56 protein-coding genes, 2 tRNA genes and 1 pseudogene (2 of these 59 running past the window's edge) are annotated in these 54,330 nt (G+C 69.7%); 14 read left to right on the top strand and 45 right to left on the bottom strand.

The features are described from left to right. The 3 genes from AN478_RS05235 to lexA all read right to left on the bottom strand — a co-directional run. A protein-coding gene (locus tag AN478_RS05235) for a DNA polymerase III subunit alpha (RefSeq protein ID WP_054965571.1) crosses the window boundary here: on the bottom strand, positions 1-2,723 show its 5' portion. The gene continues 355 nt to the left of window position 1, outside the view; only the first 2,723 of its 3,078 coding nucleotides appear in the window; the start codon lies at positions 2,721-2,723; its stop codon lies beyond the left edge, outside the window. Between the two features lie 236 nt (positions 2,724-2,959). Beyond that, entirely contained in the window at positions 2,960-4,108 is a 1,149-nt protein-coding gene (locus AN478_RS05240) for a DNA polymerase Y family protein (protein WP_054965572.1), read from the bottom strand. A gap of 10 nt (positions 4,109-4,118) precedes the next feature. Continuing rightward, positions 4,119-4,721: a transcriptional repressor LexA gene (gene lexA, locus AN478_RS05245; RefSeq protein ID WP_054965573.1), complete on the bottom strand. Its 603-nt coding sequence runs from the start codon at positions 4,719-4,721 to the stop codon at positions 4,119-4,121. A gap of 185 nt (positions 4,722-4,906) precedes the next feature. Here lexA and metK point away from each other — a divergent pair, with 185 nt between their 5' ends. The 3 genes from metK to AN478_RS05260 all read left to right on the top strand — a co-directional run bounded on the left by metK (position 4,907) and on the right by AN478_RS05260 (position 8,771). After that, positions 4,907-6,055 (top strand): methionine adenosyltransferase, encoded by a 1,149-nt coding sequence (gene metK, locus AN478_RS05250; RefSeq protein ID WP_054965574.1) that lies wholly within the window; start codon positions 4,907-4,909, stop codon positions 6,053-6,055. 90 nt (positions 6,056-6,145) lie between these two features. Continuing rightward, entirely contained in the window at positions 6,146-7,168 is a 1,023-nt protein-coding gene (locus AN478_RS05255) for a hydroxyacid dehydrogenase (RefSeq protein WP_054965575.1), read from the top strand. A 91-nt stretch (positions 7,169-7,259) separates the two neighbouring features. After that, positions 7,260-8,771 (top strand): glycosyltransferase family 39 protein, encoded by a 1,512-nt coding sequence (locus AN478_RS05260; protein ID WP_054965576.1) that lies wholly within the window; start codon positions 7,260-7,262, stop codon positions 8,769-8,771. A gap of 28 nt (positions 8,772-8,799) precedes the next feature. On the opposite strand, the gene AN478_RS05265 is transcribed toward AN478_RS05260, so the two are convergent. The 3 genes from AN478_RS05265 to AN478_RS05275 all read right to left on the bottom strand — a co-directional run bounded on the left by AN478_RS05265 (position 8,800) and on the right by AN478_RS05275 (position 11,068). Beyond that, positions 8,800-9,009, bottom strand: a complete 210-nt coding sequence (locus AN478_RS05265; RefSeq protein ID WP_054965577.1) for a DUF2970 domain-containing protein — start codon at positions 9,007-9,009, stop codon at positions 8,800-8,802. A gap of 81 nt (positions 9,010-9,090) precedes the next feature. Further along, positions 9,091-9,846: a sulfate transporter CysZ gene (gene cysZ, locus AN478_RS05270; RefSeq protein ID WP_054965578.1), complete on the bottom strand. Its 756-nt coding sequence runs from the start codon at positions 9,844-9,846 to the stop codon at positions 9,091-9,093. A gap of 28 nt (positions 9,847-9,874) precedes the next feature. Further along, the gene (locus AN478_RS05275) at positions 9,875-11,068 is read right to left on the bottom strand and encodes a cation:proton antiporter (RefSeq protein ID WP_054965730.1); all 1,194 of its coding nucleotides are present in this window, start codon (positions 11,066-11,068) and stop codon (positions 9,875-9,877) included. A gap of 332 nt (positions 11,069-11,400) precedes the next feature. On the opposite strand from AN478_RS05275, the gene AN478_RS05280 reads away from it, so the two are divergent. After that, entirely contained in the window at positions 11,401-13,230 is a 1,830-nt protein-coding gene (locus AN478_RS05280; protein WP_054965579.1) for a cation:proton antiporter, read from the top strand. 51 nt (positions 13,231-13,281) lie between these two features. On the opposite strand, the gene AN478_RS05285 is transcribed toward AN478_RS05280, so the two are convergent. The 12 genes from AN478_RS05285 to AN478_RS05340 form a co-directional block, all read right to left on the bottom strand. Continuing rightward, positions 13,282-13,605 (bottom strand): Na+/H+ antiporter subunit G, encoded by a 324-nt coding sequence (locus tag AN478_RS05285; protein ID WP_054965580.1) that lies wholly within the window; start codon positions 13,603-13,605, stop codon positions 13,282-13,284. A gap of 9 nt (positions 13,606-13,614) precedes the next feature. After that, positions 13,615-13,887: a K+/H+ antiporter subunit F gene (locus AN478_RS05290; protein WP_054965581.1), complete on the bottom strand. Its 273-nt coding sequence runs from the start codon at positions 13,885-13,887 to the stop codon at positions 13,615-13,617. Continuing rightward, on the bottom strand, positions 13,884-14,381 hold the full coding sequence (locus AN478_RS05295) for a Na+/H+ antiporter subunit E (RefSeq protein WP_176758771.1): 498 nt from the start codon (positions 14,379-14,381) through the stop codon (positions 13,884-13,886). Before AN478_RS05295 ends, AN478_RS05290 begins: the two co-directional genes overlap by 4 nt. After that, positions 14,378-15,889, bottom strand: a complete 1,512-nt coding sequence (locus tag AN478_RS05300) for a monovalent cation/H+ antiporter subunit D (protein WP_054965582.1) — start codon at positions 15,887-15,889, stop codon at positions 14,378-14,380. The genes AN478_RS05295 and AN478_RS05300 overlap by 4 nt, the downstream gene beginning before the upstream one ends. Next, entirely contained in the window at positions 15,886-16,221 is a 336-nt protein-coding gene (locus AN478_RS05305; RefSeq protein ID WP_054965583.1) for a Na+/H+ antiporter subunit C, read from the bottom strand. Before AN478_RS05305 ends, AN478_RS05300 begins: the two co-directional genes overlap by 4 nt. Further along, positions 16,209-19,043, bottom strand: a complete 2,835-nt coding sequence (locus AN478_RS05310; protein WP_054965584.1) for a monovalent cation/H+ antiporter subunit A — start codon at positions 19,041-19,043, stop codon at positions 16,209-16,211. The genes AN478_RS05305 and AN478_RS05310 overlap by 13 nt, the downstream gene beginning before the upstream one ends. 223 nt (positions 19,044-19,266) lie before the next feature. Next, entirely contained in the window at positions 19,267-19,767 is a 501-nt protein-coding gene (locus AN478_RS05315) for a hypothetical protein (RefSeq protein WP_054965585.1), read from the bottom strand. A 48-nt stretch (positions 19,768-19,815) separates the two neighbouring features. Continuing rightward, the gene (locus AN478_RS05320; protein WP_054965586.1) at positions 19,816-20,061 is read right to left on the bottom strand and encodes an FmdB family zinc ribbon protein; all 246 of its coding nucleotides are present in this window, start codon (positions 20,059-20,061) and stop codon (positions 19,816-19,818) included. Between the two features lie 102 nt (positions 20,062-20,163). Continuing rightward, positions 20,164-22,680, bottom strand: a complete 2,517-nt coding sequence (locus tag AN478_RS05325; RefSeq protein WP_054965587.1) for a nitric oxide reductase activation protein NorD — start codon at positions 22,678-22,680, stop codon at positions 20,164-20,166. A gap of 192 nt (positions 22,681-22,872) precedes the next feature. Beyond that, entirely contained in the window at positions 22,873-23,733 is an 861-nt protein-coding gene (locus tag AN478_RS05330) for a CbbQ/NirQ/NorQ/GpvN family protein (protein ID WP_054965588.1), read from the bottom strand. 118 nt (positions 23,734-23,851) lie between these two features. Further along, complete coding sequence (locus tag AN478_RS05335) at positions 23,852-25,213, bottom strand: YhjD/YihY/BrkB family envelope integrity protein (protein ID WP_054965589.1); 1,362 nt, start codon at positions 25,211-25,213, stop codon at positions 23,852-23,854. 37 nt (positions 25,214-25,250) lie between these two features. Further along, the gene (locus AN478_RS05340; RefSeq protein ID WP_054965590.1) at positions 25,251-26,579 is read right to left on the bottom strand and encodes a YihY/virulence factor BrkB family protein; all 1,329 of its coding nucleotides are present in this window, start codon (positions 26,577-26,579) and stop codon (positions 25,251-25,253) included. Positions 26,580-26,691: 112 nt separating this feature from the next. Here AN478_RS05340 and AN478_RS05345 point away from each other — a divergent pair. Beyond that, a pseudogene (locus AN478_RS05345) lies at positions 26,692-28,046 on the top strand (TrpB-like pyridoxal phosphate-dependent enzyme). A gap of 84 nt (positions 28,047-28,130) precedes the next feature. On the opposite strand, the gene AN478_RS05350 reads toward AN478_RS05345, so the two are convergent. From AN478_RS05350 to AN478_RS05430, 17 genes are all read right to left on the bottom strand, one after another. Then, entirely contained in the window at positions 28,131-28,856 is a 726-nt protein-coding gene (locus tag AN478_RS05350; protein WP_054965591.1) for a cytochrome c1, read from the bottom strand. Further along, positions 28,856-30,064 (bottom strand): cytochrome b, encoded by a 1,209-nt coding sequence (locus AN478_RS05355; RefSeq protein WP_054965592.1) that lies wholly within the window; start codon positions 30,062-30,064, stop codon positions 28,856-28,858. Before AN478_RS05355 ends, AN478_RS05350 begins: the two co-directional genes overlap by 1 nt. Positions 30,065-30,076: 12 nt before the next feature. Further along, the gene (gene petA / locus AN478_RS05360) at positions 30,077-30,667 is read right to left on the bottom strand and encodes a ubiquinol-cytochrome c reductase iron-sulfur subunit (RefSeq protein ID WP_054965593.1); all 591 of its coding nucleotides are present in this window, start codon (positions 30,665-30,667) and stop codon (positions 30,077-30,079) included. Positions 30,668-30,916: 249 nt separating this feature from the next. Further along, positions 30,917-31,678, bottom strand: a complete 762-nt coding sequence (locus AN478_RS05365; RefSeq protein ID WP_054965594.1) for a Nif3-like dinuclear metal center hexameric protein — start codon at positions 31,676-31,678, stop codon at positions 30,917-30,919. Positions 31,679-31,959: 281 nt separating this feature from the next. Further along, positions 31,960-32,721: a twin-arginine translocase subunit TatC gene (gene tatC, locus AN478_RS05370; protein ID WP_231627337.1), complete on the bottom strand. Its 762-nt coding sequence runs from the start codon at positions 32,719-32,721 to the stop codon at positions 31,960-31,962. Further along, the gene (gene tatB, locus AN478_RS14330; RefSeq protein WP_054965595.1) at positions 32,714-33,199 is read right to left on the bottom strand and encodes a Sec-independent protein translocase protein TatB; all 486 of its coding nucleotides are present in this window, start codon (positions 33,197-33,199) and stop codon (positions 32,714-32,716) included. The genes tatC and tatB overlap by 8 nt, the downstream gene beginning before the upstream one ends. Before the next feature lie 72 nt (positions 33,200-33,271). Beyond that, entirely contained in the window at positions 33,272-33,514 is a 243-nt protein-coding gene (gene tatA / locus AN478_RS05380) for a twin-arginine translocase TatA/TatE family subunit (RefSeq protein WP_054965596.1), read from the bottom strand. A gap of 43 nt (positions 33,515-33,557) precedes the next feature. Beyond that, positions 33,558-34,277, bottom strand: a complete 720-nt coding sequence (hisIE, locus tag AN478_RS05385) for a bifunctional phosphoribosyl-AMP cyclohydrolase/phosphoribosyl-ATP diphosphatase HisIE (protein WP_054965597.1) — start codon at positions 34,275-34,277, stop codon at positions 33,558-33,560. Then, entirely contained in the window at positions 34,274-35,032 is a 759-nt protein-coding gene (gene hisF / locus AN478_RS05390) for an imidazole glycerol phosphate synthase subunit HisF (RefSeq protein ID WP_054965598.1), read from the bottom strand. The genes hisIE and hisF overlap by 4 nt, the downstream gene beginning before the upstream one ends. After that, the gene (hisA, locus tag AN478_RS05395; RefSeq protein ID WP_054965599.1) at positions 35,022-35,759 is read right to left on the bottom strand and encodes a 1-(5-phosphoribosyl)-5-[(5-phosphoribosylamino)methylideneamino]imidazole-4-carboxamide isomerase; all 738 of its coding nucleotides are present in this window, start codon (positions 35,757-35,759) and stop codon (positions 35,022-35,024) included. Before hisA ends, hisF begins: the two co-directional genes overlap by 11 nt. Beyond that, entirely contained in the window at positions 35,750-36,421 is a 672-nt protein-coding gene (gene hisH, locus AN478_RS05400; protein WP_054965600.1) for an imidazole glycerol phosphate synthase subunit HisH, read from the bottom strand. The genes hisA and hisH overlap by 10 nt, the downstream gene beginning before the upstream one ends. Next, entirely contained in the window at positions 36,421-37,014 is a 594-nt protein-coding gene (gene hisB / locus AN478_RS05405; RefSeq protein ID WP_054965601.1) for an imidazoleglycerol-phosphate dehydratase HisB, read from the bottom strand. The genes hisH and hisB overlap by 1 nt, the downstream gene beginning before the upstream one ends. Beyond that, positions 37,011-38,345 (bottom strand): histidinol dehydrogenase, encoded by a 1,335-nt coding sequence (gene hisD, locus AN478_RS05410; protein WP_054965602.1) that lies wholly within the window; start codon positions 38,343-38,345, stop codon positions 37,011-37,013. The genes hisB and hisD overlap by 4 nt, the downstream gene beginning before the upstream one ends. A 135-nt stretch (positions 38,346-38,480) precedes the next feature. Next, a complete protein-coding gene (gene hisG / locus AN478_RS05415) occupies positions 38,481-39,137 on the bottom strand; it encodes an ATP phosphoribosyltransferase (RefSeq protein WP_054965603.1) in 657 nt (218 codons plus the stop codon). Between the two features lie 215 nt (positions 39,138-39,352). Continuing rightward, complete coding sequence (gene murA, locus AN478_RS05420; protein ID WP_054965604.1) at positions 39,353-40,609, bottom strand: UDP-N-acetylglucosamine 1-carboxyvinyltransferase; 1,257 nt, start codon at positions 40,607-40,609, stop codon at positions 39,353-39,355. A 191-nt stretch (positions 40,610-40,800) separates the two neighbouring features. After that, positions 40,801-41,109, bottom strand: coding sequence for a Grx4 family monothiol glutaredoxin (gene grxD, locus AN478_RS05425; protein WP_054965605.1), 309 nt, complete (start codon positions 41,107-41,109; stop codon positions 40,801-40,803). A 29-nt stretch (positions 41,110-41,138) separates the two neighbouring features. After that, the gene (locus AN478_RS05430) at positions 41,139-41,393 is read right to left on the bottom strand and encodes a BolA family protein (protein ID WP_054965606.1); all 255 of its coding nucleotides are present in this window, start codon (positions 41,391-41,393) and stop codon (positions 41,139-41,141) included. Positions 41,394-41,691: 298 nt separating this feature from the next. Here AN478_RS05430 and AN478_RS05435 point away from each other — a divergent pair, with 298 nt between their 5' ends. From AN478_RS05435 to AN478_RS05445, 3 genes are all read left to right on the top strand, one after another. Next, positions 41,692-43,005, top strand: a complete 1,314-nt coding sequence (locus AN478_RS05435) for a hypothetical protein (protein ID WP_054965607.1) — start codon at positions 41,692-41,694, stop codon at positions 43,003-43,005. 73 nt (positions 43,006-43,078) lie between these two features. Continuing rightward, a complete protein-coding gene (locus tag AN478_RS05440) occupies positions 43,079-43,645 on the top strand; it encodes an FMN-binding protein (RefSeq protein WP_054965608.1) in 567 nt (188 codons plus the stop codon). Further along, positions 43,646-44,155, top strand: a complete 510-nt coding sequence (locus AN478_RS05445; protein ID WP_054965609.1) for a hypothetical protein — start codon at positions 43,646-43,648, stop codon at positions 44,153-44,155. 336 nt (positions 44,156-44,491) lie between these two features. Here the strand turns inward: AN478_RS05445 and AN478_RS05450 are convergent, their stop codons facing one another. Both AN478_RS05450 and AN478_RS05455 read right to left on the bottom strand, forming a co-directional pair. Continuing rightward, entirely contained in the window at positions 44,492-45,262 is a 771-nt protein-coding gene (locus tag AN478_RS05450; protein ID WP_054965610.1) for an ABC transporter permease, read from the bottom strand. Next, entirely contained in the window at positions 45,259-46,191 is a 933-nt protein-coding gene (locus AN478_RS05455) for an ABC transporter ATP-binding protein (RefSeq protein WP_054965611.1), read from the bottom strand. Before AN478_RS05455 ends, AN478_RS05450 begins: the two co-directional genes overlap by 4 nt. Before the next feature lie 201 nt (positions 46,192-46,392). Between AN478_RS05455 and AN478_RS05460 the strand changes: the two genes are divergently transcribed. Further along, on the top strand, positions 46,393-46,671 hold the full coding sequence (locus AN478_RS05460) for an oxidative damage protection protein (protein WP_054965612.1): 279 nt from the start codon (positions 46,393-46,395) through the stop codon (positions 46,669-46,671). A 170-nt stretch (positions 46,672-46,841) separates the two neighbouring features. On the opposite strand, the gene hemF is transcribed toward AN478_RS05460, so the two are convergent. Then, on the bottom strand, positions 46,842-47,723 hold the full coding sequence (gene hemF, locus AN478_RS05465) for an oxygen-dependent coproporphyrinogen oxidase (protein ID WP_054965733.1): 882 nt from the start codon (positions 47,721-47,723) through the stop codon (positions 46,842-46,844). 173 nt (positions 47,724-47,896) lie between these two features. Between hemF and AN478_RS05470 the strand changes: the two genes are divergently transcribed. Continuing rightward, entirely contained in the window at positions 47,897-48,211 is a 315-nt protein-coding gene (locus tag AN478_RS05470) for a hypothetical protein (RefSeq protein WP_054965613.1), read from the top strand. Between the two features lie 136 nt (positions 48,212-48,347). On the opposite strand, the gene AN478_RS05475 is transcribed toward AN478_RS05470, so the two are convergent. Both AN478_RS05475 and thiS read right to left on the bottom strand, forming a co-directional pair. Next, the gene (locus AN478_RS05475; protein ID WP_054965614.1) at positions 48,348-49,133 is read right to left on the bottom strand and encodes a thiazole synthase; all 786 of its coding nucleotides are present in this window, start codon (positions 49,131-49,133) and stop codon (positions 48,348-48,350) included. A gap of 52 nt (positions 49,134-49,185) precedes the next feature. After that, positions 49,186-49,392, bottom strand: a complete 207-nt coding sequence (thiS, locus tag AN478_RS05480; protein ID WP_054965615.1) for a sulfur carrier protein ThiS — start codon at positions 49,390-49,392, stop codon at positions 49,186-49,188. A 218-nt stretch (positions 49,393-49,610) separates the two neighbouring features. Here thiS and AN478_RS05485 point away from each other — a divergent pair. The 4 genes from AN478_RS05485 to AN478_RS05500 all read left to right on the top strand — a co-directional run bounded on the left by AN478_RS05485 (position 49,611) and on the right by AN478_RS05500 (position 51,708). Continuing rightward, positions 49,611-49,684, top strand: a tRNA-Gly gene (locus tag AN478_RS05485). A 55-nt stretch (positions 49,685-49,739) separates the two neighbouring features. Next, positions 49,740-50,780, top strand: coding sequence for an A/G-specific adenine glycosylase (gene mutY / locus AN478_RS05490; protein ID WP_054965616.1), 1,041 nt, complete (start codon positions 49,740-49,742; stop codon positions 50,778-50,780). A gap of 36 nt (positions 50,781-50,816) precedes the next feature. Beyond that, positions 50,817-50,892: transfer RNA gene (locus tag AN478_RS05495), tRNA-Phe, on the top strand. 156 nt (positions 50,893-51,048) lie between these two features. After that, the gene (locus tag AN478_RS05500; RefSeq protein WP_054965617.1) at positions 51,049-51,708 is read left to right on the top strand and encodes a protein-L-isoaspartate O-methyltransferase family protein; all 660 of its coding nucleotides are present in this window, start codon (positions 51,049-51,051) and stop codon (positions 51,706-51,708) included. Here AN478_RS05500 and AN478_RS05505 read toward each other — a convergent pair. The 5 genes in view from AN478_RS05505 to AN478_RS05525 are tightly spaced (each overlapping or abutting the next) and all read right to left on the bottom strand, a layout consistent with a single transcriptional unit that may run on beyond the window. Continuing rightward, positions 51,705-52,262: a hypothetical protein gene (locus AN478_RS05505; RefSeq protein WP_054965618.1), complete on the bottom strand. Its 558-nt coding sequence runs from the start codon at positions 52,260-52,262 to the stop codon at positions 51,705-51,707. The genes AN478_RS05500 and AN478_RS05505 overlap by 4 nt on opposite strands. Continuing rightward, positions 52,259-53,215 (bottom strand): prepilin-type N-terminal cleavage/methylation domain-containing protein, encoded by a 957-nt coding sequence (locus AN478_RS05510; RefSeq protein WP_054965619.1) that lies wholly within the window; start codon positions 53,213-53,215, stop codon positions 52,259-52,261. Before AN478_RS05510 ends, AN478_RS05505 begins: the two co-directional genes overlap by 4 nt. Beyond that, positions 53,212-53,676: a type II secretion system protein gene (locus AN478_RS05515; protein ID WP_054965620.1), complete on the bottom strand. Its 465-nt coding sequence runs from the start codon at positions 53,674-53,676 to the stop codon at positions 53,212-53,214. Before AN478_RS05515 ends, AN478_RS05510 begins: the two co-directional genes overlap by 4 nt. Beyond that, positions 53,654-54,256 (bottom strand): prepilin-type N-terminal cleavage/methylation domain-containing protein, encoded by a 603-nt coding sequence (locus AN478_RS14685; RefSeq protein ID WP_054965621.1) that lies wholly within the window; start codon positions 54,254-54,256, stop codon positions 53,654-53,656. Before AN478_RS14685 ends, AN478_RS05515 begins: the two co-directional genes overlap by 23 nt. Then, positions 54,257-54,330: the 3' end of a pilus assembly protein gene (locus AN478_RS05525; protein ID WP_054965622.1), read on the bottom strand. 3,979 nt of this gene lie beyond the right edge of the window; the window shows 74 of its 4,053 coding nt (coding positions 3,980-4,053); its start codon lies beyond the right edge, outside the window; it ends in the stop codon at positions 54,257-54,259.

Consider the following 54,330-nt stretch of genomic DNA (forward strand, 5'->3'; position numbering starts at 1 on the left):
TCCAGCTCCCAGCGCAGTCGCTCCTGCGCGTCCTCGGCGGGCACCGGCGCTGGCTGCGGGGCCTCCGCCATGGCGGGAAACAGGTCGCCCGTGCCGGTGGCCCGCCCGCGGTCCCGGCCCCGCCCCTCCAGGGCCCAGAACAGGGCCCGGCGGCTCGCCCCCAGGCCGTCCAGCGCCCCGCAGCCCGCCAGGGCCTCCAGCCCGGCGCGGGCCAGCTCCGGCACGCGCCGCCGCAGGTCCTCGAAACCGGCGAAGGCGCCGCCCCGCGCCCGCTCCGCCACCATGGCCTCCGCCGCCTCGGCGGTGAGGCCGCGCACCCGGTCCAGGCCCAGGCGCACGGCCCACCCGCCGCGGCTGGCGGCGTCCGGCTCGACGCCCGGCGCCACGGCGCTGGCGTTCACGTGGGGCGGGCGCACCGCCACGCCCAGGCGCTTGGTCTCGTCCACATAGGCCTGGGGCCCGTAGTAGCCGCCGCCGTTGGCCAGCACCGCCGCCATGAACTCGGCGGGATAATGGGCCTTGAGGTAGGCCACCTGGAAGGACAGCAGGGCGAAGCTGGCGGAGTGGGCCTTGCAGAAGGCGTAGCCGGCGAAGCTCTCGATCTCCGTCCACAGGGCCTCGATCGCCTCGTCCGCCACGCCCCGCTCCTGGGCGCCCTGCGCAAAGCGCTCCCGGTAGGTCTCCATGGCGTGCCAGTCGCGCTTCTTGGACATGCAGCGGCGCAGGTCGTCGGCCTCGCCCAGGGACATGCCGGCGATCACGCCCACGGTCTTGATGACGTCCTCCTGGTAGACCATCACCCCGCAGGTGGTGTCCAGCACCGCTTCCAGGGCGGGATGGGCGTAGGCCACCGGCTCCTCGCCGCGGTGGCGGCGGATGAAGCGCTCCATGACCCCGGACTGGGAGACCCCGGGACGGATGATGGAGGAGGCCGCCACCAGGGTCTCGAAATCGCGGCAGTCGAGGCGCGCCTGCACCTGGCGCATGGAGGGGGACTCGATGTAGAAGCAGCCCATGGTGGCCCCGCGCGCCACCAGCTCGCGGGTGGCGGGATCGGCCGCGGGGTCGAGGGTCTCGAAGTCCACCGTCTCGCCCCGGTTGGCGCGCACCGCGTCCACGGTGTCCAGCAGCGCGGTGAGGGAGCGGTTGCCCAGCAGATCGATCTTGATCAGGCCCATGGCCTCGGCGGGGTACATGGCGTACTGGGTGGTAACCAGCCCCTTGGGGCTGCGCTCCACCGGCACCCAGGCGTCCACCCGGTCCGGGGCCACCACCAGGCCGCAGGGATGGGTGCCCAGGCCCTTGGGGTTGCCGTCCAGGTACGCCCCCACCCGCAGCACCGTGGCCAGAGGCTCGCGCTCGGGGTGCAGGGCGACCCCGGCGGGGTGCTCGGCCAGGGCCCGCGGCAGGTGGCGCAGCGGCACCCGCGGCAGGCGCTTGGACACCGCCGCCAGTTCCTCGCGGGCGAAGCCCAACGCCGCACCGATCTCCTGGAACAGGCCGCGCGCCTCGTAGGTGGTGAAGGCGCCCACCATGGCCACCCGCTCGGCGCCGTAGCGGGCGTAGACGTAGTCCACCATCTCGTCGCGGCGGTCCCAGGGGAAATCCAGGTCGATGTCGGGAGGGTCGCGGCGCTCGGGGTTCAGGAAGCGCTCGAAGAACAGGCCGTGCCGAACCGGCTCCACGTGGGTGATGCGCAGCACGTAGGCGACGATGGAGTTGGCCACCGAGCCCCGCCCCAGGGTGGGGATGCCGCGCGCCTCGGCGGCCTCCACGAGGTCGTGGACCACCAGGAAGTAGGTGGCGTAGCCCATGTCGGTGATTACCGCCAGCTCGCGCTCCAGGCGCCGCTGGGCCTCCAGGGGCACCACCGCGCCGTAGCGCCGCCGCAGGCCGCTGCGGCACAGGCGGCGCAGGCGGCCGGCGGCGTCCTCCCCCGGCGGCAGCGGGAAGGGCGGAAAGCGCAGCTCGTCCAGCACGGGGTCGAGCACCCGCTCGGCGCAGGCGTCGGCGATGCGCAGGGCGTTATTCAGCGCCTCGCGGTCGTTCACGTAGGCGGTGCGCAGGCGCTCGGCGTCGCGCAGCCACGCCCCCTCCGGGGCGTGCCGCTCCGGGTCCAGACGGGCCAGCGTGGTGCCGGCGCCCATGGCCGCCGCCACCCGGTGGGCCTCATGGGCCTCGGGGTCGACGAATGCGGCATCCAGGGCCGCCGCCTGGGGCAGGCGGCGGTGGCGGGCGTGGCGGACCAGGCGCTCGCGGGCCGCGCGCTCGGCCCGACTGCGGCACAGGTCCGCCGGCACCCGGCGCACGAACAGGGCGCGGGCGGCGCGCAGGGCGGCGCAGTCCAGACGGTCCACCCACGCCCGCGTCCCGGCGAGGAAGAACAGGCGCCCCGCCGCCTCGCGGGCGACGGCCAGCCAGTCCCCACCCAGCCGGCGGGCGCTCACCAGCCGGCACAGGGCCCGGTAACCGTCCAGGTCCCGCGCCAGCACCACGCAGCCGGGGTCGGCCGCGCCGTCCACCAGCCGCGCGCCGAGGATGGGCTTGACCCCCGCCGCCAGCGCCGCGCGGTAGAAGTCCACCGCGCCGTACAGGCCCTCCACGTCGGTGAGGGCGACGGCGTCGATGCCGCGCGCGGCGGCCGCCTCCGCCAGGGCCTCGGGGCTGTCGATGCCGTAGTGGAAGGAGTAGTGGGAATGGACGCAGAGGTGGGTAGCGCGCATTTCGTGGCTCCGGCTTCAGGAGGAGAAGAGGCTTTGAACCGCCAAGGACGCCAAGCGCGCCAAGAAAAACGAAAAGAAGCCCCTGAATAACGGCCAGGCGCGTCGCCTGTATCTGAATCCCTCGGGCGCCCTCCTGAATTCCGCCCGGGGAGATCCTGTCGTTGGTGTTTCCCTTTCTTCCTTGGCGTGCTTGGCGCCCGTGGCGGTTCACCGGAGTTTTCTCGTCGTTCCCCGGATCAGGCACCGCCGTCCAGCCGCCGGCCCCACTGCACGGCGTACGCGCCGAAGCGGTCGCGCACGGCGTCAATGCCGCGCAGCAGGCGATCCATGCGGTCGTCGGCGGGGAACAGCTCGCCCTGGCCGCCGCCGGTGCGCTCCACCACCGCCACCGTCACCCGCCGCGCCGCCACGCGCCGCTCCCAGGCGGCCTGCAGCAGGGCGCTCGCGGCCTCGAACAGCTCGAAGTCGCGGTCGGTGGGCTCCAGCCGGGCGCTGCGGGCGCGCTCCACGCCGTCGCGGTGCACCAGGCCCACCTGCACCTGCGCGGCCCGCTCGGCGCGATCGCGCAGGCGGCGCCCCAGGCGCTCGCTCGCGCCCAGCAGCGCCGGTCCCGCGGCGGCCACCGACTGCTCCTGCGGCGACAGCGGCAGGCTCAGCCGCCATTCCTCCGCGTCGCCCCCCGCCCCCGGCTCCGCCACCGGCCGGGGGTCCAGCCCCCGGCTCCACTGGCCCCACAGGCGGCCACCGGGGCCGAAGGCCGCCTCCAGGCGCGGCAAGGGCACCGCCGCCACGTCGCCGAGCCGGCGCAGCCCCAGCCGCTCCAGCCGCTCCCGCTGAACCGGGCCCAGGCCGGGCAGCACGGACACCGGGAAGCCGCTGACGAAGCGGGGCTCGCCGCCGGGCAGGATGCGCGTCACCCGCTCGGTGCCCAGGGCCGCGGCCATGCGCGCCACCGCCTTGCCCGAGGACAGGGCGGCCTGCACGGGCAGCCGCAGGTCCTCGGCCACCGCGCCGGCCGCGTCGCTGAGCAGGTCCACGGGCGGCCTGCGGAAGTAGCGGCGGGTGCCGGAGAGGTCCAGGTACCAGGCGCCGCCCCCTGCGTTCTCCACCTGGGGGGTGTAGCGGTAGAGCGCGCTGCCCACCTCGCGGCGGGCGCGCGCCACGGCCTCGGGGTCCAGCGGGGTCACCGCGGCATGGCGCCGCGCCCGCCCCGCGGGGGTGCCGGGGCCCACCCCCGCCTCCCGGGCCTCCGCCGAGGCCGCCACCACCGTGGCGCCGCGCGCCACGGCCACCGGCCGGCCGCGCAGGGCGGGGTCGGCGCGGCGCGCCAGGGCCACGGGCAGGTCGGGAAGCACCAGGGAGGCGATGTCGCGGGCGGCGCTCACGGCTTCCTCCTCAACGCTTGCGGTAGGAGCGCATCTGGCCGATGACCACGCCCCGCACGCGCACCCGCTCGGCGGCGTACTCCAGGGGCGCGTAGGCGGCGTTGGCGGGCTCCAGCACCACGGTGGCGCCGCGGTGGTGGATGCGCTTGAGGGTGGCCTCCTCGCCGTCCACCAGGGCCACCACCACCTCGCCGTCCTCGGCGGTGTCGCGGCGCTCCACGATCACCCAGTCGCCGTCGAGGATGCCGTCCTCGGCCATGGAGTCGCCCCGCACTTCGAGGGCGTAGGTCTCGCCGCTGCCGAGGAAGGCCTCCGGGATCTGGATGGCCTCCGGATCCTCCACGGCGTCGATGGGCCGCCCCGCGGCCACCCGTCCCAGCAGCGGCACGGTGGCCAGCCCGGGGCCCGCCTCGTCCACCAGCTCCAGGCCGCGCGCCCGGCCGGGCCGGGTGCGGATCGCCCCCGCCGCCTCCAGGGCGGCGAGGTGCTTGTGCACCGTGGCCTTGGAGGCCAATCCCGCGTCCCGGGCCAGCTCCTCCAGGGTGGGCGCCACCCCGTCGCGGGCGACGGCGGCGCGGATCAGCTCGAGGATCTCCCGCTGGCGTGGCGTCATGGCCGGCGCTCCCGTTCCGTTCGTTCTCTATATGTTCTCAATATAGGCAAACAGGAGGCGAACGGCAAGGGCGCGGCACGCCCCGGCCCGTACGTCCCCGCGGGCCGGGGAGAATCGCGCGGGCCGCCGATGGACACGCCCCCCGGCCGGTCCTACCCTGAAGGGCTCTACCCCCGGAGGGCGCCATGGAGACCATCCACACCGCCGAGTCGGTGGCCAGGGGCCACCCCGACAAGGTCTGCGACCAAATCTCCGACCGGATCCTCGACCGCCTGCTGGAGCAGGATCCCGGGGCCCGGGTGGCGGTGGAGGCGGCGGTAAAAACCGGGCTGGTGGTGCTGCTCGGGGAGGTGACCGCCGACGCCCGGATCGACCTCTCCGCGTGGGCGCGGGAGATCATCGACGAGATCGGCTACCACCGCGAGGGCCTGGGGTTCAGCGCCGAGGCCGCGGGGGTGGTGGACGCCATCGAGGCCCAGAGCCCGGACATCGCCCGCGGGGTGGACCGGGAGGGCGGCGCGCTCGGCGCCGGGGACCAGGGGATCATGGTGGGCTACGCCTGCGACGACACCGCGGCCCTGATGCCCGCCCCCCAGCATTACGCCCACCGCATCATGGCCCGCCAGGCGGAGGCGCTCCGGGAGAACCGCCTGGCCTGGCTGCGCCCCGACGGCAAGTGCCAGCTCTCGGTGCGCTACCGCGACGGCCGGCCCGTGGGCCTGGACAAGCTCGTGATTTCCTTGCAGCACGCACCGGACGCCGACCCCGCAGCGGAGCGGGAGGCAGTGGTGGAGGAGCTGCTACGCCCCACCCTGCCGGAGGGCTGGCTGCCGCCCGCCGGGGACCTCCTCATCAACCCCACGGGCCGCTTTGTGGTGGGCGGACCCAAGGGGGACGCCGGGGTCACCGGCCGCAAGATCGTCCAGGACACCTACGGGCCGCAGCGCCCCCACGGCGGCGGCGGCTTCTCCGGCAAGGACCCCACCAAGGTGGACCGGGCCGCCGCCTACATGGCCCGTTACACCGCCAAGAACCTGGTGGCCGCCGGGCTGGCGCGCTGCGCCGAGGTACGCCTGGCCTACGCCATCGGCGTGGCCGAGCCCGTCATGGTGGCGGTGGACACTCTCGGCACGGGGGCTGCGGACGACCGGCGTTTGGCGGCGGCCTTACGCGCGGTCTTCGACTTCACCCCGCGCGGCTGCATCGACGCCCTGGACCTGCGCCGACCCATCTACACGGACACCGCGCGCTTCGGGCACTTCGGGCGCGACGAGCCCGCCTTCACCTGGGAGCGCACCGACCGGACGGAGGAGCTGCGGTCGGCCCTGGGATGAGGCCCGGACGGGCCCGCCGTATCCCCAATTTGCCGCGGGATCCCGGCGCGCTACGGTCTACCGGTGACCATCCGGCACGGGAGAGGAGCCATGCGTATCGCGGTGTTCGAGGTGGAATCCTGGGAGATGGCGGCCTTCGCCGACCTGGAAGCCGAGGGCCACCGGCTCAGCTACCACCCGGAGCCCCTGGAGGCGGCCAACGCCGCCGACTTCGCCGACGCCGAGGCCGTCTGCACCTTTATATACTCGGCGGTGGACGCGTGCGTCCTCGATGCCCTGCCCCACCTGTGCCTGGTGGCCACCCGGTCCACCGGCTACGACCACATCGACCTGGAGACATGCCGGGAACGGGGTGTCACGGTCTGCAACGTGCCCAGCTACGGCGAGAACACCGTCGCCGAGCACGTCTTCGGCCTGCTGCTGACCATCAGCCACAACCTCACCGAGGCCGTCGACCGCACCCGCCGCGGCGACTTCTCGCCCCAGGGCCTGCAGGGGTTCGATCTGCGGGGTCGCACCCTGGGTGTCATCGGCACCGGCGCCATCGGCCGGCACGTCCTGGAGATCGCCCGCGGCTTCGGCATGGAGCGCGTAGCCTACGACAAGTATCCCGATCCGGCGGCCGCCGAGCGGCTGGGCTTCCGTTACCGCGACTTCGACAGCCTCCTGGGGCAGGCGGACGTGATCAGCCTGCACGTCCCGGAGACCCCGGAGACCCGCGGCATGATCGGCGAGGCGGCCTTCGCCCGCATGAGGGAGGGGGTGGTGCTCATCAACACGGCCCGGGGCGGGTTGGTGGACGTCCACGCCCTGCTGCGCGCTCTGGCGGAGGGCAAGGTGCGGGCGGCCGGGTTGGATGTCCTGCCCGAGGAGCCGGTGATCCGGGAGGAGTCGGAGGTGCTCCGCTCCCTATTCCAACAGGAGTACGACTACCGCACCCTGCTGGCCGACCACGTCCTGCTGCGGATGCGCAACGTCTTCATCACCCCGCACTCCGCCTTCAATACCCGCGAGGCCCTGCAGCGCATCCTCGACGTGAGTGCGGCCAACCTGCGCGGCTTCGCCCGGGGCCAGCCGCGGAACGTGGTGGCCGGCCCCTCCGCGGGGGGTTGAGCAGCCCGCCCCGGGACAGTGCGGACACCCCCGGACAGTCCCGGGGATCCCCCAATTGGCCGGGGGGCGCGGGGCGTGCTAAGCGGTTGGAATGGAAGCTACTACCGCGTCTCGCTCCGCCGCGCCGGCACTCAGCGCACCCGCCGCGCTGGGCCTGCTCGTCCTCATCCTCGCCGGCCTCACTGCCTACCGCCTCCTGGTCCTGCTCGGCCTGGACCTGGGCCTGTACGGCGATGAGGCCTACTACTACACCTGGTCCTGGGAGCCAGACTGGGGCTACTACTCCAAGCCGCCCATGGTGGCCTGGCTCATCAAGGCCACCACGGCGGTGGTGGGGGACACCGCCCTGGGCGTGAAGGCGGGCTCGCTGCTGCTCTACCCCGCCACGTCCCTGGTGCTGTTCGCCCTCGCCAACCGGCTCTACGGGCCCACGGCGGGCCTGGCCGCCGGGGTGGCCTTCGCCACCCTGCCGGGGGTCTCCTTCGGCTCCATGGTCATCAACACCGACGTCCCCCTGCTGTTCTTCTGGGCCCTGGGCCTGTGGTTCTTCCTGCGCGCCCTGGAGACCGACACCCACCGGTACTGGCTGGGAGCGGGCGCGGCGCTGGGGCTGGGGCTGCTCAGCAAGTACACCATGGCCGCCTTCGCCGGCAGCGCCTTCCTGTACCTGCTGGCCGTGCCCGCCCTGCGCGGCCACCTGGCCCGGCCCGGCCCCTATCTGGCCCTGGGCGCGGGCCTGTTGCTGTTCCTGCCCAACCTGATCTGGAACGCCCGCCACGGCTTCGTCTCCTTCGTCCACACCGGCGAGATCTCCCGGCTGGACGAACCCCTGTTCCACCCCGAGGAGCTGGCCGCCTTCGTCGGCGCCCAGTTCGGGGTCTTCGGGCCCGTGCTCATGGGGGTGCTGGTGGCGCTCATCGCCGGCAAGGGCGGGGGATACCGGCACGAGCCGGACCGCATGCTGCTGGCCTTCGCCGTGCCGCTTCTGGCGGTGACCGCCCTGCAGGCCTTCCTCGCCAAGGCCAACGCCAACTGGGCGGCCCCGGCCTACCTGTCGGCCACCGTCCTGGTAGTGGGCTGGCTGCTCCGGGGCCACCATCGGCGCCTGCTGGCGGCAGGGCTGGCGGTGAACCTCGTCCTGGGCGGGGCCCTGTACCACTACCAGGACGCGGCCCGGGCCTTGGGGGTGGAGGAGGTCCCCGAGGTCCTCGACCCGCGGGCCCGCATCCGCGGCTGGGACCAGCTGGCGGCGGCGGTGGAAGGCGCCCGCCAGCGCCATCCCGAGGCCCGGCTGCTGGCCGACAACCGCTTCGTTCTGGCCGAGCTGCTGTTCCACCTGCGGCCCCACCCGGAGGGCTACGGCTACTGGAACCCCCGAGGCCGGATCAAGGACCACTACGCCCTCACCGCCGACATCCGCGGACGCCGGGGCGAGGACTTCCTGCTGGTGACGGAGGACGAACGGGCGGGGGAACGGCTGGAGCCCTATTTCGAGGAGACCGGGCCCGCGGGCCTGGCCTACGTGCGGCGCAGCGCCGAGGAGCGGGAGGGCTACTACTTCTGGATCCTGCGGGGGTTCCGCGGCTACGAGGCCGGCTCCTAGTGGCCGGCCCCGGGGCCTGCCGCCGCCGTCAGGCAGCCAGCCCCAGCACCAGCTGCACCACGGACCAGATCGCCAGCACGAAGAGCAGGGTCATCACCAGCCCCGCCACGATGTAGGGCGCGGCCCGGCCGCTGCCGAAATCGCGTTCCTGATTGCGCCGGCTCTGGACGCCGAACATGGCGGCCAGGACGCTGCCGATCACCTGGGGGAGGCTGGGTCGCTTCCGGCTTTCCTCCATGGGAATTCCCCTTCGCTGGGCTCGAACGGTGGTATGCCTCTTCCGTTTCTACCCCCCTGCCCCCGGACAGGGCAAGGCCATTCAGCCCGCCCCCTGAGGCGCCTCGGCCCGCGGGGCGATGGACCCGCCGCGCTCGGCGAACAGCCGGGTGGCCCCGGCCACCGCCGCCGGCATGGCCACCAGATTGACCACGGGGATGCTGGTGACCAGGAGGGCCGCCAGCCCGAAGCCGAGGGCGGCGGGGCGCTCCCCCGCCACCACCGCCCGCTGCTCGCGGAAGGCCAGCCCGCGCGCCGCCAGGGGGTAGTCGGCATACTCCAGGGCCAGGAGCCAGGCGTTGAAGACGAGCCAGAGCACGGGCGCAACCACGTTCAGGCCCGGGATGAGGGTAAGCAACAGGAGGGGCACCGCCCAGCGCAGGGAGTAGACCAGCACGGCCACGGTGTTGCCTACGGCCCGCGCCCCCTCGCGCAGGATCTGGGCCCAGCCCCCCTCCGCCGGAGGTGCGCCTCCCGACTCCGCCAGCACCCGCTCGGCGAGCAGGTCGTTGAAGGGAGCGCCGATGAGGTTGGTGAGATGGACGTAGGTGAACACCCACACCAACAGGATCCCGAGGGCGAACAGCGGCCACAGCAGCCACTCCAGCCAGTCCCAGCCGCCCGGCAGGAGGGCCGCCATCCAGGTATCGAAGCCCCACCCGAGCAGCGCGGCCAGGGCGACGAAGACCACCAGGCTGACCAGGACCGGGGCCGCCGCGTAGCGGCGCATGCCGGGGCGCGCGATGGTGCGGAAGCCGCCCCACAGGTAGCCCATTCCCGCGAAGAAATCGCGAATCATGCTGCCTCCCGTTGCTGTACCCAAACCCTTACCCGTTGCCCTCCCCGGCCCCCGCCTCCCCGGCGCGGAGCAGGGCCAGGCGCGTCATTACCGGCCCGGCCAGCTCGAAAACCACCGTGGAGCCGATCACCAGGGGCAGGATGGCGTCCCCCAGCTGGGGGAAGGCGTTGCTAGCCACCAGGGCCATGCCCAGGGCCACCCCGGCCTGCGGCATGATGGCCGGGCCCATCCAGCGCCGGATGCGGGGAGGAGCCCCGGCCAGGCTTCCCCCCAGATAGGCGCCCCCGAGCAGCCCCAGGACCCGCCCGCCGATGTAGGCCAGGCCCGCCAGGCCGATGTGGGCCAGCTCGCCCAGCTCCAGGGAGGCCCCCGCCAGCAGGAAGAACAGGATCATGAAGGGCCATTCGATGTGCTCGATCTCGGCGAACGGCCGGTCGTGGTGGGAGGCCAAGTTGACGATGGTGGCCCCTACCACCAGGGCCGTGAGCAGGAAGGAGACCTCCAGCCACCGGGCCAGCCCGCCGGCCAGCAGCACCACACCAAGCGCCTCCGCCTGGGTGGGGCGCCCGGGACTCAGCCGCCCCGTGAGGTAGGCGGCGGGGATGCCCACCAGCAGGCCCAGCAGCAGGGCGCCCCCCACCTCCCGGAGCCCGCGCCAGGCCACCTCCGCCGCCAGCACCTCGCTTCCCGCCGCGAAGGACTGGGCCACGGCCAGCAGCAGGGAGAAGAGGATCAGTCCCCAGGCGTCGTCGATGGCCACGATCCCCAGCAGGGTGTCGGAGAACCGGCCCCGGGCTTCCAGCTCTTCCACCACGTTACTCACCGCCGCCGGCGCCGAGGCCGGGGCGACCCCCGCCAGCACCAGGGCCAGGGGCAAGGGGGCGCCCACCAGGAGCAGGGCGAACAGGACCAGGAGCGAGGCGCCGAGGACCTCGAACACAGAGATCACCAGTACCGGCCGACCCACCTCCCGCAGGTTGGCCAGGGACAGCTTGCCGCCCAGGAGGAAGCCCACCATGAGCAGGGCCAGGTCGCTGATGAAGGGATACCACGTCTCGGCGGCCTCCGGCAGCAGCGCCAACCCGGCCGGACCGATGGCGACCCCGAAGACCACCAGGAGGGTCACCCGCGGCAGGGGCAGCCACCGCGCGAGGAGATCCCCGCACAGGCCCAGCAGCAGGAGGGCGCCGAGGGTGGTGATTACCAGACCGGGGCTTTCCATGCCGTGCATCCGGACCTCTGCTTCCAAGTGGTTAGCCGTTGCTCTCGCCGCCCCCATCCGGGATCGGGTCAAGGCGAATAGGGCCGCACCCCCGGGTCCGGGTCTGCTGCCTCCCGATCCCCCGGGCGATGGTACACCCGAAACTAGGGGATTACCCGGTGCCGTAAGGACTTCGGGATTGTTATAGTCCCCCGTTCTTTTTCGACGCCCCTCCGCGGGGCCATCCGCGCCACGGCTGACGACCCCCGAGAGCCCCCCGGCCCCGTACCGGAAGGCCCTCGGGACACCGCCAAATGCCCACGTTTCGCGCCTCATCCAAGGAAGCGGGTCCCATGGTCCAAACCCTAGAAGTCGGCATTACCCTGGCCGTGGTCCTCGGCATCTTCGCCCAATGGATCGCCTGGCGCTTCGGCTTTCCGGCCATCGTCCTGCTGGCGGGCTGCGGGCTTCTGCTCGGCCCCGGGCTGGGGGTCCTGAACCCCACCACCGATTTCGGGCCCCTCTACCACACGCTGGTGGGCCTCGCGGTGGCCATCATCCTCTTCGAAGGGGGATTCAGCCTCAAGCGCAAGGAGATCGAGGGCGTCACCCGGGGGGTGATCCGCCTCATCTCCGTGGGGGTGGTGCTCGCCTGGATCCTCGGCTCCCTCGCCGCCCACTACATCGCCGGGCTGGCGTGGCCCCTGGCCATCACCATCGGGGCCATCCTGGTGGTCACCGGCCCCACGGTGGTCGGGCCGCTGCTGCGCCACGCCAAGCTGCAGCCCCGACCCGCCTCCCTGGTGAAATGGGAAGGCATCATCAACGACCCCCTGGGCGCCCTGCTGGCCATTCTCAGCTTCGAGTACGCCCTGGGCCTGGGCAGTGGCAGCGGGGAGGGTACCGTCTGGGAGCTTTCCATCCAGCTCCTGGGGGCGCTGATCTTCGCCTCCGTGCTGGGAGGCGGAGCGGGCCTGGCGCTGGGTCGGCTGTTCCGCACCGGCCTGGTGCCCGAGTTTCTCAAGGCCCCGGGCCTGCTGGCCTTCGTCATGCTGGTCTACGTGCTGGCCAATACCCTGCTGCACGAGGCTGGCCTGCTGGCCGCCACCGCCATGGGGCTGGTCATGGGCAACATGGAGCTGGCCGACGCCCTCGACCTGCGGCGCTTCAAGGAAAACATCGTTGTCTTCCTGGTCACGCTGCTGTTCGTGCTCCTTACCGCCGACATCGACCCCGACACCCTGGCCCGCCTGGATTGGCGCGCCGCGGCCTTCGTCGCCGCCATGCTGTTCGTGGTGCGCCCCCTGGCCGTGCTGCTGTCCACCGTGGGCTCGAGCATCCGCGGCCAGGAGCGCGTGCTCCTGGCCTGGGTGGCGCCGCGCGGCGTGGTGGCGGCGGCCATGGCTGGGATCCTGGGCGAGAGCCTCTCCCAGGCGGGCTACCAGCACGCGGACCTGATCTTTCCCCTGGTGTTCGCCATCATCCTCACCACGGTGCTCCTCCACGGGCTCACCATCCGGCCCCTCGCCAACCGCCTGGGCCTGACCGCGGGCAGTCCCAACGGCCTGCTCCTGGTGGGGGCCAGCCCCTGGTCCATCCAGCTGGCCCAGCGCCTGCACGAGGAGGGGGTACGGGTGATCCTGGCGGACCCCTCCTCCCACCGGCTGAGCGCCGCGGACGCGGTGGGCGTCCCCACCCACGTGGGCGAGGTCCTGTCCGACCTCGGCCGGCAGCAGCTGGACCTAGCGGGGATCGGCAACCTACTGGCGGCCACCGACAATTCCGCCTACAACGCCCTGGTCTGTACCCGCTTCGCCCACGAGCTGGGCCGCAACCACGTCTTCCAGCTGCCCGCGGGCAAGGGCACCGAGGAGGAGACGCCGGAGTTCAGCCACGAGGTGCGCGGCCGGACCGCCTTTAGCGACGACGCCACCTACGACGAGATGACGCGGCGCTACTACCTGGGCTGGCACTTCGACGAGCTCCACGTCACGGGCACCCGCTCCGGCCAGCAGTGCCCGGAGGGAAGCGAAACGCTCCTCATCCTGCGCCGCAACGGCGACCTGACCCTGCACTCGCCCGGCTGGACCGGCGAGCCCCGGCTGGGCGACCGGGTGTTCTGCTACATCCCGGCCCCCGAGGAGGAGGACACCCTGGAGCAGGCCGCGCTGGGCGCCCAGTAGGACAGCGGGCACCCGCGGCCCGGCAACGCCCCCCGCACCGCGGGGGGCGTTCTACCGTTCGGGCTCCTCCCCTTGTTTGGACCCCTGGCTCCGACCCTCCAGGTGGAGGGCCGCCTTGGCCATCAGGTGGGCGCTCACCGGCGCGGTCAGGAACAGGAACAGAATCACCAGCAGCTCGTGGAGGCTCCACCCGGAGGCGGTGCTGAAGTGGACCATGGAGGCGATGAGCATGCCGCCCACCCCGAGGGTGGTGGCCTTGGTGGGGCCGTGGAGACGGGCGTAGAAGTCGGGGAACCGGGCCAGGCCGAGGGAGCCGATGAAGGCGAAGCCCGCCCCGATCAGCAAAAAGGCCGCCACGATGAGCTCGATAACCATTACCCCCTCCTATTCGATGATGTCGCCGCGCAGCAGATACTTGCTGAAGGAGATGGTGGTCACGAAGCCCAGCAGGGCGATCAGCAGGGAGGCCTCGAAGAAGGCCGTCCCGCCGCGCAGGACGCCCAGCAGGATGAGCAGGGAGATGGTGTTGATGAACATGGTGTCCAGCCCCAGGATGCGGTCCGGCAGGGTGGGCCCCCGCAGGATCCGCCACAGGCTCAGGACCATGGCCACCACCATGAGGGCCGCCGCCGTCCAGCCGGCATACACCAGGATCATGGGAAGATCTCCTCGATCAGCGTCTCGTACCGTTGCCGGATGCGTTCGATGAGGGCCGCCTCGTCCTCCAGGTCCAGGCAGTGGATCCACAAGCGGCCCCCAGCGCGGTCCACGTCCACGGTCACGGTACCGGGGGTCAGGGACAGGAGACTGGAGAGGACCGTAACCGGCACCTCCCCGCGCACTCGCAGGGGATAGGCGACGAAGGCGGAGCGCGGCCGCCGGCCGAAGCGCAGGATCAGCGCCGCCACCGACAGGTTGGCCACCACGATGTCCGTCAACAGCCGCCCCAGAAGCCGCGCCACCAGCAGGGGGCGGCGGGGGTAGGCCGTGGGCCGGGACCAGAAGCGGTCCGTGAACAGGGCCACCAGCCAGCCCACCACCAGCCCCGCCGCCACCACCCCGAGGCTCAGGTGGTTGTTCAGCAGGACCCAGAACCCGGCCAGCACCAGCACCAGCCAGGGCCGGGGCAGCAGACGTTCCACCACGCTCACGGCCGGCTCCCCTCCCCAGTAGCGGCCCCCTGCCCCAGCACCGCCCCCACGTAGGCGGCGGGCTGGCGGAGATCCGCCGCCGCCCGCTCCGCCCATTGGGCCGTGGGGCCGGCCGCCAGGGCCAGGATCAGGGTAGTGAAGACCAGGGCCACGGTGGGCCCCAGGGTGCGCGGGCCCGCCGCCCGCACCGGGCCGGGATCCAGCCCCTGCTTCCAGAACAGCGTGGAGCCGGCTCGCGCCAGGGCCACGATCACCAGCAGGCCGCCCACCAGCACTCCGACGAAGACCGCGACCATGTGCGGCTGCTCGACGAAGGCTCGCAGGATCAGCAGCTTGCCGAGGAATCCGCTGAAGGGCGGCAACCCGGCCACGCCGATGGCCCCCACGAAGAACAGCAGGCCCAGGGCGGTGGGCTGGGCCAGCGCCGCCCCGGCCTGCAGGCGGTCCCCCAGGGGCGCGCGCTGCCGAGCGATCACCCCCACCAGCAGAAACAGGCCCGCGCTGAGCAGGGTGGTGTGGAACAGGTAGTACAGGGCGGGCCCCGTGCCCTGCCCCTCCCGTCCGCCGAACCCCAGCAGCAGGGTGCCGATGGAAACCAGCATCAGGTAGCCCGCCATCGTATTGAGGCGGGCGGCGCCCAGGGTCCCGAGGGCCCCCACCAGCAGGGTAGCCAGGCCGGCGTAGAGCAGCAGGGGCTCCAGGCCGGGACCCTCCAGCATTCCGAACAAGAGGCTGTCCAGGCGGAGGATGGCGTAGATGCCCACCTTGGTCATCACCGCGAACAGGGCGGCCACCGGCGCCATGGCCGCCCCGTAGGCGGCGGGCAGCCACATGTACAGGGGGAAGACGGCCGCCTTCAGGGCGAACACGGCGAGCAGCACCATGCCGCCCGCCCGCGCCAGGTCGGCGCTCTCCGGCCCCAGCAGGGGCACGCGACGGGCCACGTCCGCCATGTTCAGGGTGCCCGTGGCGCCGTAGAGCACCGCCAGGCCCACCAGGAACACCAGGGAGGCGGCCAGATTCAGGGTGACGTAGTGGAAGGCCGCCTTGCTCCGCCGGCCCCCGCCGCCGTGGAGCAACAGCCCGTAGGAGGCGATCAGCAGGATCTCGAAGAAGACGAACAGGTTGAAGAAATCGCCGCTGAGGAAGGCTCCGTTGAGCCCCATCAGCTGGAACTGGAACAGGGGGTGGAAGGCCCGGCTGTGGGTGTCCGTCCCCGCCGTGGCGTAGATCAGGCTGCCCAGGCCAATTACCGCGGTCATCCCCAGCAACGAGGCACTCAGCCGGTCGAGGACCAGAACGATGCCCAGCGGCGGGCTCCAGCCCCCCACCTGGTACACCTGGGGCCCCTGGGCGGCGGCCTGCAGCAGCCAGACGCAGATCCCCGTCAGCAGGAGCGTGGCGGCGATGCCGAGGGCACGCTGCCCCCGCATGCCGCGCAGCCCCAGCTGCAGGGCGGCCACCGCCAGGGGAAGGACCACCGGGGCGATGATCAGGTGCTCGCTCATGCGCGCTCCCGCCGACCATCCACGTGGTCGCTCTTCAGGGCGCGCCGGTTGCGCAGGGCCAGGATCAGGACGAAGGCGGTCATGGCGAAACTGATCACGATGGCCGTGAGCACCAGCGCCTGCGGCAGGGGATCGGCGTAGGCCTCCGGCTCCCCGCCCACCAGGGGCGGCGCCACCTCCAGCGGGAGGCCGCCCGAGAAGAACAGCATCAGGTTGGCGGCGTGGGACAGCAGGGTGATCCCCAGGATCACCGAGAAGGTCCGGGCCCGCAGCAGTAGGTAGACCCCGCAGGCCGTCAGCCACCCCACCATCAGCGCCACTACCAGGGCCATTCGCTACCCTCTCCTTCCTGTTGGTCGTGGGCGGGGAAGAAGCGGTCCTCCAGCTTCTGGCCAAGGCGACCCAGCTCCGCCAGGATCAGGGTCACCGCCCCCACCACGGTCAGGTACACGCCGATGTCGAACAGCAGCGTCGTGGACAGGGCGATGTCGCCGAGCAAGGGCGGATGCAGGTGGCCGTGGGCGGCGGCCAGGAACGGCTGCCCCCAGGCCCAGGCCAGCAGCCCGGTGGCGGTGGCCACCCCCAGACCACCGGCCAGCAGGGGCCGGTAGCGGAGGCGCAGGCGATCCCGGGTCCACCGGCTGCCGCTGGCCAGGTACTGCAGGATCAGGGCCACCCCGGTGACCAGGCCCGCCACGAAACCGCCGCCCGGCTCGTGGTGGCCACGCACCAGCAGGAACAGCGACACCACCAGCGCCAGGGGCAGGAGCCCGCGCGAGATGGTCACCAGTACCAGGGGATGGACGTCCGGGTCCCAGCGCATGCCGCGCAGGTCCGGCCCCGGCGGGACCAGGAAACCGCGCAGCATGGTCAGGATGCCCACCGCCGCGATGGCCAGCACCGTAATCTCCCCGAGGGTGTCGAAGCCCCGGAAGTCCACCAGGATGGTGTTGACCACGTTGGCGCCTCCGGCCTCGGGGAGGCTGCGCTCCAGGAATTCCGGGCCGATCCGCCCCGGTTCGGAGGCCAGGGTGCGCCACAGAAGCCCGCCCACGGTGGCCCCCGCCAGCCCGGCCACGGCGGCGTCCCGCAGCCGGCGCGGCGTGGCCGAGTCAACGGGGCTGCGCTGGGGAAGGAAATACAGCGCCAACAGGAGGAGCACGCCGGTCACCAGCTCCACGGTGAGCATAGTCAGGGCCAGATCGGGGGCGGCGAAGCGCACGAAGAGCAGGGCCACCCCGAGGCCCACCACCCCCAGCCAGAGCACCGCCAGGAAGCGTCGCCGCCGCAGGACCACGGTGGCCCCGGCGCCCAGCGACAGGCCCAGGGCGATCAGCACCGCCGAGGGGCCGGGGCCGGGCCCCGCATCCGGAACCAGAAAGGGCCGCGTGGCCGTCGCCCACCCCGCCCCCACCAGCGCCAGCACGGCCAGCAGGAATAGGAGCTGGTAGCGCTGCAGGGAGCCGTTCTCCAGCCACCGGGTCACGCGCCCTCCACCCCGCACCGCCGCGGCCTCGGCGCGCACGAACCAGGCCTGCATGTCAAGCTGCGGGACCAGGCGGTCGTGCCAGCGGTAGACCCGCTGGCGCGCCGCGTAGAGCAGGACCCCGCCCACCAGCGCCGTCAGGCTCATGAAGAAGGGCGGGGTGAAGCCGTGCCAGATGGCCAGGTCGAAATCCGGCAGCCTGCCGGGCACCACCTGCTCGGCGGCCATCGCCAGCCAGGGGGCCACGGTCAGCCCCGGCAGGATGCCCACCAGCAGGCACAGGGCCACCAGCACCTCGATGGGCACCCGCATGTAGCGCGGTGGCTCGTGGGGGGTCTTGGTAAGCCCCACCGGCTCGCCGTTGAAGAACACGTCGTGGATGAAGCGCAGGGAGTAGGCCAGCGCGAACACCCCGGACAGCACCGCCCCTGCCGGCAGGAGCAGGCCCCAGGCGGCATGCAGGCCCGTCTCCAGGGTCTCGGCGAAGAACATCTCCTTGCTCAGGAAGCCGTTCAGAAGCGGCACCCCGGCCATGGCGGCGGCGGCCACCATGGCCAGCAGGGCCGTATACGGCATGTAGCCGAACAGGCCGTTGAGCTTGCGCATGTCCCGGCTGCCGGTCTCGTGCTCGACGATGCCCGCGGCCATGAACAGCGAGGCCTTGAAGATGGCGTGGTTGATGATGTGGAAGACCCCGGCGACCGCCCCCAGGGGCGTGCCCAGCCCGAACAGCATGGTGATCAGGCCCAGGTGGCTGACGGTGGAGTAGGCCAGCAGCCCCTTGAGATCGTGCCGAAACAGGGCGAAGAAGGCGCCGAACAGGAGGGTCAGCAGGCCCGCCCCGGTCACCAGGACGAACCACAGGTCGGTCCCCGCCAGGGCGGGAAACAGCCGGGCCAGCAGGAAGACCCCGGCCTTCACCATGGTGGCCGAGTGGAGGTAGGCGCTTACCGGGGTGGGGGCGGACATGGCCCGGGGCAGCCAGAAGTGGAAGGGGAACTGGGCCGACTTGGTGAACACCCCCAGCAGGATCAACCCCAGGATCCAGGGATAGGCGGGGTCGGCCCGCACCGCCTCCCCCGCCGCCAGCACCGTGGTGAGATCGTAGCCGCCGGCCACCGACCCCAGCAATAGCACCCCCGCCAGCAGGGCCAGTCCGCCGCCTCCGGTCACCACCAGGGCCATGCGCGCCGACTGGCGGGCCGCCGGATCGAGGTTCCAGAAGCCGATGAGGAGGAAGGAGCTTAGGCTGGTGAGCTCCCAGAACAGCACCAGCAGGAGGAGGTTCTCCGACAGCACCACCCCCAGCATGGAGGCCGCGAACAGCAGGAACAGGACGTAGAAGCGGTGGAGCGGGGCGCGCTCGGGCAGGTAGTAGAAGGCATAGAGCACGATCAGCAGACCGATGCCCAGCACCAGGAACACGAACAGCAGGCTCAGCCCGTCCAGGCGCAGCGCCAGGTCGAGCCCGGCGGCGGGCACCCAGGACCAGCGCTCCACCAGGACCCCGCCGTCCTGGACCGCCCCGGCATGGGGCAGGACCGCCGCCACGGTCGCCCCCAGCACGGCCGCGGCCCAGCCGGCGGTGGCCCGCAGGCGGCGGTGCCCGCCGATCAGGGGCAGCAGGGACCCCAGCAGGGGCAGAAGGATCAGGGCGAGCAAGCTCATTCCATCGCGCTCCCACCACCGCAGGGGCCGTCGCGGAACGGCCCCGCCGGGAAATTCCGAGGCCTATACCGTGCCTCGAGGCACGCCCGGGCCACCCCTGGGCGATCCACAGGGCTGCGGCCCCTGTCCCCGGCCTGGCCCCGGGAGGATCCGGCGCGACCGTCAGAGCCTAAAACGCCCCCGCCTGTGGGGGCGGAGGCGCGGACAACAGGCCTCTACCACGCTAGATGAGGCCGTAGGGCGTGTCCACCAGATTGTCCTCGGGGTCCAGGACCCAGTCCACGGAGAAGCCGCCCCCTTCCGGGTAGAGCAGGACGTGGGGACGCTCGGTCATGTCCCCCAGGATCATGCCCACCTCGGCGGGGTCGCAGATGCCGCCGTGGCGGCGCAGGTGGCGGGCCCGCAGGTGGTCGCGGCCCTCCACCTTCACCAGCACCGGCCGCGGCAGGTCCAGGGGCAGGATGTGCTCGCGCACCAGCCACTGGACGGGATACAGCCGCCGCGCAGGGGTGTCCGGCCGGAAGGCGGGCTGGGTGGCATCGATGCGGAAGTGGCCCCCGCCGCCGGGCTCGTGCACCAGCTTGCCCAGCCAGCCCTCGGGGAAGCCCTCGTGCACGATGAGGCTCCGCCCCGCGTAGCGGTCGAAGAAGCCCCGCTGCAGGGCCTGGGGATCGGGCTCGGGGGCGAGGCGATCCCACGCCCGGCGCATCCATACGGTGACCATGCCCCACCTACTCCATCGGCTGTTGGGCGCCCGGCTCGGGAGCCGTTGTCAGGAGTCGGCCGCCGGGCAGGTCCCGGTGGAGCAGGAGGGGGCGCTCTCGCGCTCCTTGGCGCTGGAGTAGCCGTCCTTGTACCACCCGCCGCCCTTGAGCACGAAGGAGCCGGCGTTGTTGAGCTGCTTGCGCAGGGAAGGCTCCTTGCATTCGGGGCATTCGGTGAGGGGATCCTCGCTGATGCGCTGCTTCACCTCCAGCTGGTGGCCGCACGACGCGCAGGCGTACTCGTAGGTCGGCATGGATCACTGTCCTCCGTTGGGCGATGGCGTTGGGTAATCGGTGTCTATATAGGGGCTACGGGGCCCGATTACAAGCCTCGGACCATCCGGGCCCGGCCGAGTTCATCCCGCCCGCAGGCGCAGGTACACCTCCGGAAGCCGCTGCGGCAGCTCGTCCACCCGGTCCAGGACCAGATAGTGGCCCGGGCCGAAGATGGCCGGCAGGTAGTCGGAGCCCGAGGGGTCCAGGGTCAGGCAGAAGGGATGGATGCCCCGATCCACCGCCTCCTTCACCGCCATGCGGGTGTCCTCGTGCAGGTAGCGGGGGTCGCCGCCGTCGTCGTAGTCCGCGGGCCGGCCGTCGGACAGGATCAGCAGCAGCCGGCGCTCGGCGTTCACCCCCGCGAAGCGGCCGCTGGCGTGGCGGATGGCCGCCCCCATGCGGGTGGCCAGGCGGCCGTTTATGCCGGCGATGGTGCCGCGCACCTCCGCGTCCAGCGCCTGCCCAAACTCCTTGATGGGGTAGTAGCTTACGCTGTCCCGGTACTTGGAGGCGAACCCGGCCAGGGCGAAGGGGTCGCCCAGGGTGTCCAGGGCCTCGGCGAACAGCAGCATGCCCGCCCGCAGGCGGTCCACCACCCGGCCCTCCCCCGACTCGCAGGGCGCCATGATGGAGGTGGACAGGTCCGCCAGCAGCAGAACCGCCGTGTCGCGCTCCACCCGGGCTCGGTGCTGGTAGACGTAGGGCTCCGGCGCGTTGCCCGCGCGCTTCTCGGTGACGAAATCCATGGCCGCCTCCACGTCCAGCTCCTCGCCGTCGAGCTGGCGGCGCAGGGGCGCCGGGCGCTGGGGCTTCTGCATCTGCAGGGCGCGCTTGAGGCGGGTCAGGGTGTCGCCGTGGGCGGTCAGCATCTCCGCGGCCGCGGCGGGATCCACCTCCGCCAGGCCCTTTTCCTGAATCCAGGCCCAGTCGGGCTTGTAGTCCCGATCGCGGTAATCCCATTCGGGATAGCCCACCCCCACTTGGTCGGCCCGGCGCTGGCGGCGCTTGCCGGACACCGCCGTGGCGGTGTTGATGCCAGCGCCAATTCGGCCGCCGCTGCCCCCGGTCTCCTCCGGCGGCATGGACCAGTCGGGGTCCTCCTGGGTCTCGCCGCCTTCCTGCTCCTCCTGGTTGGCCGCCTCCTCGCCGCGGCTCTCCTCCAGGTCGTCGGAGGCGGAGGGGTCCTGGTCCTCCTCGCCGCGGCTGCGGGGATACACGGGGCGGGAGGCATTGGGCCCGCGCCCGGGCAGGTAGGCTTCGTCGCGGGCGGCCAAGTCCGGCGTGGGCAGCCCCGTCTCCTCCTCGTAGAGGCGGTTGGCGATGCGGAAGGCGTCGAGCAGGGTGGCCCCGGGCTCCAGCAGCGGCCGCAGGCGCTCGTCCAGCTCCGCCTCGCCGAGGGCGCCGCGCACGCTGGCCCGGGCCAGGCGCCAGTAGGCTGCCGCCGCCCCCTCGGGCTCCCCGTTACGTTCGGCCAGGGCCTTCAGGCGCCGCAGATGCCCCGGGATGATGCGATCGAGGGCCGCGTCCACCCGCAGGTCCTCGCACAGGTCGAACAGCAGCTGGAAGCGGAACAGCTCGTCGCCGTAGGCGGCGTAGAGCGGCCGCCAGGTGACGCGCTGGTCGTCCTCCAGGGGCGGATGGGCCATGCCCGCCTCGGCGAACAGGGCGTCGATGGCGTCCCGTTGGTAGGTGCCCAACTCGAGGTGGCCGGCCACATGGAAGACGGCCAGCAGGGCCTCGTCGCGGCTGGGGAACACCGCGGGCAAGAAGATTGCCTCGCCGTCGGTGTCCGCCAGGGGCCGGCCTTCGCCCGGGATCCACTCGCTCTCGGCGAAGGGATGGGCCCGGCCGAACCAGGCCGCCTGCAGCATCTGCAGCAGCCGGGCGTGCTCCCGCACCCGATAGCCGGGCACGGCCTCCAGCAGCAGGCCCACGCTCTCGGCGCTCTCCAGCCGGAAGTAGGCCTCGCCGCGCTGGCGGGAGGCCTGCAGGATATCCGCGCCCCGGCGCGCCCACTGGTCCAGCCCCTCGGGGCCCACCAGGTCGCGCACCCGCATAGCCCCGGTGACGTAGCTGCCCAGGGCCACCCGGCGCTCCTGGAACAGCTTCTCGGCGGGGGCCAGCAGCTCCTCCATGCCCGCGGCGCCCTTGCCGCCGGCGAGGTCGCGCCAGGGGGTACGGAAGTAGCTGGTGCCCGAGTCCAGGTGGCGATCCAGCCAGCGGATGCCGAGCTCGAACCAGGTGCGCTCGCCCTCCGGGCCCAGCTCGGCGTAGACCTCGCCCACCTGGGGCATGAAGGCCTCCAGGGCCTTGTAGGAGCCGCGCCAGCGCAGGAACTCCGCCGCCTGCTCCACCCAGTCCAGGCAGTCGCAGGCGGCGATGGCCTGCTCCGTGTTGCGGATGAAGGCCTTGCCCGCCTCGCGGTCGTGGAAGAACAGGTCGCGGGCGTGCTCCAGCCAGTGCAGCGCCGCCTCGGCGCCGAACCGCTCCTGGACCGTGGGCAGCACCTGGGTGGAGTCGCGGTGGGCGACGAAGCTCACCCCTTCCAGGTGCTGGCGGATCTCCTCGATCTCGAGGAGGGCTTCGTTCTCGGTCATGGCTTATTCACGGATTATTGAACCGCCAAGTACGCCAAGGCCGCCAAGAAAGGGACTCAAAGAAAAACCCTCCGGAAGCGCGCCCCAAAAGCCGGAGATAGCCAACCTCGCTTCCTTTTTTGGGATCTTCCTTGTTGCCGTTTTCGCCGTCCTTGGCGTTCTCGGCGTCCTTGGCGGTTGGATTCCTGCCCTTCAGGCCGTCGCCTCGGCGCCGAAGTGGGTGCGCATGATCTCCATCAGCGCCTCGGAAAGCTCCGGGTCGTCGGTGATAGGGGCGACCATGGCGGCCCGGCAGGCCTCCAGGGGCGCCATGCCGGCGTGGATGAGCTGGCCGGCGTACACCAGGGCGCGGGTGGAGGTCACCTCGTCGAGGCCGTGGTCCTTGAGGTTGCGGGCCTGGCGGCCGGCGGCCACCAGCTTGTCCAGCAGCTCGCCGTCGAGGCCCTCGGACTCCTTGGCCACGATCTCGCGCTCCACCGCCTCGGAGGGGTAGTCGAAGTTGTAGGCCACGAAGCGCTGCTTGGTGGAAGGCTTCAGGTCCTTGAGGACGGTCTGGTACCCCGGGTTGTAGGAGATCACCAGCATGAAGTCCTCGTGGGCGTCGATGATCTGGCCCTTCTTGTCCAGGGGGAGCTGGCGGCGGTGGTCGGTGAGGGGATGGATCACCACCGTGGTGTCCGTGCGGGCCTCGACGATCTCATCCAGGTAGCAGATGGCCCCTTCCTTCACCGCCTTGGTGAGCGGGCCGTCCTGCCACACCGTCTCCTCGCCCTGCAGCAGGAAGCGGCCCACCAGGTCGGAGCTGGTGAGGTCCTCGTGGCAGGAGACGGTAACCAGAGGACGGCCCAGCTTGTGGGCCACGTGCTCCAGAAAGCGGGTCTTGCCGCACCCGGTGGGGCCCTTGAGCATCACCGGCAGGCGCTCGTCGTAGGCGGCCTGGAAGAATTCGATCTCGCCACCCTGGGCGGCGTAGAAGGGCGCGTCGCCGTCCTCGGGGGCCTGGATCACGTCCCGCTCCACGCCCCGCAATCTATCGATGAACTTCTTTACCATGATCGGGCTCCTCGTCTCGCCCCGCGCCGGACCAACGCCCGCGGATTTCCGAGCTTCAGTATCAGGAAACACGCTAATATACCAGTCCGGACCTCGGGGGGCGAAACGAGTTTCGGGGCTATTCCCCGGCCTCCGCGACCCCGGCATCCCCGCCGGGCGCCGCGGCCAGCGCGCCCACGGTCACCGACCCGAGCTCCTGCTCCAGGGCCCGGTCCATGCGCTCCATGAGGCGATCGGCCACGGGATCGGGGCGCAGGCGGTAGCGCGGCGGGCCGGCCCCGCCGGAGGAGCGGGTCACCGCATCGATCACCTCCTTGACCGTGACGGTATCGGGATCCCGGGCGGGCAGATAGGCCGGGGGGCTCTCCCCGGTGGGCGCGATCAGGCCCGCCCCGTGGAGGTCCTCGAGGACCCCCAGCAGGGGATTTCCGGGGATCCCGAGGCGGGCCTGCAGGGCCTCCAGGGTCCAGGGGGACCGGCCCAGCTCGAATTCCCGGCACACCAGGAGCATGGCCGTGAGGGCCGCCCGCTGCCGGGGCCGGCCGCGCAGCGGCGTTCCCTGCTCGGGCTGGCCCAGGTACTCGGGGTGCTGGAAGAAGAAGGTGATCCGCGCCCCCACCAGTAGGATCAGCCAGCTCAGATAGAGCCAGATCATGAACAGCAGGCCGATGGCGAAGCCGGAGTAGATGGCCGCGTAGCGGGCCGAGCTGGCCACGAAGCTCCCGAAGACCCAGCCGGAGAGCTGCCACAGGAGACCAGCCACCACGCCTCCGGTGAGGGCGTTGAGGGAAGGTACCCGGGTGTTGGGCACCAGGAGGTAGAACAGGGTGAAGGCCCCCACCACCAGGGCCACCGGGAGCAGCTGGGACAGCAGGACCAGCACCGTACCGAAGGGCTCCAGGCCCCAGATGACCCGGAACCAGGGGGACTCCAGGGCCCGGGCGGTCATGCCGATGGTGGTGAAGATCAGGATGGGGCCGCCGAAGATCACGCTCAGGTAACCGCTGACGCTCTGCGGCCAGCTCCGGGCCTCCCGGATGTCCCAGATGTAGTTGAAGCTGGTCTCGATCTTGTAGATCAGGGAGCCCACGGTGAACAGGAGGAAACCCAGCCCCATGGTGCCGAGCACCCCCACCTCGATGTTGTCCACGAATTCGAGGATGCGCTCGGCGAAGCCCCGGCCCTCGGGCCCCAGGGGGGCGAGGAAGCCGAGGAGGAGCGGCTCCAGGCGGTTCTGCATACCCAGGGCCGTGAGCACCGAGAAGCCGAAGGCCAGCATCGGCACCAGGGACAGCAGGGTGGTGTAGACCAGGCTGGTGGTGTGACGGGTCAGAGCGCCCTCGTAGAGGTCCAGGGCGAGGGCCCAGAGGATCTGTCCGGAGCGGACCAGGACGCGGCGCCTCCAGGGGAGGCCGCTCACCTCCTGGCCCCAGAGGGCCCGGTTCAGCCAACGGGTTAACCGCTCCCAGCGACTCGCCATTACCCCTCCCGGTCCGACCTAATTAGCCGCCGCCGGTTCAGGATGGGCCCGCCGGCCCCGCCAGGTCCACCAGCGTGGCCCCGGCCAGGCTTTCCCCGCAGGCCTGCTCACAGGCCCCCAGGTAGCGCTCCACCCGCGGGTCCTCGGGCAGGTAGTAGGGCGGCACCACCTCGTAGCCGCCGGCGGCCCGGACCGCCCCCAGGAACTCCTCCAGGGGGACCCGCTCCGGGCTGCGCCCCGGGACAAGGCCCGGGGGCTCCCCCCGAGTGGGTAACAGGAGCCCCGCCTGCTGGAGGTCCTCCACCACCCGCTCCACCACCTCCACCGGCACCTCCAGCCAGTGGGCCAGCCGATCCGCGGTCCATGGGGCCTGGGCGCCCGCGAGGTAGTCCCGAACGATGGACGCCATCAGGAGCAGGGCCAGACGCTCGGCGAGACGGGCGCTCACCCGCGCCCGCCCTCCGTACCGGCGCAGGGACTCGGGGTGCTGCACGTAAAAGGCCAGGCGCGCCCCCAGCAGGAGGATCAGCCAGCTCTGGTACACCCAGATCATGAACACCACCAGGATGGCCAGGCCCGAGTAGACCGCCGCGTAGCGGGTCGATCCCACTGCCACGGCGCCGAAGATCCAGCCCACCGTTTCCCACAGGATCCCCGCCACCAGGCCGCCCACCAGAGCCGCGCGCACCTGGACCCGGGTATGGGGAATGATGTAGTAGACGAAGGCGAAGGCCAGGATCACCAGGGCATAGGGGAGGAGGGCCAGGGCCGCAGCCACGATGGTACCCAGCGGGCCGAGGGCCAGGACGGCCTGCACGCGCTCGCTGGCGAACAGGGAGGCGGTCAGGGCCAGGGCCCCCACCACCAGCAGGGGGCCCACGGTGATGATGGCCAGGTAGCCGACGATCCGCTGACCCAGCCCGCGCAGGCGCCGCACCGCCCAAAAATCGTTCAGGGCGCCCTCCACCTTCTGCGCCAGGGAGATGGCCGTGTAGAGCAGGAACACTACACCCGCCGCGCCCAGCACCCCCGTGTTCACCCCCTCCACGAAGCCCTGCAGGCGGCGGGCCATGCGGTCCCCCGCCTCCCCCAGGGGATCGAAGGCGCCGGCCAGCAGCGGGAAGAGCTGCTCGTGCAGGCCGAACCCCTTGAGCATGGAAAAGCCCACCGCCAGGAGGGGAATAAGGGCCAGGAGGGTGGTATAGACCAGGCTGGTGGCCTGGTCGGGGATCCGCCCCTCCCAGGCCAGCTCCCGCCCCAGCACGTGCAGCACGCGCAGGATGCGGACGGCGGCCCGGCGTAGCCGGCTCTCTCCGGGATCGGACTCCCAGGCGAACCGGACCAGGGACTGGAAGGGGTGCCCCATTTCCGTCCAACCTTTTCTTACCGCGAGGGCTTCGTCCCCCCCTCATTCCACCCTACAATACCTCCTGCCCACTCCATCCCTTTCCGGGGGCCCCCGACGCAAGGAGCGCGCAGTGCAAACCAAGATCCTCCTCGACGAGTCCGAAATCCCCCGCCATTGGTACAACGTGGTGGCGGACATGCCCAACCCGCCCGCGCCGCCGCTCGGCCCCGACGGCCAGCCGGTGGGTCCCGAGGCCCTGTCGGCCATCTTCCCGCAAGGGATCATCGAGCAGGAGGTTGCCACGGACCGCTGGATCGAGATCCCGGAGCCGGTGCGCGAGGCCTACGCCCTGTGGCGCCCGCCCCCTTGTACCGGGCGCACCGGCTGGAGGCGGCCCTGGGGACGCCGGCCCGCATCTACTACAAGTACGAGGGGGTCAGCCCCGCCGGGTCGCACAAGCCCAACTCCGCCATCGCCCAGGCCTACTACAACAAGCGGGAGGGCTTCACCCGCCTGGCCACGGAGACCGGGGCCGGTCAGTGGGGCTCCTCCCTGGCCTTCGCCGGGGAGATGTTCGGCCTGGACGTGCGCGTCTACATGGTCAAGGTCAGCTACGAGCAGAAGCCCTTCCGCCGCTCCATGATGCAGACCTGGGGCGCGGAGGTGCTGCCCAGCCCCACCGACCATACCGAGGCCGGGCGCAAGGCCCTGGCCGAGGACCCGAACAACCCCGGCTCCCTGGGGCTGGCCATCTCGGAGGCGGTGGAGGACGCCGCCGGGCGCGAGGACACCAACTACGCCCTGGGGTCGGTGCTCAACCACGTGCTGCTGCACCAGACCGTGATCGGGCTGGAGGCCAAGAAGCAGTTTGATCAGGTTGGCGACTACCCGGACATGGTGTTCGCCCCCTGCGGCGGCGGCTCCAACTTCGGCGGCGCCGCCTTCCCCTTCCTGGCCGACAAGGCGGCCGGCAAGGGGGTCCGCCTGGTGGCCGTGGAGCCCACCTCCTGCCCCACCCTCACCCGCGGCCACTACGCCTACGACTACGGCGATTCCCAGGGCCTCACGCCGCTGTCCCTCATGTACACCCTGGGCCACGACTTCATGCCGCCCTCCATCCACGCCGGGGGCCTGCGCTACCACGGCGACTCGGCCCTGGTCTCCCAGCTCTACCACGAGGGCGTCCTGGAGGCGGTGGCCGTGCCCCAGGTGGAGACCTTCCAGGCCGGGGTCACCTTCGCCCGCGCCGAGGGCATCATCCCCGCCCCGGAGACCAACCACGCCATCCGCGCCTGCATGGACGAGGCCCTCCGCTGCAGGGAGAGCGGCGAGGAGAAGACGCTGTTCTTCAACCTCTCCGGGCACGGCCACTTCGACATGGCCGCCTACGACCGCTACTTCTCCGGGGAACTGGAGAACTACGAGTACCCCGCCGAGGAGATCGATGCCGCCCTGCACCGGCTGCCCAAGGTCGCCGGGACCTGACCGGGGGCTCCGCCCAACCGCGCAAAAAAACCCCGCTCCAGGAGGAGCGGGGTTTTTCTTGCCGCGGCGAAGGCTACGGACGGGTCAGTGGATATCCCGCCAGTATTCCTTCTTCACCAGGAAGGTGACCAGGCCGAGGATCACCAGGAACAGCAGGACCCAGGGACCCATGGAATGGCGCGCCTTCACCGAGGGATCGCCCACGTAGGACATGAAGGACACCAGGTTCTGGACCTTCTGATCCAGCTTCTCCGGCACCTCCGGGTACTCCAGCTCGCCCTCCCCTTCACCATGGTGGGGCTGGGGCATGGCGTCGTAGTACGCCGGGGCCTCCGCGGTCATGTTGTAGAGGACGTTGGGCATGCTGACCTGCGGGAACACGTGGTTGTTCCAGCCGGTGGCCGAGCCCCCGTCCCGATGGAAGCGCAGGAGGTAGGTGTAGATCCAGTCCTCCCCGCGGACCCGGGAGGTCAGGGAAAGGTCCGGCGCCGCGGCGCCGAACCACCGGTTGCCCTGGTCCTCCGTCATGGCCGATTCGAGATGATCGTTGACGCTTGCGAGCCCGTACATCAGCTCGTCCTCGATCACCTCCTTGGACATGCCGAGGTCGTTCTCCAGGTTCTTGAGGCGGAAGAACTCGGCGGAGTGGCACCCCATGCAGTTGTCGATGAAGGTCTCCGCCCCGTCGCGCAGGGCCTCGTTGGAGTAGTCCGCCTCCATGTGCATGAGGTCCGCCCCGCCGCCGGCGGCATGGGCGACGCCCGGAAGGGCGACAAGGCCCGTCACGATAGCTGCGATCCAGTTCTTCATCACTTGGTCACCCTTTCCGGAACCGGTTTCGGCTTTTCCCACTTGGACACGAACGGCAGCGCGATAAAGAACGCGAAGTAGATCACCGTGAAGATCCGCGCGAACATGGTGTAGGTCGCGGTTGCCGGCTGTCCGCCCAGCCACATGAGCACCACGAAGCTGATGCCGAACAGGATGACCATCTGCTTGTAGATGGGCCGGAACCGCCAGGACTTGGCCTTGGAGCGGTCGAGCCAGGGCAGCAGGAACAGGAAGGCGATAGCCAGGACCATCAGCACCACCCCGGTCAGCTTGTCGGGCACCGCGCGCAGGATGGCGTAGAAGGTGCCGAAGTACCACACCGGCTTGATGTGGGCCGGGGTCTGCAGGGGATTGGCTTCCTTGAAGTTGTCGTGCTCCAGGACGTACCCGCCCGCCGTCGGCAGATAGAAGATGATCACCGCCGCCACGAACAGGAAGACCACCGCACCGAAGATGTCCTTGACGGTGTAGTAGGGATGGAAGGGAATGCCGTCCACCGGCTTGCCGCTTTCATCCTTGTTCTTCTTGATGTCCACCCCGTCCGGGTTGTTGGAGCCCACCTCGTGCAGGGCGATCAGGTGCACCGCCACCAGGGCCAGCAGCACGATGGGCAGGGCCACCACGTGCAGGGCGAAGAAGCGATTCAGGGTGGGGTCCGAGATGGAGAAGCCGCCGCGGATCCACTCCGCCAGGTCCGCTCCCACGTAGGGGACGGCGGTGAACAGGTTCACGATCACCTGCGCGCCCCAGTAGGACATCTGGCCCCAGGGCAGCACGTAGCCCATGAAGGCCTCGGCCATGAGCACCAGGAAGATCAGCATGCCCACCAGCCACACCAGCTCCCGCGGCTGTTTGTAGGACCCGTACATGAGGCCGCGGAACATGTGGAGGTAGATGACGATGAAGAAGGCCGAGGCCCCGGTGGAGTGCATGTACCGGATCAGCCAGCCGAACTGCACATCGCGCATGATGTGCTCGACGGAAGCGAAGGCCAGCTCGGCGTCGGGCTTGTAGTGCATGGTGAGCCAAATCCCGGACAGGATCTGCACCACCAGCACCAGCAGGGCCAGCGAGCCGAAATAATACATGAAGTTGAAATTCTTCGGCGCATAGTACTCGGTCAGATGCTCGCGGATGTTCCGCATGAGCGGGTAGCGGGCATCGACCCAATCGATAACTCGGTTCACGTTCGCTCCCCCTTAGCCCACGGGCTCGCCGATGCGAAGCTCGCTATCGGAGAGGAATTCATAATAGGGAACCGCCATGTTCAGCGGCGCGGGACTGCCTTCCATGACCCGTCCGGCCAGGTCGTAGCCGGAGCCGTGGCACGGGCAGAAGAAGCCGCCCTTCCAGGCGCCCGACCAGAAGTTGCCGCCGGATTCGGGATGGTAGGAGGGGATGCAGCCAAGGTGGGTGCAGATGGCGATCATCACCAGCCATTCGGGTTCGCGGGACCGGAACTCGTTGGCGGCGAACTCGGGCTGCTCGGACTGCTGGGAATCCGGGTCCTTGAGCTGGCCCGTGACCTCCGGATCCTCCAGGGTCTCCAGCATCTCGTCGGTCCGACGCACCACCCACACCGGCTTGCCCTGCCACATGACGGTGATGCGCTGGCCCTTGTCGACCTTCGACAGGTCCACCGTGGTGGTGGCCTCGGCCATGACCGCCGCGCTCGGCGACATGCTCCGGATGAATGGGACAGCCGCGTAGCCCACGCCAACGGCCCCAACCACGCCGGCGGTCCAGTTCAGGAACCGTCGGCGGTTGGGGTTCACACTGTCCGTACTCATAGCTCCTCCTAGGACGGGAAAGGCATCAATCGCGGGAACGGGACTTCAAAATGTTCGGCGCGGAGTGTGGAAACGCTATTGGTCTCCGGAATCCGCAGAATTCGGTCCTGACCAGGGCAAAAAAAACGAAAGCCGGCTTCTCGGCCGGCATAGGTTCCTGCATGCAGGGCCGTCCGGTCAAGGCCAGCCCTTTCTGTCCAGGCATAAAAGAATTTAATAATTTTTTTTAATTATAGTTCCGGAATAAGTCTATGCCGGATTCGGAATATCGATGAAGCGGTGCCCCAGGCCGAAGCGCTCCGCCAGGTGCTGGCCCAGGGCCCGCGCCCCGGCCCGCTCGGTGGCGTGGTGGCCGGCGGCCACAAAGTGGATGCCGAGCTCGCGGGCCATGTGGGTGGCGCGCTCGTTGGACTCCCCGGTCAGATAGCAGTCGTAGCCCGCCGCCGCGGCCTCCTCCACCAGGTCCGGGGCACCGCCGCTGCACACCGCCACCCGCTCGATGCGCGCCTGGGGTCCGGCCACGTGCAGGGTCCGGGTTTCCAGCCGCTCCTCCACCCGTTCCAGGAAGGCTCCGGGCTCCAGGGGCCCCGCCAGGCTTCCGCCCAGGCCGATGGTGGTCCCGCCCAGGGCGCCGAAGGGCTCCGTGCCCCGCACCTCCAGGGCCTCCATCAGTCCGGCGTTGTTGCCCACGGTGGGGTGGCGGTCGAGAGGCAGGTGGTAGGCTACCAGGGAGAGGTCGTTCTTCAGGAGGGTGCGGAGGCGGCTCCCCTTCATCCCCACCACGCGGGGATCCTCCCCCTTCCAGAAATACCCGTGGTGGACCAGCACCAGGTCGGTCCCGTCCCCCACCGCCTCGTCCAGCAGCGCCTGGCAGGCGGTGACCCCGGAGACGATCCGCTGGACCCGTCCGCGGCCCTCCACCTGCAGGCCGTTGGGGGTGAAATCCGCCACGGCGTCCACTTCCAGGAAGTCGTCGCAATAGGCCACCAGCTCGTGCAGATCCACCGCCATTTCAGCCTCCCGGGGTGTCTGGGGCACGATTTATTAACCACGGAGTGCGCGGAATACACGGTAGAAACAGGATCGGGCTAGCTGCCCAATTCGAGGAAAGCGCTTGCGGGACGGGCTATCGGCCCCGACCCGGGCCGGAGGTCCTTGCTGTCGCGGCCATTGGCCGCTCCCTCAGGAAACGCGCCAGGATTCGTGAATACCTTCCGAGCAAAGCGGGCAGCCACTTTTCCGGAATCCTCCATGACCTCCTTGGTCCATCCCAAGCTTAGGCTCACTCCGGCTCAGGATTCCTCCTCGGCCGATTCGCTATCCGCTGCCTCCTGCGGGGTGACGTAGCGGGACAGCACGATCCCCAGCTCGTAGAGCAGCCATACCGGGAAGCCCAGGAGGACCTGGGAGATGATGTCGGGCGGGGTTATCAGGGCGGCCAGGATGAAGGCGCCGGCAAAAACGTAGCGGCGCTTGGCCCGCATGCCCTCCACCGTAACCATGCCCAAGCGCACCAGGGCCATGCAGACGATGGGGATCTCGAAGGAGGCGCCGAAGGCCAGGATCAGGGTCAGCGAGAAGCCCAGGTACTCCTTCATGGTGGGCATGGCCATGATCTCTTCGTTGGCGAAGCTCACCAGGAACTGGAACGCCAGGGGAAACACCAGGAAGAAGCTAAAGGCCGCCCCGAACAGGAACAGGAAGATGGACAGGATCAGAACCGGGAAGAACACCCGGCGTTCGTTCTTGTACAGGCCAGGCGCCACGAAGGCCCAGAACTGGTACAGCACCACGGGGATGGCGAGCAGGAAGCCCGTAAGCAGGCTGATCTTGAGGTAGGTGAAGAAGGCCTCGCCGGGGTTGGTGAAGATGAAGGAGGACCGCTCGGGCAGGGCCCGGGTCATAGGCTCGATGAAGAAGCTGAAGATCCGCTCCTTGAACGGATAGGCGGCCAGGAAGCCCACCAGCACCCCCGCCAAGGCCCGGGTCATGCGGGACTTCAGCTCCAGGAGATGACCGACCAGGGTATCCGATTGCTCTCCGGGGTCAGCCACGGTCCTTGTCACCCTTCGGTTGGTCCTTCTCCAGCTCCCGCTCCATGTCCTCGGCGGCTTCCCGCTCTGGATCCGCCTCCGGCTCCGGGACCTCGCCCTCGCCCGCCGGGGCCGCGGAAGCCTCACCCCCGCCCTCATCGGCGGTCGCGGGCTCCTCCTTCTGCCCCTCGGCGCCCGCTTCCTGGCCCCCCGTAGAGCCCTTTTCGGCCTTCCGGGAAGGGTCGGTGGCCTCGCGGGTCTCGCGGTCCACATCCTGCACGGACTTCCGGGTCTGCTCGAAGGATTCCCGCGTCTCGCGCTGGAGCTCGCTAAGGTGCAAATCCCGGTCCAGCTCGGACTTCATGCCGTCCAGATACTGCTTGGCCTGATGGAACCAGCCGCCCACCATCCGGGCCACCTCCGGAAAGCGCTCGGGACCCACCACCAACAGGAGGATGAGCCCGATCACCAGCATCTCGATGAAGCCGATATCAAACATGGCCCGAGGGGAACCTCAATAGGCGTGGACCGGGGCCGGCGGCCCCGAAGCCCGGGGGGTGCATGGGAGGGGCTACTTCTTCTCTTCTTCCTTCTGCTCCACCGTGCTGCCCTCGATGGTCTCGCCCTGGTTGTGCTCCAGGCCCTCCGGCTCCTTCTTCTCGTCCTTGGGACCACCGTCGTCCATGGACTGCCGGAAGCCGCGGATGCCCTTGCCCAGAGCGCTGCCGATCTCGGGCAGCTTGCCGGCGCCGAAGAACACCAGCACGATCACCAGAACGATCAACAGCTCGGGAATGCCGAATCCACCAAACATGGCCCATCCTCATGAAGTTTCGTTTGCGAATGCGGGCGGGCGCCTAGCTTCCGGTCCCGCCCCGGGCCGCCTTCTCCGTGTGCCCCGAGGTGCCGAAGCGGCGGTCCAGCTCGGCCAGCACCTCGTCCGGCCCCAATCCCTGCTCGGCCAGCATGATAAGGCAATGGAACCAGAGATCGGCGGTTTCCGAAACCACGGCGTTCCGGTCCTGCTCCCCGTCCTTGGCGGCCAGCAGGACCTCCGTGGCCTCCTCCCCCACCTTTTCCAGGATCTTGTTGCGCCCCTTGGCGTACAGGGAAGCCACGTAGGAGCTGCCGGCGGAGGCCCCCTTGCGCTCCTCGAGGACCGCCGCAATGCGCCGCAGGGTGTCACCCCCGTCCGGATCGGACTCCTTCGCGCCCCCCGGGGCGGGCTGCGTCTTCACCCAGGCGTCGCCCTCCAGGCGCTGGAAGAAGCAGTTGGCGCGCCCGGTGTGGCAGGCGGGCCCGGTCTGTTGCACGCGCAGGAGGACGGCGTCGTTGTCGCAGTCCAGGCGGACCTCCTCCACGGCCTGCAGGTGGCCCGAGCTCTCGCCCTTCCGCCACAGCTTGGACCGGGAACGGGACCAATAGGTTGCATAGCCGTCGCGAACCGTGGCCGCCAGGGCCTCCCGGTTCATGTAGGCCTGCATGAGGATCTCGCCCGACCGCGCCTCCTGGGCGATGGCCACCACCAGGCCGTTGTCGTCCCACTGCACCGCGTCCAGCCAGGCTTCCTCGCTCATTGGCGCACCTCGATGCCGGCGGCGGCCATGGCCTCCTTGGCCTCGGCCACGGAGTGCTCGCCGAAGTGGAAGATGGAGGCGGCCAGCACGGCGTCGGCGCCGCCGTCGCGCACCCCTTCCACCAGGTGCTCGAGGGTGCCCACGCCGCCGGAGGCGATCACCGGCACCGGGACGGCCTCCGTCACCGCCCGCGTCAGGGCCAGGTCGAAGCCGTCCTTGGTGCCGTCGCGGTCCATGCTGGTGAGCAGGATCTCGCCGGCGCCGCGCTCCACCACCTCCTGGGCCCAGGCCACGGCGTCGATGCCCGTGTCGGTCCGCCCGCCGTGGGTGAACACGTGCCACTCCCCCTCGCCGACCCGCTTGGCGTCGATGGCCACCACGATGCACTGGGAGCCGAAGCGGCGGGCGGCGGCGGTCACCACCTCGGGGTCCTTCACGGCGGCGGTATTGATGGCCACCTTGTCGGCGCCGGCGCGCAGCAGGCGGCGGACGTCGTCGCTGGTGCGCACGCCCCCGCCCACGGTGAGCGGGATGAACACCTCGGCGGCGACCTGCTCCACCACCTCCACGATGGTGTCGCGACCCTCGTGGCTGGCGGTGATGTCGAGGAACACCAGCTCGTCGGCACCGGCCTCGTCGTAGCGCCGGGCGATCTCCACCGGGTCCCCGGCATCGCGGATCTCGGTGAAGCGCACGCCCTTGACCACGCGCCCGGCGTCCACGTCCAGACAGGGGATCACGCGCTTAGCCAGCATGGTCTTCCGCCACCTCATTGGCCTCGACGAAGTCCAGGGTGCCCTCGTAGATGGCCCGCCCGGTGATGGCGCCGGTGATCCCCTCCCCCTCCACACCCTTCAGGGCGCGGATATCCGCCAGGGTGTGGATTCCGCCGGAGGCGATCACGGGGATGCGCAGGGAGCGCGCCAGCGCCGCCGTGGCCTCCACGTTGGGGCCGGTGAGCATGCCGTCGCGGCCGATGTCCGTGTAGACGATGGCCTCCACGCCGTAGTCCTCGAACTTCCGCGCCAGATCGGCCACGTCGTGGCCGGTCATCTTGGACCAGCCCTCCACCGCCACCTTCCCGTCGCGGGCGTCGAGGCCCACCATCACGTGGCCGGGGAACTCGGTGGCCGCCTGACGCACCAGGCCCGGATCGCGCACGGCGGCCGTGCCAAGGATCACGTAGCTGACCCCGGCGTTCAGGTGGGCCTCGATGGTCTCCAGGTCGCGGATGCCGCCGCCGAGCTGCACCGGCACGTCGCCGGCCTCGGCGGTAATGGCGCGGATGGCCGGCTCGTTCTCCGGCCGGCCGGCGAAGGCGCCGTTGAGGTCGACGATGTGCAGGCGCCGAGCCCCGGCCTCCAGCCAGCGCCGGGCGGTGGCCGCGGGGTCCTCGGAGTAGACCGTGGAGTCCTCCATCTCGCCCTGGCGCAGGCGCACGCAGGCGCCGTCCTTGAGGTCGATGGCGGGGATCAGCAGCATTGGCCCGCCTCCTTGGCGCGCGCGGGGTCCCAGGCGATGAAGTTGGCCAGCAGCTGCAAGCCGTGCCCGGAGCTCTTCTCCGGGTGGAACTGCGTGGCGAAGACGTTCTCCCGGGCCACCGCCGAGGTGAACTGGATGCCGTAGATGGTGGCCCCGGCGATGAGGTCCGGACCCGCCGGCTCCACGATGTAGGAATGGACGAAGTAGAACTGGCTGCCGTCGCCGATGCCGGCCCACAGGGGGTGCTCCGCCTCCATGAAGTGGACCCGGTTCCAGCCCATGTGCGGGACCTTCAGCCGGTGGCCGGCGTCGTCCACCATGGCCTCCTCCGGGAACGGCACCACCCGGCCGGGCAGGATGCCCAGGGCAGGGTGCTCGCCGTGCTCCAGGGAGGTCTCCATCAAGGCCTGCATGCCCAGGCAGATGCCGAGGAAGGGCTTGCTGGCGGCGGCCTCCGCCACCGCCTCGCGCAGGCCCTGCTCGTCGAGGGCCGTCAGGCAGTCGCGGATGGCGCCCACGCCGGGGAACACCACCCGGTCGGCGACCGCCACCTCGGCCGGCGTGGTGGCGATGGTTACGTCACCCCCCACGTGCTCCAGGGCCTTGGACACCGAGCGCAGGTTCCCCATGCCGTAGTCGATGACGGCGATGCGGTTGGCCATCACAGGCTACCCTTGGTGGAGGGCACGGCGCCCCCGGCGCGCGGATCCTCGGTCACGGCGAAGCGCAGGGCCCGGCCGAAGGCCTTGAAGGCGGACTCACTGATGTGGTGGGCGTTCTCGCCGCGCAGGTTATCCAGGTGCAGGGTCATCGCGGCGTGGTTCACCAGCCCCTGGAAGAACTCCTTGAGCAGGTCCACGTCGAAGTCGCCGATCCAGCCGCGCGCGAACACCAGGTGGTACTCCAGGCCGGGCCGCCCGGACAGGTCCACCACCGCCCGGGACAGGGATTCGTCCAGGGGGCAGTAGGCGTGGCCGTAGCGATAGATGCCCCGCTTGTCGCCCACCGCCTGGGTGAGCGCCTGCCCCAGGGTGATGCCCACGTCCTCCACCGTGTGGTGGGCGTCGATCTCCAGGTCGCCCTCGGCGCGCACCATCAGGTCCATGGCGCCGTGACGGGCGATCTGGTCGAGCATGTGGTCGAGGAACGGCACGCCGGTGGCGACGTCGCACTGGCCGGTGCCGTCCAGCTCCAGGGTGATGCGGATGTCCGTCTCCGCAGTGGTGCGGGTGACCTCGGCGCGGCGCGCGCTCATTCGTCCTTCTCCCCGTCGCTCTTCTCCGGGCCGCCCGCCCGCACGCGATACTCCGCGGAATGGGCGTGGGCGGTGAGCCCCTCGGCGCGTGCCAGCACGGCGGCCATGGCCCCCAGCTCGCGCGCGGCGTCGGGGCTGCAGCCGATGAGGCTGGTGCGTTTCTGGAAATCGTAGACGCCGAGCGGCGAGCTGAAGCGGGCCGTGCCCTCGGTGGGCAGCACGTGGTTGGGCCCGGCCACGTAGTCGCCCATGGCCTCGGCGGTGTGCCGGCCCAGGAACACCGCCCCGGCGTGGCGCACCTCCTCCAGCAGGGAGTCGGGCTCGGCCACGGACAGCTCCAGGTGCTCGGGGGCGATGCGGTTGGCCACCGCCACCGCCTCCTGGAGGTCCGCCACCCGGATCAGGGCGCCCCGGTCCTCCAGGGAGCGCCGGGCGATCTCGGCGCGGTTCAGGGTCTCCAGCAGGCTGCGCAGGCTGTCGGCCACCTTGTCCAGGTGCTGGGCGTCGGGGGTGATGAGGATGGCCTGGGCGTTCTCGTCGTGCTCCGCCTGGGAGAGCAGGTCCATGGCCACCCAGTCGGGATCGGTATGCCCGTCGGCCACCACCACGATCTCGCTGGGCCCGGCGATCATGTCGATACCCACCCGGCCGAACACCAGGCGCTTGGCGGTGGCCACGTACCGGTTGCCCGGCCCCACGATCTTGTCCACCGCGGGCACGGTCTCGGTACCGTGGGCCAGGGCCGCCACCGCCTGCGCGCCGCCGATGGTGAAGGCCAGGTCCACGCCGGCCACCGCGGCGGCGGCCAGGACTAGGTCGTGCACCTCGCCGCCGGGGGTGGGCACGGTCATCACGATCTCGCCCACCCCCGCCACCTTGGCGGGGATGACGTTCATGAGCACGGTGGAGGGATAGGCGGCGGTGCCGCCGGGGATGTAGACCCCCACCTTGTCCAGGGGGGTCACCTGCTGCCCCAGCCGCGTGCCGGAGTCGTCCACGTAGGACCAGCCGCGATCCTTCTGCCGGGCGTGGAAATCGCGTATGCGCGCCGCCGCTCCCTCCAGGGCCTCGCGCTGCTCGGCGGGGATCCGCTCCAGGGCCGCTTCCATGCGATCCCGGCTGATCTCCAGGGAGGCCATGGTGGAGTGCTCCACCCGATCGAACTGGTGGGTGTAATCCAGCACCGCCGCGTCGCCCTCGTCGCGCACCCGGTCGAGGATGGCGCGGACCGTGGCCTCCACCTCGCGGTCCGCCTCCTCCTCCCAGGCCAGCAGGGCGTCCAGGTCGCGGGAAAAGTTGCTGTCCGTGCTGTCCAGGCGGCGGATGTTCATGGCTCGCTCCGGCTTTTATCCCGTTGTAGGAGGGGCGCCCTCGCCCCGCCCCTTACCCGGCCTGCGCGGTGCATCGCGGCGGCCACGCCGCTACCTCGGGCCCTACGGCCCTGAAATCGTGGCTTCGCGTGCGCCTCAGGAGGCCTTGTCCTCCAGCACCCCGGCCAGGCTGTCGATCAGGTCGGAGACCAGGGGATGCTTGAGCTTGAGGGCGGCCTTGTTCACCACCAGGCGGCTGGAGATGCCGAACAGGGTCTCCACCTCCACCAGGCCGTTCTCCTCGAGGGTTCGGCCGCTGCTCACCAGGTCCACGATGCGGTCCGCCAGCCCCACCAGGGGCGCCAGCTCCATGGAGCCGTAGAGCTTGACGATCTGGGTCTGGACCCCCTGGCGGGCGAAGAAGTCCCGGGTAATGTTCGGGTACTTGGTGGCGATCCGCACCCGGTCCCAGCGGCTCGGGTCGTCCCCCGCGGCCATCCCCTCGGGCTCGGCCACCACCATGCGGCACTTGCCGATGCCCAGGTCCAGGGGCTCGTAGAGGTCGGCCCCCTGCTCCAGGAGCACGTCCCGCCCCGCCACGCCCACATCGGCGGCGCCGAACTCAACGTAGGTGGGCACGTCGGTGGCGCGGACGATGACCAGCTCCACCCCGGGGCGGTTGGTGCCCACCACCAGCTTGCGCGAGGCGTCCGGGTCCTCGCTGGGACGGATGCCCACCCGCTCCAGCAGGGGCAGGGTGTCCTCCAGGATGCGGCCCTTGGACAGGGCGATGGTCAGCTTGGCATCGAGCATGGGGAGGCTCTTTTTAGTGAGAAACATTCTAACCGCCAAGTACGCCAAGCGCGCCAAGAACGGCACAAGCGAAAAACAAAAAAGAAGTTTAAATTCGTTTGAAAATCAGGCTATAGCATTCCTGGAAAGCGGCCTCTCCAAAAAAGATGGATAGCCTTTTTCTGTTTTCTACTTGGCGTTCTTGGCGTCCTTGGCGGTTCAATCCGTGACGTTTTTCACGCAGGCATGCGGCGCACGTCCGCGCCGAGCAGGGCCAGCTTCTCCTCGATGCGCTCGTAGCCGCGGTCGATGTGGTAGATGCGCTCCACCACCGACTCTCCTTCCGCCACCAGCCCGGCCAGCACCAGGCTGGCCGATGCGCGCAGGTCGGTGGCCATCACCGGGGCGCCGGTGAGGGTCTCCACCCCCTGCACGATGGCGGTATTGCCGGAGAGCTCGATGTCCGCGCCCATGCGCTGGAGCTCCTGGACGTGCATGAAGCGGTTCTCGAATACGGTCTCGGTGACCGTGGAGCCGCCCTCCGCCAGGGTGTCCAGGACCATGAGCTGGGCCTGCATGTCCGTGGGGAAGCCCGGGTAGGGCTGGGTGCGCAGGTTCACCGCCCGCGGGCGGCGGTCCATCTGCACCCGCACCCAGTCGCCGCCCTCGGTGACCTCGGCGCCCATCGCCCGCAGCTTCTCGCTCACCGCCTCCACGTGGTCGGGCTCGGCGTTGCGCAGGGTGACGTCGCCGCGGGTCAGGGCGGCGGCGGCCATGTAGGTGCCGGCCTCGATGCGGTCCGGCAGCACACGGTGCTCCACCCCGTGCAGGCGCTCCACCCCCTCGATGACCAGCTCGTCGGTGCCGATGCCGGAGATCCGGGCGCCCATCTTGTTCAGGCACTCGGCGAGGTCGGAGACCTCCGGCTCACGGGCGGCGTTCTCCAGCACCGTGGTGCCCTCGGCCAGGGTGGCGGCCATCATGAGGTTCTCGGTGCCGGTGACCGTGGTCTGGTCGAAGAAGAAGCGCGTGCCCTTGAGGCGCGAGGCGCGGGCCTTGATGTAGCCCTCCTCCACCTCGATCTCGGCGCCCATGGCCTCCAGCCCCTTTAGGTGGAGGTTCACCGGCCGGGTGCCGATAGCGCAGCCCCCCGGCAGGCTAACCTCCGCCTCGCCGTAGCGGGCCAGCAGGGGCCCAAGCACCAGGATGGACGCCCGCATGGTCTTCACCAGCTCGTAGGGCGCCCGCAGGGACGTCAGGTCCGTGGCGTCCACCTCCACGCTCATGCGCTCGCCGATGATCACCCGCGCGCCGAGCTGGCCCAGCAGCTCGATGGTGGTGGTCACGTCGCGGAGGTGGGGCACGTTCGCGAAATACATCGGAGCCTCGGCCAGCAGGGAGGCCGAGAGCAAGGGCAGCGCGGCGTTCTTCGCCCCGCTGACCAAGGTCTCGCCCTCCAGCCGGTTACCCCCCCGTAGGATGATCTTATCCACTAACCTCTCGCCTACCTTAGCTCCGCAAACCCCTTCCCCTGTTGCCCGGGAAAGGGACCCGCATTGGATACCGGATTGCACAAGGAGGCAATTAAACCACACATCCGGGAGGGGCAGCCACCGCCGGGCCGCAAACAGCTCGGCCGCCCGAGAGGGCGGCCGAAAGGCTCCGCAACGGAGCGGCCGGAGACCTACTTCAGCATGGTCTCCAGCTCACCGTTCTGGTACATCTCCAGCATCAGGTCGCTGCCGCCGACGAACTCGCCGTCGATGTAGAGCTGCGGGATGGTGGGCCAGTCGGCGTATTCCTTGATGCCCTCCCGGACGCTGTTGTCCTCCAGCACGTTCACGTCCTGGAAGTCCACACCCAGGTTCTGGAGGATCTGCACCGCACGCCCGGAGAAGCCGCACTGCGGGAAGTCCTTGGTGCCCTTCATGAACAGGACCACCTTGTGGCCGTTGACGTAGCCCTCGATCTTCTCGTTAACCGCTGTATCCATCGCCTGCTCTCCTCCTTCCCGGTTCCCATCTAGCTGGGATTGTTGGCCTCGACCATGGCCCGGTACTGCTCCGGGGTGAACGTCTTCACCTCCAGGGCGTGAAGCTCGCTCTTGAGCTCCTCGCCCAGGGCGCCGTAGACCTTCCGGTGCTGTTTGACCCGGGGCATGCCCTCGAATTCCTCGGCCACCACCAGCACGCCGAAGCGGTCCCCTTCGCCTTGGACGACCACCTGGGCCTCCGGCAGCTCGGCCTGGATCTTGGCCTTAACCGTTTCCGCGTCCATTGAATCGCATTCCTTGAGTCATTTACTCGGATTTTCCAATCCTACCTGATTTCCCCCAGGGCGGGGAACCTTATATTACCGACTTCTTATGCCTTCCGGAAACGCCCCCCCTGGCCGCGTGGATGTTCTCCGGTTGCTGCCATCCCATTCGGATACCTTCACCCGGACCCGAGGGGCTTCCTACCCGGTTTCGAGAATTATTCTCATTTGTATTGACACCCGGGCGAGCCCCGGGTAGAGTTTTGCTTAAATTAAATGGTAAGCGTTCTCATTTAATACCCCACAAAGGAGAACCCGCATGCGCAAGGTACCCGCGATCATGGCCTCGGCCCTGGCCGCCTCGGGCCTCGCCCTGCCCGCCCAGGCCCAGGACAGCGCCGACCAGCAGCGGCTGGAGGAGCTGGAGCGGAAGGTGGACATCCTCTCCGAGGAGATCGAAGGCCAGCGCCGCGAAGGCCTCGTCTCCGAGGAGTACGACTACCAGCCCGCCTACGGAGTCGGACCCGCCGGCGCCAAGATCTACTCCGTGGACCAGGGCCTGTCCATCGGCGGCTACGGCCACGGCTTCTACAAGAACTCCTCCATCGACGGCGCCGACGAGACCGACTTCTACCGCCAGATCTTCTACTTCGGCTACCGCTTCAACGACTGGATCCTACTCAACACCGAGATCGAGATCGAGCACGTCGAAGAGATCTACGTGGAGTTCGCCTACCTGGACTTCCTCCTTCACGAAAAGGCAAACCTGCGCGCCGGCATGATGCTGTCGCCACTGGGCTTGGTGAACGAGATCCACGAGCCGCCGACGTACTTCGGCAACATCCGCCCCGAGGTGGAGAAGCGCATCATCCCCACCACCTCCCGGGAGAACGGCGTGGGCCTGTGGGGCAACCTCACCGACACCCTGGAGTACCGGCTCTACGTGCAGAACAGCTTCAACGCCATTAACGGTAATGGTGAGTCCACCATCGGCGCGGGCGACATCCGGGGCGTGCGCCAGAAGGGCGCCGAGGCTCAGGCCGACGACCTGGCCGTCACCGGGCGTCTGGACTGGAAGCCGATTCCGGGCGTGATCCTGGGCGGCTCCTTCTGGAGCGGCGACATGGGCCACGAGCAAACATTATTCGCAGACGGTCAAGGCCCCGACTCAGACAATCCCAACCCCCTTGGAAGCCCCGACGTGCACATGGACCTCTACGAGGCCCACGCCCAGTACAAGCGCCACGGCTGGTGGCTGCGGGGCATGTTCGCCCAGGCCAAGATCGACGACACCCAGGCGCTCTCCGACTCGCTCGGCAGCGGCGTGAGCGACACCATGACCGGCTGGTATGCTGAGGCGGGCTACGACATCATGCCGCACATCGCCGACCTCCCCGAGCAGTCGCTGTATCCCTGGGTGCGCTACACCGACCTGGACACCAACTCCGACGTGCCCTCGGGCTACCCCGAGGACCCGGCCCAGGACCGCGTCATCACCGAGGCCGGCCTGCACTACATGCCCCACCCCAACGTGGCGGTGAAGGCCGAGGTCAAGATGTTCAACAGCGAAGCACCGGCCGAGGACGCGAACAACCAGACCGAGTACCTGGTGGGTATCGGCTATAACTTCTGAGCCCGGCCGCATAGCGGGCAATGCGAGCACGCCCGGCCCCGCCGGGCGTGTACCTATTGGGAGGATCCAGCCAATGGCGAACCGAACGAGGCTGAGCCGGCTGCCGGCCGCCCTGCCCCTGGTTTTGGCGCTGCTGGTGGGCGGCCTTTCCGCCGGCCGCGCAGAGGTGCTGATGGGCAAGGAGGAGGCGCTGGCCGCCGGCCTGCCGGGGGCGGCGGAGGTGGAGAAGGAGACCCTGTATCTCTCCGAGGAGGAGCGTGCGGAGATCCAGGAGCGCGCCGACGCCAAATTGGAGAGCCGGCTGTTCACGGTCTACAAGGGCCTGGACGGCGACACCGTCACCGGCTACGCCTTCATCGACACGCGCACCATCCGCACCAAGCCCGCCACCTTCATGGTGGTCCTGAGCCCGGAGGGCAAGGTCCGCCAGGCCCGTGTGCTGGCCTGGGAAGAGCCGCCGGAATACAAGCCCGGTGAGCGCTGGCTGGCCCAGTTCGAGGGCCACGGCCTGGAGCCGCACACCCGGCTGGGCGGCGAGATCCAGTCCATGAGCGGCGCCAGCCTTACCTCCCGGACCCTTACCGACGGCGTGCGCCGGGCCCTGGCCGTGCACACGGTCAAGCTGGCGGAGTACCGCTGAATGCGCTTCACCGTCACCGGCGAGCAGCGCAAGAACGACTTCCTGCGCACCGTGATCCTGCTGTTCCTCGGCTACATCCTGCTGCACTGGGTGAGCAACGGCGCCATGTACTTCCTCAACATGACGCTCACCTACGACTCGGTGGTGCACTACTACCTGGGCAACCCCGACGAGTTCAGCAAGCCCCGCAGCTACGAGGGCATGCTGGAGGTGGCCCACTTCCACCTGTTCGCCATGGGAATCCTGCTCATCACCCTGGTCCATCTCATGCTGTTCGCGCCGCTGTCGGACCGGGCCAAGCAGATGGGCATCTGGCTGCCGTTCCTGTTCGCCGTGGGCAACGAGGGCGCCGGCTGGCTGGTGCGCTTCGCCGCCCCGGAGTTCGCCTACCTGAAGATCGTCACCTTCCTGGGCCTGGAGCTGAGCCTGCTGTGGGTCATGGGGGTGACCATGTGGTCCCTGGCCACCAACCGGCGCGGCGGCTACCGGGTGCGCACCACCTCCGGCTGAGACGGCCACGGGCGCCAACCGCGGAGACGCGGAGAGCGCCGAGGGGAAACACCAGGGACAACGGCGCCGGGAGCGGGATTGTGGGAGCGGCTACCAGCCGCGACTTCCCCTAGCTCCCGTTTATCGCGGTCGCGGACCGCTCCCACAGGGGCGCGGAGGACGGCAACGGCGGTGAATGCTGGGGTCAGGCTATTGTAGGAGCGAAGGTTTCCGCCGCGACAATTGCCCAAATAAGCCGAGGTCGCGGCGGGCGCCGCCGCTCCTACAGGAGGCTCCGATCCGGATTCCTGTTTGCCTGCTCCGCAGTCTCCGCGCCTCCTCGGTCCCCCCGGGAGACTAGCTCCGCATCTTGTAGCCCGTGCCCAGCATCCACAACGCCGCCGCCGAGAGCAGCACCAGGAAGCCCACCACGAAGGCGAAGCTGAAGGCCAGGGAGACGTCCGAGTGGCCGATGAAGCCCGCCCGGAAGCCATCGATCATGTAAAAGAAGGGGTTGAGGTGGGAGACGCCGCGCCAGAAGGCGGGCAGGTCGTTGATGGAGTAGAACACCCCGGAAAGGAAGGACAGGGGCACCACGAAGAAGTTGGTGAAGGCGGCGATCTGGTCGAACTTCTCCGCCCAGATGCCGGCGATGACGCCGAACGCGCCCATCACCGAGCTGGCCAGGAACGCGAACAGCAGGATGGCGCCCAGGTGGTCCAGGCTCAGGTCCACGAAGAAGATGGCCACGATGTAAACGCTCACCCCCACCAGCATGCCCCGGATGGCTGCGGCCAGCACGAAGGCCAGGTAGAACTCCAGGCTCGACAGGGGCGGCAGCAGGATGAAGACCACGTTGCCGGTGACCTTGGACTGGATCAGGCTCGACGAGCTGTTGGCGAAGGCGTTCTGGATGATGGACATCATCATCAGGCCGGGCACCAGGAACTCCGTGTACGACACCCCCGGGTAGACGTTGACCCGGTCCTCCAGCACGTAGCTGAAGATGAGCAGGTACAGGAGGGTGGTGACCATGGGGGAGAACACGGTCTGTACCCCCACCTTCCAGAAGCGCATCACCTCCTTGCGCAGCAGGGTCAGGAAGCCGGTGAGGTTGAACTCCATCATGTGACATCCTCGGGGCTGAGCTGCTCGCCGGTGAGGCGGCGGAAAACGTCCTCCAGCGAGGGGCTACCGGTCTGCAGGTCCGTGACGGCGATGCCGGCGTCCTGGAAGCGGTTGAGCAGCTCCACGGGATTGTGCTCTTCCTTGTCGAACCGCAGGCGCACCTGCCTGCCCTCCCGCTCCGCCACGAAGGGCGCCAGGATCTCCGGAACCTCCGCGCCGGCGTCGGCCAGGGTGACGCACAGGGAGCGGGTGGTGTCCCGGGCCAGCAGCGCGTCCTTGGTGTCGAGGGCCTGCACCTCGCCGTGGTGGATGATGGCGATGCGGTCGCAGAGCTCCTCCGCCTCCTCCAGGTAGTGGGTGGTGAGCACTACCGTCATGCCCTCGTCGTTCAGGCGCTGGGCGAACTCCCAGAGGCTGTGGCGCAGCTCCACGTCCACCCCCGCGGTGGGCTCGTCGAGGATGGCGATGGAGGGCCGGTGGGCCAGGGCCTGGGCGATCAGGACCCGCCGCTTCATGCCGCCGGAGAGCTGGCGCATGTTGGCGTCCCGCTTGTCGTCCAGCTCCAGGGCATTCAGCAGCTCGTCCAGCCAGCCGCCCATGTTCCGCACGCCGAAGTAGCCGGCCTGGTTGCGGATCACCTCCTCCACGGTGAAGAAGGGATCGTAGACCACCTCCTGGGGCACCACGCCGATGCTGCGGCGGGCTTGGCGAAAGTCCCGGACGGTGTCGTGGCCGAGCACCTCCACCCGGCCGCCGTCGGGCACCACCAGGCCGGCGATGGTGCTGATAAGGGTGGACTTGCCCGCCCCGTTGGGTCCAAGCAGGCCGAAGAACTCGCCCTTCTGGACCTCCAGGTCGATGCCCTTCAGGGCCTGGAGCCTGCCGAAGCTCTTGCGGATGCCCTGGATGCTGATGGCTGCCTGGCTCATGCAGGCGCTCCCTGAGGTTTCTGTTCGAGAAAAAGCGGATATGCTAACGCAAAAGGGCCGCTGCGGGCACGGGCCCCCAGCCGTGCGGGCCGGGGGCCGGCTTGCGGGCCACCCGGTTTGGCCTTATGGTTGCACCCCCGTCAATCCCGAGCGATCGTCTGCGGGAATCTCCAGGCTAACGGTAACGGAAGGAGTCGGCTCATGGCGCGCACGGTGCACTGTGTCTACCTGGGACGGGAGGCCGAGGGCATGGACCGCCCGCCCCTGCCGGGGGAGCTCGGCCAGCGCATCTACAACAACGTCTCCAAGGAGGCCTGGCAGCAGTGGCTGCAGCACCAGACCATGCTGGTGAACGAGATGCGCCTGAACCTGATGGACCCCAAGGCCCAGCAGTACCTCCAGGCCCAGATGGAGCACTTCTTCTTCGGCGAGGGCGCCGAGATGCCCGAGGGGTACGTGCCGCCGGACGAGAAGTCCTAGCCAGTCGGTCGGCGAAGCCCACTCCCGGCATCGTAAAGCGGCGCCGTGGGAGCCCGCTTCAGCGGGCGATCCCAGACCGGGCCCTTATCCTCTCTACTGCGGTCTGCCCGCTAAAGCGGGCTCCTACGGGAGGAACGGGCATCGGCGGGAGCCGCCCCTGCGGCTAGCCGCTACCCCTTCTCCCCCACCCAGTCCCGGGGCTTCAGGAACCGCTCCTGCAGCTCCGCCTCGGGGCTGCCCGGCTCCGGGCGCCAGTCGTACTGCCAGGCGGCGAGGGGCGGCATGGACATGAGGATGCTCTCCGTGCGGCCCCCGCTCTGCAGACCGAACAGGGTGCCCCGGTCGTAGACCAGGTTGAACTCCACGTAGCGCCCCCGCCGCATGAGCTGGAACTGCCGCTCGCGCTCGCCGTAGGCGGTGTCCCGGCGCCGCTCGGCGATGGGCCGGTAGGCCGGCAGGAAGGCGTCCCCCACCGCCCGGGTGAAGCCGAAGGTCTGCTCCCAGCCGTCGTTCAGGTCGTCGTAGAAGATCCCGCCCACGCCGCGCATCTCGCCGCGGTGCTTGATGGTGAAGTAATCGTCGCACCACGCCTTGAAGCGGGGGTAATAGTCGGGGTCGTAGCCGTCGCAGGCGTCCTTCAGGGTACGGTGGAAGTGCGCGGCGTCCTCCTCGAAGCCGTAATACGGGGTCAGGTCCGCCCCGCCACCGAACCACCAGGCGGTACCGGCATCGAAGAAGCGCACGTTCATGTGCACCGTGGGCACGTAGGGATTGCGGGGATGGAGCACCAGCGAGACCCCGGTGGCCAGGAAGGGCTGACCGGCCAGCTCGGGCCTGCGGGCGCTGGCGGACTCGGGCAGTCGGTCGCCGTGGACGGCGGAGAAGTTGACCCCCCCGCGCTCGATGAGGTTGCCCTCCTCGATGACCCGGGTGCGGCCTCCGCCCCCGCCCTCGCGGTCCCAGGCGTCCTCGCGGAAGGCGGCTCCGCCGTCCAGGGCCTCCAGGTCGGCGCAGATGCGGTCCTGGAGGTCCCGCATGTAGGCCTGCACCATCTCCGCCCGCGTCTGGTCACCTTCGCCCAATCGCCTCTCCTGTTCCTTGGAAGTCCGTAAAAGCCATGCAAGGCCCCGCCTTGGGGTCTAAAATAGGGTTTCGAAATTGGCAGCACCCGGCCCCGGCCAACGTCCGCCGGGGCGGGCGACGCAACCCAAGGAGCCGCATCCCTATGCCGGAGAACGACCGCCCCACCGCCGCGGAGTGGGCCAAGCGCGCCGAGGAGGACCTAGCCGGCGTCACCGACGACCTTCGCTTCCTGGTGGAGGAGATCCTGGAGCCGCTGATCCAGTCCCAGAACGAGCGCCAGTGGGACGATGACGCCCGGGTCATCTACGAGGCCTCCGGGCGCCTCGGCCGGGCCGCCAACATCGCCGCGGAGATCGGCGGCATCTGGGAGTACCTGCAGGGGGAGGTGCAGCGCGCCGAGGACCAGTCTTCCTCTTCCTCCTCCGGCTCCGGCTCCGGCAACGGCTTCACCCACTGACGCCGAACCGTCGCTTAGGCCCTGCCCCTTGCCAGGAGCGGCCCCCGGTCGCGACGGCCTGTCCTGCCTCTCTGGTCGAGGCTGGTAGCCGCTCCCACAGGGCGGCTCCGAGCCCCCAGGCCCCGGAAAAGCTGTATTAGAAAAAGGTCCCGTCCAGCGGCGAGGAGGCGGAGCCGTAGAGCCGCTTGCTCATGCGCCCCGCCAGGTAGGCGTTGCGGCCGGCCTCCACGCCCTGGCGCATGGCCGTGGCCATGCGCACCGGATCCCCCGCCTCCGCGATGGCGGTGTTGAGGAGTACCCCGTCGCACCCCAGCTCCAGGGCCACCGCCACGTCCGAGGCGGTGCCCACCCCCGCATCCACCAGGATCGGCACGTTGGCCTGCTCCAGGATGATGCGCAGGTTGTAGCGGTTCTGGATCCCCAGGCCGGAGCCGATGGGCGCGGCCAGGGGCATAACCGCGGCGCAGCCCATCTCCTCGAAGCGCTTGCAGGCGATAGGGTCGTCCATGGTGTAGACCATCACCTGGAAGCCCTCCGCGATCAGAGTCTCCGCGGCCTTGGCCGTTTCCCACAGGTCGGGATACAGGGTCTTCTCGTCGCCGAGCACCTCCAGCTTCACCAGGTCCCAGCCGCCCAGCTCGCGGGCCAGCCGGCAGGTGCGCACGGCGTCCTCGGCGGTAAAGCACCCCGCCGTGTTGGGCAGGATGGTGTAACGGGCCGGGTCGAGGTAGTCGAGGAGATTGGCCTCGTCCGCCTGCTGGCCGATGTTGGTGCGGCGCACCGCCACGGTGACGATCTCTGCGCCGCTCGCCTCCACGGCCGCCCGGGTCTGCTCCAGGTCGGCGTACTTGCCGGTTCCCACCAGCAGCCGGGAGTAGAACTCCCGGCCGGCGATGATCAGGGGATCGCTGCTCTGCGTCATGACGCTGTTCGCTCGGGTATTGGGTTCAAAGGCGGATTGGTGGGTAGCGGGCTCAGCGGGCCCCGCCCCCTATCGCGCGGACCACCTCCACGCGGTCCCCTTCCTCCAGGACGTGCCCGGCATGCGTGCTGCGGGGCACCACCTCGTGGTTCACCTCCACGGCCACGCCCTGGGGGTCCAGGCCCAGCTCCTCGACCAGGGCACGCAGGGTGCTGCCCTCGGTAACGGTCCGGGCTTCCCCGTTCACCCAGATCTCCATGCATCCACTCCCTCGGCGGCGGTTTCGCGACGGGGCCGCGCGCCCGGCCCGGTTCCCCGGCATCCGGGAACGTGATCGGGAACGGCGCGCCGCGGCCACCCGAAAGGATATCAGACCCGTCCGGACGCCGGCAGGCCGGCCGGTTGCGTCTGGCGCGCAGCATGGTACATTGTTGTTGTCTTGAAGGGAGGACGCCCCGGCGCCTTCCGGAGGACAGCGCGGGTGTAGTTCAATGGTAGAACCCCAGCTTCCCAAGCTGGTGATGTGGGTTCGATTCCCATCACCCGCTCCAGTTCCGAACCCCGAAGCGGCCATCCGGCCGCTTTTTTTACGCCCGGTAACCCGCCATGCACCCCTTCGCCAAGGACCTGCTGGAATGGTACCGGCAGCACGGCCGGTCCCTGCCGTGGCGGGGTCTTGATGACCCCTATCCCGTCTGGGTCTCGGAGATCATGCTCCAGCAGACCCGGGTGGAGACCGTGCGCCCCTATTTCCGCCGCTTCCTGGAGCGCTTTCCCACCATCCGTGACCTCGCCGATGCCGACGAGGACGAGGTCCTGGCCCTATGGTCGGGATTGGGCTACTACAGCCGCGCCCGCAATCTCCATGCCGCGGCCCGGCGCATTCGCAACGAGCACGACGGAGTCTTTCCCCGGGACTACGCGGATGTGGTGGCCCTGCCGGGGATCGGGCCCTCCACCGCCGGAGCCATCCTGTCTAGCGCCTGCAACCAACCGCTGCCCATCCTGGATGCCAACGTTAAGCGGGTCCTCGCCCGGGTGGCGGTGGAGAGGGAATACCCCGGCCGTTCCCCCGTGGAGCGGCGCCTGTGGGAGGAGGCCCGGCAGCGCACGCCGGCCCGCAACGCGCGGGACTACAACCAGGCGATCATGGACCTGGGGGCCACCCTCTGCACGTCCAAACGGCCCCTCTGCGACAGCTGTCCTGTGCGTAGGCACTGCGGCGCCCATGCGGAGGGGCTGGCCGAAGCCCTCCCAACCCGCGCCCCCCGCAAGGAGAAGCCCGTGCGGGAGGCCTGGCTGGCCCTGGTGGAGTCGGAGGATGGCCTGCTCCTGGAACGGCGCCCCTCCACGGGCTTCTGGGGCGGGCTCTGGTGTCCTCCCCTGGTGGAGAAGGACGGCCACACCTCCGAGGACGCCCGCGCAACTTTGGAGGCACGGCTGGGTGCGCGACTGGAGCCGGAGGAACGGCTGCCGGCCTTCCGTCATACCTTCAGCCACTTCCACCTGGACCTCCATCCCCTTCGCCTCACATGGGGTGGACAGTCGGGCCTGGCGGACGCCGAACGGACCTTCGCCCGCCGAGGGGACCGGGATCGGCTGGGCCTGCCCGCCGCCATCATCCCCTGGGTGGAAAACGTTCCTTGACTTTGGAGCCGGATCGCGTTTGAATTTGGGGCCTTCGCCCGGGTAGCTCAGTCGGTAGAGCAGTGGCCTGAAAAGCCTCGTGTCGGTGGTTCGATTCCGCCCCCGGGCACCATCCGCTGGACCTCGCCTCGGCCCGGATCCTTCCATGGGATCCGGGCCTTTTTGCGTCCTGTCGCCCCGCGTTGACACCCCTTTGAGGGGGGTGGTTTAATCGCGTGGCTTCGGAACAACCCCCGGACCCCTCCAACGCGGGAAAGGTGCAGCAGTCATGGACTTCGATAAGGCACGCCGGAACATGATCGAGTCCCAGGTCCGTACCTGGGAGGTGCTGGATGACCGCATCCTGAACGCGCTGGACCGCGTTCCCCGCCACGAGTTCGTTCCGGAGGAGTCCAGGGAGTGGGCCTACATCGACTACCAGGTGCCGCTCGGGATCGGGGAGCACATGCTCTCCCCGCTGGTGGAGGCCCGCCTGCTCCAGGAGCTGCGCCTGAGCCCCGAGGACAAGGTGCTGGAGGTGGGTACCGGTACCGGCTACGTCACCGCCCTGCTCGCCGAGCTGGCCAAGGAGGTCTGGAGCGTTGAGGTAACCCCGGGCTTCAAGGTGGAGGCCGAGCAGCGGCTGGGCGCCCGTGGCTACGACAACGTCCGCGTGGAGGTGGGGGACGGCTCCCGGGGCTGGGAGCGCCAGGGGCCCTATGACGCCATCCTGGTCACCGGCGCCATGCCCTACCTGCCCGAGGAATTCAAGGAGCAGCTCAACCGGGGAGGTCGGCTGGTGTGCATCCTCGACAACGACCCTCCGGTCCAGGAAGCGTATCGAATCACCCGCCTCGGAGAGGACGCCTTCAGCGAGGAGGCCCTGTTCGAGCTGGAGGGGATCCCCCACCTGCGCGGGGTGGAGAAGAAGAAGGAATTCGTCTTCTAGTTGCTGGTGAAGTAGCGGGCCGCCGCCTGATACTGGCCCAACACCTCCCTGGGGCCCTCCGCCCAGACGGTGATCTCGAAGAGGTTCTGTACGGCCTGCTTGCCCTTCGCTCCCTGGGTGAACACGGGCCCCGAACCGGCCCCGGCGACAATCCCCTTCTCCCGATGGTAGACGCAGGCCCGCACCTGAATGCCGCTCGCCGGATCCTGGTATTGGATGTCTGGATTCCCCTGGGTGCAGGGATCCGGCCCCCCACCACCCGATCGGGTCTCCGTCCCCCGCAGATAACTGGCGAAATCCGCAAGGCTGCTCCACTGGACCCCGGCCCCGGCGGGCGCATCGGGGAAGAAACCGAGCCGGCACACGGAGTCCGCCACGCTGGCCGCGTGCTGGAGGCCGGCGTTGGAGAGGCTGCGGGTGCTCTGGAAGTGAACATTGTCCCGGGCCGAGCGGGTCCCCTCCGTGACCAAGGAGTAGACCCCCGCTATCAACAGGGCTAAAGAGGCCAGCACCACCATCACGGTGACCAGGGCCACCCCGCGCTCGGAGCTCATCGGGGTATGTTGGGCAGGGGTACGGTCCATTCCACTACCTTCCATCGGTATTGCTGCTGTTCGGTGCTCAGTCCCACCCCGCCTCCCGTTTGCAGATCCGCGTCCGCGTATTCCACCGGGCTTTCGGTGCGCACCTCGTTGCGGTATTCGCTGCCCACCTGCACCACCATCCCTACCTTCAGCGCGTCCGGCAGGAGATCGTCCACGCCGGAGGGTTCGTCGTTCGGATCCTCGCTGGAGAAGTCGATTTCCCCGTTGCTCAGCTGGAACCCGTACCTAACGCGGAAGTCCGCCACGCACTCCACCGCCGGCCCGGACCCTCCGTTGGTATCGTCGTAAATCAGGTCCGGAGTCCCGTCCGCGCACGACCCGCAGTCCCCCGTTGTCTTCGAACAGGAGTCACTCAGTCGGTATTCCCGCTCGTAGTAGTTAGGGTTTGTCCGGCTCACGTAGAAGAGCTTGGGGCTCTTCAGGCTGACGTCGAGCTCGTGGAGCTCGTTGTTGGTGGTGTCGGTTAAGGTATCCGCCACGTATTCCCGGGCCGGGGTCAGCACCACGCCCGATGAATTGTCCGGTAAGCCGTGGGCACTCGGCCCCGACTGCAAAACCGCCACCTGCCCGGCCGGGTTGTCGTTATCGTCGTCACGCCCGGAAACCCCGGTGGAGCGAATGGTTACCGCGGATGCGGTACCGGCTACTGCGTTTTCCATGTCCCCATCCGGGATGCCCATCCCGGCGGAGGCAAGGTCCCGATGGACATGGTTCAGCCCGGTGCGGACGTCGAGGCTCTGGGCGCTCAGGGAGGCCTGGTTTGCGCTCTCGGTCAGGAAGTTGGTAAAGGTCAGGAACACCGCCCCGAGCAGCAGGCCCACCACGGCCATGGCCACCAGCAGCTCGACGAGGGAGAATCCCCGCCCGGAGGAATCCAGGGAACAAGCCGGGCCACGGGTCACAGGAGATCTCCGTTGCGCTGGAGGATACGGGAGGCGGTCTCCGTCCCCCCGCCTGGGGAGGTCCACTGGACCCTGACCCGCATGACGCGGCTGGCCACGTTGCCGGCGGTGTCCGTGACGCCCACCACCGCCGTTTCCACCTCGTAGGTAATGGGCATATCGGGGGGGGAGAACTGGTCCCATTGGGAATAGCTCACGGTTCCAAGCCCATTCAGGGCGTCATCGTAGCGATCATAGGTCTCCTGCGAGTCCCAGACCGCCCCGGAGGAATAGGTCAGGGTATCCTCGGCCCTGGTGAGCACCCGCATGGCCTCGTCCCGCTGGATGGACAGGCCGGTGGCCTCCACCCAGGTGTACATGGCCGGGAACAGCATGGCCGCCCCGATGGCGAAGACGCTCATGGCGATCAGGGCCTCGATCAGGGTGAAACCCGCTTCCCTAGTCGCAGTCTCCGGTACCATCCGGCACCCCCTCCCGTATACGGCCCGAATTGGACACCACCACGCAGCGCTCCTGGCCGCCCGCCTGCAGGAAGATGGAGCCGGCACTGCCGGAGACCCGGCCTGCCTTGTCGAAGAAGAGGCCGTTGTCCAGGACGTTTGTCGCAGTATCCGTCTGGTCGATGCTCACGTACCGGCTGAACTCCTGATGCCATTCCACGGACCTCGAGGCCGTTGCCGACGTGGCCGTGGTGCCCTGGCAGATCTCCCCGTCGTCATCACAGAGCCTCATTAGCCGTACCCGGTTATTTACCGAGTCCAGCTCCACCCCGTACAGCCGGCTGGTGCAGCTTCCCTGTACCGCGCTGGCACCACAGTTCCCGTTCTCCGCGACACCCGGCGGGCAGCCGCAGGTCAGGCCGCTCTGGATGCTCCGTGCGCGGGCCGCGGACAGGGCCGACTTCAGGTACATGGTGCCCTCGGTCAGGCCCTCCCGCTGCTGCCAAGCCGTGTAGCTCGGCCAGGCGATGGCCGCCAGGATGGCGATGATGGCCATCGCCACCAGGAGTTCAATGAGGGTGAAACCACGCTGTTCCACCACCTACTGCTCCTGCCGATAGAGGATGCCCTTCTCCATCTGCTCCACCTGCTGCTTGAGCTGCTTAATCTCCCCGG

The sequence above is a fragment of the Thiohalorhabdus denitrificans genome (genome assembly GCF_001399755.1).
Taxonomy (GTDB): domain Bacteria; phylum Pseudomonadota; class Gammaproteobacteria; order Thiohalorhabdales; family Thiohalorhabdaceae; genus Thiohalorhabdus; species Thiohalorhabdus denitrificans.

What these genes read in the sequence shown, in the direction of transcription:
- hisH (WP_054965600.1), bottom strand. Translation starts at nt 36,421, where the DNA reads ATGGCCAACCGCATCGCCGTCATCGACTACGGCATGGGGAACCTGCGC.
- AN478_RS05300 (WP_054965582.1), bottom strand. Translation starts at nt 15,889, where the DNA reads ATGAGCGAGCACCTGATCATCGCCCCGGTGGTCCTTCCCCTGGCGGTG.
- hemF (WP_054965733.1), bottom strand. Translation starts at nt 47,723, where the DNA reads ATGGTGCAGGCCTACATGCGGGACCTCCAGGACCGCATCTGCGCCGAC.
- AN478_RS05265 (WP_054965577.1), bottom strand. Translation starts at nt 9,009, where the DNA reads ATGGAGGAAAGCCGGAAGCGACCCAGCCTCCCCCAGGTGATCGGCAGC.
- AN478_RS05320 (WP_054965586.1), bottom strand. Translation starts at nt 20,061, where the DNA reads ATGCCGACCTACGAGTACGCCTGCGCGTCGTGCGGCCACCAGCTGGAG.
- AN478_RS05500 (WP_054965617.1), top strand. Translation starts at nt 51,049, where the DNA reads ATGGACTTCGATAAGGCACGCCGGAACATGATCGAGTCCCAGGTCCGT.
- AN478_RS05330 (WP_054965588.1), bottom strand. Translation starts at nt 23,733, where the DNA reads ATGGTAAAGAAGTTCATCGATAGATTGCGGGGCGTGGAGCGGGACGTG.
- AN478_RS05450 (WP_054965610.1), bottom strand. Translation starts at nt 45,262, where the DNA reads ATGATGGAGTTCAACCTCACCGGCTTCCTGACCCTGCTGCGCAAGGAG.
- tatB (WP_054965595.1), bottom strand. Translation starts at nt 33,199, where the DNA reads ATGTTTGATATCGGCTTCATCGAGATGCTGGTGATCGGGCTCATCCTC.
- AN478_RS05280 (WP_054965579.1), top strand. Translation starts at nt 11,401, where the DNA reads ATGGTCCAAACCCTAGAAGTCGGCATTACCCTGGCCGTGGTCCTCGGC.
- AN478_RS05455 (WP_054965611.1), bottom strand. Translation starts at nt 46,191, where the DNA reads ATGAGCCAGGCAGCCATCAGCATCCAGGGCATCCGCAAGAGCTTCGGC.
- AN478_RS05515 (WP_054965620.1), bottom strand. Translation starts at nt 53,676, where the DNA reads ATGGTACCGGAGACTGCGACTAGGGAAGCGGGTTTCACCCTGATCGAG.
- AN478_RS05335 (WP_054965589.1), bottom strand. Translation starts at nt 25,213, where the DNA reads ATGGCGAGTCGCTGGGAGCGGTTAACCCGTTGGCTGAACCGGGCCCTC.
- AN478_RS05315 (WP_054965585.1), bottom strand. Translation starts at nt 19,767, where the DNA reads ATGGTCACCGTATGGATGCGCCGGGCGTGGGATCGCCTCGCCCCCGAG.
- hisIE (WP_054965597.1), bottom strand. Translation starts at nt 34,277, where the DNA reads ATGAGCGAGGAAGCCTGGCTGGACGCGGTGCAGTGGGACGACAACGGC.
- AN478_RS05475 (WP_054965614.1), bottom strand. Translation starts at nt 49,133, where the DNA reads ATGACGCAGAGCAGCGATCCCCTGATCATCGCCGGCCGGGAGTTCTAC.
- hisG (WP_054965603.1), bottom strand. Translation starts at nt 39,137, where the DNA reads ATGCTCGATGCCAAGCTGACCATCGCCCTGTCCAAGGGCCGCATCCTG.
- AN478_RS05255 (WP_054965575.1), top strand. Translation starts at nt 6,146, where the DNA reads ATGCGTATCGCGGTGTTCGAGGTGGAATCCTGGGAGATGGCGGCCTTC.
- AN478_RS05310 (WP_054965584.1), bottom strand. Translation starts at nt 19,043, where the DNA reads ATGAGCTTGCTCGCCCTGATCCTTCTGCCCCTGCTGGGGTCCCTGCTG.
- AN478_RS05260 (WP_054965576.1), top strand. Translation starts at nt 7,260, where the DNA reads ATGGAAGCTACTACCGCGTCTCGCTCCGCCGCGCCGGCACTCAGCGCA.
- AN478_RS05290 (WP_054965581.1), bottom strand. Translation starts at nt 13,887, where the DNA reads ATGATCCTGGTGTATGCCGGCTGGACGGCGGCGGCCCTCATGGTGGTG.
- AN478_RS05505 (WP_054965618.1), bottom strand. Translation starts at nt 52,262, where the DNA reads ATGAGCTCCGAGCGCGGGGTGGCCCTGGTCACCGTGATGGTGGTGCTG.
- mutY (WP_054965616.1), top strand. Translation starts at nt 49,740, where the DNA reads ATGCACCCCTTCGCCAAGGACCTGCTGGAATGGTACCGGCAGCACGGC.
- AN478_RS05340 (WP_054965590.1), bottom strand. Translation starts at nt 26,579, where the DNA reads ATGGGGCACCCCTTCCAGTCCCTGGTCCGGTTCGCCTGGGAGTCCGAT.
- AN478_RS05445 (WP_054965609.1), top strand. Translation starts at nt 43,646, where the DNA reads ATGCGCTTCACCGTCACCGGCGAGCAGCGCAAGAACGACTTCCTGCGC.
- petA (WP_054965593.1), bottom strand. Translation starts at nt 30,667, where the DNA reads ATGAGTACGGACAGTGTGAACCCCAACCGCCGACGGTTCCTGAACTGG.
- AN478_RS05305 (WP_054965583.1), bottom strand. Translation starts at nt 16,221, where the DNA reads ATGGCCCTGGTAGTGGCGCTGATGGTGGGGTGGCTGACGGCCTGCGGG.
- AN478_RS05285 (WP_054965580.1), bottom strand. Translation starts at nt 13,605, where the DNA reads ATGGTTATCGAGCTCATCGTGGCGGCCTTTTTGCTGATCGGGGCGGGC.
- AN478_RS05430 (WP_054965606.1), bottom strand. Translation starts at nt 41,393, where the DNA reads ATGGACGCGGAAACGGTTAAGGCCAAGATCCAGGCCGAGCTGCCGGAG.
- AN478_RS05365 (WP_054965594.1), bottom strand. Translation starts at nt 31,678, where the DNA reads ATGGCGGTGGATCTGCACGAGCTGGTGGCCTATTGCGACGACTTCCTG.
- hisF (WP_054965598.1), bottom strand. Translation starts at nt 35,032, where the DNA reads ATGCTGGCTAAGCGCGTGATCCCCTGTCTGGACGTGGACGCCGGGCGC.
- hisD (WP_054965602.1), bottom strand. Translation starts at nt 38,345, where the DNA reads ATGAACATCCGCCGCCTGGACAGCACGGACAGCAACTTTTCCCGCGAC.
- AN478_RS05325 (WP_054965587.1), bottom strand. Translation starts at nt 22,680, where the DNA reads ATGACCGAGAACGAAGCCCTCCTCGAGATCGAGGAGATCCGCCAGCAC.
- hisB (WP_054965601.1), bottom strand. Translation starts at nt 37,014, where the DNA reads ATGAGCGCGCGCCGCGCCGAGGTCACCCGCACCACTGCGGAGACGGAC.
- tatA (WP_054965596.1), bottom strand. Translation starts at nt 33,514, where the DNA reads ATGTTTGGTGGATTCGGCATTCCCGAGCTGTTGATCGTTCTGGTGATC.
- hisA (WP_054965599.1), bottom strand. Translation starts at nt 35,759, where the DNA reads ATGCTGCTGATCCCCGCCATCGACCTCAAGGACGGCGCCTGCGTGCGC.
- metK (WP_054965574.1), top strand. Translation starts at nt 4,907, where the DNA reads ATGGAGACCATCCACACCGCCGAGTCGGTGGCCAGGGGCCACCCCGAC.
- cysZ (WP_054965578.1), bottom strand. Translation starts at nt 9,846, where the DNA reads ATGATTCGCGATTTCTTCGCGGGAATGGGCTACCTGTGGGGCGGCTTC.
- AN478_RS05275 (WP_054965730.1), bottom strand. Translation starts at nt 11,068, where the DNA reads ATGGAAAGCCCCGGTCTGGTAATCACCACCCTCGGCGCCCTCCTGCTG.
- grxD (WP_054965605.1), bottom strand. Translation starts at nt 41,109, where the DNA reads ATGGATACAGCGGTTAACGAGAAGATCGAGGGCTACGTCAACGGCCAC.
- AN478_RS05440 (WP_054965608.1), top strand. Translation starts at nt 43,079, where the DNA reads ATGGCGAACCGAACGAGGCTGAGCCGGCTGCCGGCCGCCCTGCCCCTG.
- AN478_RS05470 (WP_054965613.1), top strand. Translation starts at nt 47,897, where the DNA reads ATGCCGGAGAACGACCGCCCCACCGCCGCGGAGTGGGCCAAGCGCGCC.
- thiS (WP_054965615.1), bottom strand. Translation starts at nt 49,392, where the DNA reads ATGGAGATCTGGGTGAACGGGGAAGCCCGGACCGTTACCGAGGGCAGC.
- AN478_RS05435 (WP_054965607.1), top strand. Translation starts at nt 41,692, where the DNA reads ATGCGCAAGGTACCCGCGATCATGGCCTCGGCCCTGGCCGCCTCGGGC.
- lexA (WP_054965573.1), bottom strand. Translation starts at nt 4,721, where the DNA reads ATGACGCCACGCCAGCGGGAGATCCTCGAGCTGATCCGCGCCGCCGTC.
- AN478_RS05460 (WP_054965612.1), top strand. Translation starts at nt 46,393, where the DNA reads ATGGCGCGCACGGTGCACTGTGTCTACCTGGGACGGGAGGCCGAGGGC.
- AN478_RS05350 (WP_054965591.1), bottom strand. Translation starts at nt 28,856, where the DNA reads ATGAAGAACTGGATCGCAGCTATCGTGACGGGCCTTGTCGCCCTTCCG.